Annotated in this window: 43 protein-coding genes (2 of these 43 only partly in view); 12 read left to right on the top strand and 31 right to left on the bottom strand. The window is 60.4% G+C overall.

Going from position 1 to position 57,671, the window contains the following annotated elements; genetic code table 11:
• The 11 genes from ACGHEN_RS10180 to idi all read right to left on the bottom strand — a co-directional run.
• Window positions 1-669: the 5' portion of a M20/M25/M40 family metallo-hydrolase gene (locus ACGHEN_RS10180; RefSeq protein ID WP_390399196.1), read on the bottom strand. It extends 747 nt beyond the left edge of the window; the window shows 669 of its 1,416 coding nt (coding positions 1-669); its start codon is at window positions 667-669; its stop codon lies off the left edge, out of view.
• 72 nt (window positions 670-741) lie between these two features.
• Window positions 742-1,527 carry an amino acid ABC transporter ATP-binding protein gene (locus ACGHEN_RS10185; RefSeq protein ID WP_390399198.1) on the bottom strand — a complete coding sequence of 262 codons (786 nt, stop codon included), beginning with the start codon at window positions 1,525-1,527 and terminating at the stop codon, window positions 742-744.
• 22 nt (window positions 1,528-1,549) lie between these two features.
• Entirely contained in the window at window positions 1,550-2,698 is a 1,149-nt protein-coding gene (locus ACGHEN_RS10190) for an amino acid ABC transporter permease (protein ID WP_390399201.1), read from the bottom strand.
• A 9-nt stretch (window positions 2,699-2,707) separates the two neighbouring features.
• Window positions 2,708-3,634: a transporter substrate-binding domain-containing protein gene (locus ACGHEN_RS10195; RefSeq protein WP_390399203.1), complete on the bottom strand. Its 927-nt coding sequence runs from the start codon at window positions 3,632-3,634 to the stop codon at window positions 2,708-2,710.
• Window positions 3,635-3,897: 263 nt separating this feature from the next.
• A complete protein-coding gene (locus tag ACGHEN_RS10200; RefSeq protein ID WP_329739056.1) occupies window positions 3,898-4,791 on the bottom strand; it encodes an aldose 1-epimerase family protein in 894 nt (297 codons plus the stop codon).
• A 79-nt stretch (window positions 4,792-4,870) separates the two neighbouring features.
• Entirely contained in the window at window positions 4,871-5,737 is an 867-nt protein-coding gene (locus ACGHEN_RS10205) for a hypothetical protein (RefSeq protein WP_390399206.1), read from the bottom strand.
• Window positions 5,738-5,913: 176 nt separating this feature from the next.
• Entirely contained in the window at window positions 5,914-6,780 is an 867-nt protein-coding gene (locus tag ACGHEN_RS10210) for a MerR family transcriptional regulator (RefSeq protein WP_390399209.1), read from the bottom strand.
• Between the two features lie 91 nt (window positions 6,781-6,871).
• Window positions 6,872-7,450, bottom strand: a complete 579-nt coding sequence (locus ACGHEN_RS10215) for a UbiX family flavin prenyltransferase (protein WP_055286312.1) — start codon at window positions 7,448-7,450, stop codon at window positions 6,872-6,874.
• A 33-nt stretch (window positions 7,451-7,483) separates the two neighbouring features.
• On the bottom strand, window positions 7,484-8,971 hold the full coding sequence (locus ACGHEN_RS10220) for a UbiD family decarboxylase (protein ID WP_055286310.1): 1,488 nt from the start codon (window positions 8,969-8,971) through the stop codon (window positions 7,484-7,486).
• A 142-nt stretch (window positions 8,972-9,113) separates the two neighbouring features.
• Window positions 9,114-10,571, bottom strand: a complete 1,458-nt coding sequence (locus ACGHEN_RS10225) for an SLC13 family permease (RefSeq protein WP_390399212.1) — start codon at window positions 10,569-10,571, stop codon at window positions 9,114-9,116.
• A 241-nt stretch (window positions 10,572-10,812) separates the two neighbouring features.
• Window positions 10,813-11,760, bottom strand: a complete 948-nt coding sequence (gene idi / locus ACGHEN_RS10230) for an isopentenyl-diphosphate Delta-isomerase (protein ID WP_329739059.1) — start codon at window positions 11,758-11,760, stop codon at window positions 10,813-10,815.
• 152 nt (window positions 11,761-11,912) lie between these two features.
• Here idi and ACGHEN_RS10235 point away from each other — a divergent pair, with 152 nt between their 5' ends.
• From ACGHEN_RS10235 to ACGHEN_RS10245, 3 genes are all read left to right on the top strand, one after another.
• Window positions 11,913-13,175 carry an MFS transporter gene (locus ACGHEN_RS10235; RefSeq protein ID WP_390399214.1) on the top strand — a complete coding sequence of 421 codons (1,263 nt, stop codon included), beginning with the start codon at window positions 11,913-11,915 and terminating at the stop codon, window positions 13,173-13,175.
• 194 nt (window positions 13,176-13,369) lie between these two features.
• Window positions 13,370-14,740 (top strand): ATP-binding protein, encoded by a 1,371-nt coding sequence (locus ACGHEN_RS10240; protein ID WP_390399216.1) that lies wholly within the window; start codon window positions 13,370-13,372, stop codon window positions 14,738-14,740.
• A gap of 33 nt (window positions 14,741-14,773) precedes the next feature.
• Window positions 14,774-15,220, top strand: coding sequence for a low molecular weight protein-tyrosine-phosphatase (locus ACGHEN_RS10245; protein ID WP_390399218.1), 447 nt, complete (start codon window positions 14,774-14,776; stop codon window positions 15,218-15,220).
• A gap of 46 nt (window positions 15,221-15,266) precedes the next feature.
• On the opposite strand, the gene ACGHEN_RS10250 is transcribed toward ACGHEN_RS10245, so the two are convergent.
• The 3 genes from ACGHEN_RS10250 to ACGHEN_RS10260 form a co-directional block, all read right to left on the bottom strand.
• A complete protein-coding gene (locus ACGHEN_RS10250; RefSeq protein ID WP_390399219.1) occupies window positions 15,267-16,628 on the bottom strand; it encodes an ATP-binding protein in 1,362 nt (453 codons plus the stop codon).
• A 182-nt stretch (window positions 16,629-16,810) separates the two neighbouring features.
• Window positions 16,811-17,140, bottom strand: a complete 330-nt coding sequence (locus ACGHEN_RS10255) for a TIGR04076 family protein (RefSeq protein WP_390399221.1) — start codon at window positions 17,138-17,140, stop codon at window positions 16,811-16,813.
• The gene (locus ACGHEN_RS10260) at window positions 17,133-17,957 is read right to left on the bottom strand and encodes a PfkB family carbohydrate kinase (RefSeq protein WP_390399224.1); all 825 of its coding nucleotides are present in this window, start codon (window positions 17,955-17,957) and stop codon (window positions 17,133-17,135) included. Before ACGHEN_RS10260 ends, ACGHEN_RS10255 begins: the two co-directional genes overlap by 8 nt.
• Window positions 17,958-18,655: 698 nt before the next feature.
• Between ACGHEN_RS10260 and ACGHEN_RS10265 the strand changes: the two genes are divergently transcribed.
• The 3 genes from ACGHEN_RS10265 to ACGHEN_RS10275 are packed head-to-tail and all read left to right on the top strand — an operon-like array spanning window position 18,656 to window position 22,878.
• A complete protein-coding gene (locus tag ACGHEN_RS10265) occupies window positions 18,656-19,159 on the top strand; it encodes a MarR family winged helix-turn-helix transcriptional regulator (protein ID WP_390399225.1) in 504 nt (167 codons plus the stop codon).
• Window positions 19,152-20,966 (top strand): ABC transporter ATP-binding protein, encoded by a 1,815-nt coding sequence (locus ACGHEN_RS10270; protein ID WP_390399227.1) that lies wholly within the window; start codon window positions 19,152-19,154, stop codon window positions 20,964-20,966. Before ACGHEN_RS10265 ends, ACGHEN_RS10270 begins: the two co-directional genes overlap by 8 nt.
• Entirely contained in the window at window positions 20,959-22,878 is a 1,920-nt protein-coding gene (locus ACGHEN_RS10275) for an ABC transporter ATP-binding protein (protein ID WP_390399229.1), read from the top strand. The genes ACGHEN_RS10270 and ACGHEN_RS10275 overlap by 8 nt, the downstream gene beginning before the upstream one ends.
• 330 nt (window positions 22,879-23,208) lie before the next feature.
• On the opposite strand, the gene srtB is transcribed toward ACGHEN_RS10275, so the two are convergent.
• The 5 genes from srtB to ACGHEN_RS10300 all read right to left on the bottom strand — a co-directional run bounded on the left by srtB (window position 23,209) and on the right by ACGHEN_RS10300 (window position 30,161).
• Complete coding sequence (gene srtB, locus ACGHEN_RS10280; protein ID WP_390399232.1) at window positions 23,209-23,943, bottom strand: class B sortase; 735 nt, start codon at window positions 23,941-23,943, stop codon at window positions 23,209-23,211.
• Between the two features lie 20 nt (window positions 23,944-23,963).
• A complete protein-coding gene (locus ACGHEN_RS10285) occupies window positions 23,964-25,067 on the bottom strand; it encodes a hypothetical protein (RefSeq protein WP_271740533.1) in 1,104 nt (367 codons plus the stop codon).
• A 51-nt stretch (window positions 25,068-25,118) separates the two neighbouring features.
• Window positions 25,119-25,652, bottom strand: coding sequence for a signal peptidase I (gene lepB / locus ACGHEN_RS10290; protein WP_162010724.1), 534 nt, complete (start codon window positions 25,650-25,652; stop codon window positions 25,119-25,121).
• Between the two features lie 95 nt (window positions 25,653-25,747).
• Window positions 25,748-28,879 carry a hypothetical protein gene (locus ACGHEN_RS10295; protein ID WP_390399236.1) on the bottom strand — a complete coding sequence of 1,044 codons (3,132 nt, stop codon included), beginning with the start codon at window positions 28,877-28,879 and terminating at the stop codon, window positions 25,748-25,750.
• 403 nt (window positions 28,880-29,282) lie between these two features.
• On the bottom strand, window positions 29,283-30,161 hold the full coding sequence (locus tag ACGHEN_RS10300; protein WP_390399238.1) for a LysR family transcriptional regulator: 879 nt from the start codon (window positions 30,159-30,161) through the stop codon (window positions 29,283-29,285).
• Window positions 30,162-30,394: 233 nt separating this feature from the next.
• On the opposite strand from ACGHEN_RS10300, the gene ACGHEN_RS10305 reads away from it, so the two are divergent.
• From ACGHEN_RS10305 to ACGHEN_RS10320, 4 genes are all read left to right on the top strand, one after another.
• Window positions 30,395-31,276 carry an SDR family NAD(P)-dependent oxidoreductase gene (locus ACGHEN_RS10305; RefSeq protein WP_117734887.1) on the top strand — a complete coding sequence of 294 codons (882 nt, stop codon included), beginning with the start codon at window positions 30,395-30,397 and terminating at the stop codon, window positions 31,274-31,276.
• An 84-nt stretch (window positions 31,277-31,360) separates the two neighbouring features.
• Window positions 31,361-32,617, top strand: a complete 1,257-nt coding sequence (locus ACGHEN_RS10310) for an MFS transporter (RefSeq protein ID WP_117564355.1) — start codon at window positions 31,361-31,363, stop codon at window positions 32,615-32,617.
• A gap of 68 nt (window positions 32,618-32,685) precedes the next feature.
• The gene (locus tag ACGHEN_RS10315) at window positions 32,686-33,726 is read left to right on the top strand and encodes a Gfo/Idh/MocA family protein (RefSeq protein WP_117655361.1); all 1,041 of its coding nucleotides are present in this window, start codon (window positions 32,686-32,688) and stop codon (window positions 33,724-33,726) included.
• 420 nt (window positions 33,727-34,146) lie between these two features.
• Window positions 34,147-36,294 (top strand): Tex family protein, encoded by a 2,148-nt coding sequence (locus ACGHEN_RS10320; RefSeq protein WP_390399243.1) that lies wholly within the window; start codon window positions 34,147-34,149, stop codon window positions 36,292-36,294.
• A 380-nt stretch (window positions 36,295-36,674) separates the two neighbouring features.
• Here the strand turns inward: ACGHEN_RS10320 and ACGHEN_RS10325 are convergent, their stop codons facing one another.
• Both ACGHEN_RS10325 and ACGHEN_RS10330 read right to left on the bottom strand, forming a co-directional pair.
• Window positions 36,675-37,379 carry a transaldolase gene (locus tag ACGHEN_RS10325; RefSeq protein ID WP_390399246.1) on the bottom strand — a complete coding sequence of 235 codons (705 nt, stop codon included), beginning with the start codon at window positions 37,377-37,379 and terminating at the stop codon, window positions 36,675-36,677.
• Between the two features lie 193 nt (window positions 37,380-37,572).
• The gene (locus ACGHEN_RS10330) at window positions 37,573-38,400 is read right to left on the bottom strand and encodes an HAD-IIB family hydrolase (protein WP_390399247.1); all 828 of its coding nucleotides are present in this window, start codon (window positions 38,398-38,400) and stop codon (window positions 37,573-37,575) included.
• Between the two features lie 75 nt (window positions 38,401-38,475).
• Here ACGHEN_RS10330 and rlmKL point away from each other — a divergent pair, with 75 nt between their 5' ends.
• Window positions 38,476-41,034 carry a bifunctional 23S rRNA (guanine(2069)-N(7))-methyltransferase RlmK/23S rRNA (guanine(2445)-N(2))-methyltransferase RlmL gene (rlmKL, locus tag ACGHEN_RS10335; RefSeq protein ID WP_390399250.1) on the top strand — a complete coding sequence of 853 codons (2,559 nt, stop codon included), beginning with the start codon at window positions 38,476-38,478 and terminating at the stop codon, window positions 41,032-41,034.
• Between the two features lie 94 nt (window positions 41,035-41,128).
• Here the strand turns inward: rlmKL and ACGHEN_RS10340 are convergent, their stop codons facing one another.
• From ACGHEN_RS10340 to ACGHEN_RS10360, 5 genes are all read right to left on the bottom strand, one after another.
• Window positions 41,129-41,842 carry a response regulator gene (locus ACGHEN_RS10340; RefSeq protein ID WP_117638033.1) on the bottom strand — a complete coding sequence of 238 codons (714 nt, stop codon included), beginning with the start codon at window positions 41,840-41,842 and terminating at the stop codon, window positions 41,129-41,131.
• Between the two features lie 4 nt (window positions 41,843-41,846).
• Window positions 41,847-43,472: an ATP-binding protein gene (locus ACGHEN_RS10345; RefSeq protein WP_390399415.1), complete on the bottom strand. Its 1,626-nt coding sequence runs from the start codon at window positions 43,470-43,472 to the stop codon at window positions 41,847-41,849.
• A 114-nt stretch (window positions 43,473-43,586) separates the two neighbouring features.
• Complete coding sequence (locus ACGHEN_RS10350; RefSeq protein WP_250787186.1) at window positions 43,587-43,781, bottom strand: hypothetical protein; 195 nt, start codon at window positions 43,779-43,781, stop codon at window positions 43,587-43,589.
• Between the two features lie 60 nt (window positions 43,782-43,841).
• Window positions 43,842-45,869 (bottom strand): KUP/HAK/KT family potassium transporter, encoded by a 2,028-nt coding sequence (locus ACGHEN_RS10355; RefSeq protein WP_390399252.1) that lies wholly within the window; start codon window positions 45,867-45,869, stop codon window positions 43,842-43,844.
• Window positions 45,870-46,027: 158 nt separating this feature from the next.
• On the bottom strand, window positions 46,028-46,876 hold the full coding sequence (locus ACGHEN_RS10360; RefSeq protein WP_250787188.1) for a nitroreductase family protein: 849 nt from the start codon (window positions 46,874-46,876) through the stop codon (window positions 46,028-46,030).
• A 214-nt stretch (window positions 46,877-47,090) separates the two neighbouring features.
• Here ACGHEN_RS10360 and ACGHEN_RS10365 point away from each other — a divergent pair, with 214 nt between their 5' ends.
• The gene (locus ACGHEN_RS10365) at window positions 47,091-49,391 is read left to right on the top strand and encodes an LTA synthase family protein (RefSeq protein WP_390399254.1); all 2,301 of its coding nucleotides are present in this window, start codon (window positions 47,091-47,093) and stop codon (window positions 49,389-49,391) included.
• 178 nt (window positions 49,392-49,569) lie between these two features.
• Here the strand turns inward: ACGHEN_RS10365 and ACGHEN_RS10370 are convergent, their stop codons facing one another.
• The 5 genes from ACGHEN_RS10370 to ACGHEN_RS10390 form a co-directional block, all read right to left on the bottom strand.
• Window positions 49,570-50,268: a hypothetical protein gene (locus ACGHEN_RS10370; RefSeq protein ID WP_390399256.1), complete on the bottom strand. Its 699-nt coding sequence runs from the start codon at window positions 50,266-50,268 to the stop codon at window positions 49,570-49,572.
• Window positions 50,269-50,270: 2 nt separating this feature from the next.
• Window positions 50,271-50,840 carry a hypothetical protein gene (locus ACGHEN_RS10375; RefSeq protein ID WP_117655348.1) on the bottom strand — a complete coding sequence of 190 codons (570 nt, stop codon included), beginning with the start codon at window positions 50,838-50,840 and terminating at the stop codon, window positions 50,271-50,273.
• A gap of 1 nt (window position 50,841) precedes the next feature.
• The gene (locus ACGHEN_RS10380) at window positions 50,842-56,316 is read right to left on the bottom strand and encodes a hypothetical protein (protein WP_390399258.1); all 5,475 of its coding nucleotides are present in this window, start codon (window positions 56,314-56,316) and stop codon (window positions 50,842-50,844) included.
• A gap of 3 nt (window positions 56,317-56,319) precedes the next feature.
• Entirely contained in the window at window positions 56,320-56,967 is a 648-nt protein-coding gene (locus tag ACGHEN_RS10385; RefSeq protein ID WP_118237559.1) for a hypothetical protein, read from the bottom strand.
• Window positions 56,968-57,055: 88 nt separating this feature from the next.
• Window positions 57,056-57,671: the 3' portion of a SipW-dependent-type signal peptide-containing protein gene (locus ACGHEN_RS10390; RefSeq protein WP_390399260.1), read on the bottom strand. It continues 89 nt past the right edge of the window; the window shows 616 of its 705 coding nt (coding positions 90-705); its start codon lies off the right edge, out of view; its stop codon occupies window positions 57,056-57,058.

Genomic DNA, 57,671 nt, shown 5'->3' on the forward strand with positions numbered 1-57,671 from the left:
GAGCACGATATCGGCATAGCCCTTCTCCGCGAGGTCGGCATGCATAAGCCAGCCCTCGCCCGCGCCATACTCGGCATCCGAAACGATGCGGTAGTCGCCCTCGTCGATCAGGTATTCAAGTTCAATACCGCGCTCCTCGAGCACACGACCGATCGCTCCCGCGCCGTACTGCGTGGTTTCCTCGTCCTGGCCAAAGGCGAGCAGCAGGGTGCGCTCGTGCTCCCAGCCGTGCGCCAGCGCATACTCAACCGCCTCGAGAATGCCTGCGACCTGGTCTTTCATGTCGATAGCGCCACGACCCCAGATGTAGGTGTCGTCCACGTGCCCGCTAAAGGGGTCGTGCGTCCAGTCGGCCTCGGTACCCGGCACCACGGGAACCACGTCCATGTGGCCCATGAGCATAATGGGCTTGAGGTCAGGGTCGGAACCGCTAAGCGTCACCAATAGCGAATGGTCGATAAGGTCGACCTCGCCCGCCGCGAACACGCGCGGCCACGCCTGCTGCATATAGGCGCGCAGGTCGTCGAACGGCTGCCAGTCCACCGCCTCGGCATCCATACTCGAGATGGTCGGAAATGACAGCACGCGGCCCAAGCGCTCGCACGCGCCAGTTTCGTCCAAATCAGCAAAATCGTCCTCATGCGCAAAGAAGCGCCAAACCTCGGCCATGACATCCTTTCGACTGTGATGACGAGGGCCGCCCCACCGGAGCGGCCCTGCCACGTAAGCGTTTGCGGTCGGTTATTTGTCCTCGAGATAACGCGAGAGGAACTCGCGGGTGCGCTGGTGCTTGGGATTGCCGAAGAGCTCGGCCGGCGCGGCGTCCTCGAGCACCACGCCCTTGTCCATAAAGACCACGCGATCGGACACGGTGCGGGCAAAGGCCATCTCGTGCGTGACGACAACCATGGTCATGCCGTCGGCAGCGAGCTTGCGCATGACCTCGAGCACCTCTCCCACGATCTCGGGGTCGAGCGCGGAGGTCGGCTCGTCGAACAGCATGATCTGCGGATTCATGCACAGGGCACGAGCGATGGCCACGCGCTGTTTTTGACCACCGGACAGGCGGCCCACGGCGGCGTGCGCGAACTTTTCGAGTCCCACGCTCGTCAGATGCTCCATCGCGACCTTCTCGGCCTCGGCCTTGCTCATCTTTTTGAGCGTGACGGGCGCGAGCGTGCAGTTGTCGAGCACATCCATGTTGTTGAACAGGTTAAAGCCCTGGAACACCATGCCGATGTCCTCGCGGAGTTTATTGATATTGCAGCGTTCGGCCGTAAGGTCCTGGCCGTGGAACCAGATGTGGCCCGCGTCCGGGGTCTCGAGCAGGTTGAGGCAGCGCAGGAAGGTCGACTTGCCCGAGCCCGAGGCACCGATGATGGTGACGACCTCGCCTGATTTGACGGACAGGTCGATGCCTTTGAGCACCTCGAGCGAGCCGAAGCTCTTGCGCAGGCCCTCGACGCGAATGAGCGGCTCATTGGTCTGTGCGGCGGCCGCGGTGCCGGTAGTGGCGGTATCTGCCATGATGATTCTCCTCGTCTTGAGCCTAGTTGGAGCTGGGCAGCGTTGCCGGAGCCCCGGCACCGAGTTTTTTGCCAAAGGCCTCGAGCAGGCGGCTCGCCACGAGCGTCAGGATCAGGTAGACCACAAGCGCCACGCAGTAGACCTCCATCTGGCGGTAGTACACGCCGGCGACCGTGGTAGTAGCGTACATAAGGTCGAACACGCCGATGACCGAAAGCACCGACGAATCCTTGATGTTGATGATGAGCTCGTTGGTGAGCGCCGGAATCGCATTTTTAATGCCCTGGGGGAACACGACTTTGCGCATGGCCTGCCACTGCGAAAGACCCAGCGAGCGCGCTGCCTCGGCCTGGCCGGTATCGATGGACTCGATGCCGCCGCGCAGGACCTCCATCATGTAGGCGGTGGAGTTGAGCGAGATGGTGACGAGGCCGGCGGTGAAGGTGCTCCAAATCTGGTTGGCCTGGGCGGTCTCAAAGCCCATGCCACGCAAAACGGTGAAGCCCGCGTAATAGATGAGCAGGCCCTGGACCATCATGGGCGTGCCGCGCACGATGGTGGAGTAGATGGTCGCAAAGCCGCGGCCGATACTCTTAAAGAAGCGCACCAGGTCGTTGTCCACGCGATCGAAGGTCTGAATACGCAGGAACACAAAGAGCAGCGCCAGGAAGAATGCAATGACGGTGCCGAAGGTCGCGAGCGCAATGGTGATCTCGATACCGCGGATGAAGAAGTCGCCACTCTTGTAGGTCATGTAGACCAGGCTCGACAAAAAGTCGCTAGGGTTGGAATCCGAGACAATGCTCACCTGCACCAGGTCGATAAACGACATGACGCAACGGTCCACGAAAAAGATCGCCGCGATGGCGACCACGACATAGCTGCCCAGGCGCGCGCCGTGGCGGAAACGCTCGGATGCGAACGGCGACTTTTCGCGATAGTCGCTCCAGTGCATAAGCTTGGTGACGAGCGCCGCCGCCGACACGACAATCCAGGCCCAAAGAATCGCCCATAGGCAATCCTGGAAGATACCGGTGGGGGCTAAGAAGCTCAGCGGTGTGGGATTGCGCTGGCTAAACGCCAGGCCGAGCGCCGCAATGACGCTCGTGCCCAGATATACATAACGGTGGTCGGCCTTGATAAAGGAGGCCAGACGATTGATGGTTTTCATGCTGCCTCCCTATGCCGGCTGACGGTCGAGGCACGCGTCCCACATTTGGTCGCGTTCCTCTTGGCTAATGCCCTTGAGTGTCTTGTCGATGAGTTTAAGCAGTTTGTCCGAGCCCTTGCGACAGCCGACGTTTGCCGCGACCTCCTGCTTAAAGCCCTCGCCCTCGGCAAAATGAATAGGGACGATGCCCGGGTTTTGAGCCATATAGCCCTTCTCGTTCTCGGTGTTGTAGGTCACGGCGTCGCACGTGCCCTGCAGCAGATTCGAGAACACCGTGGGGACCGAATCGACCGGGTTTTTGTGCACAACGCCCGGGATCTCGTCGATGACGGTATCGAGCATGGTGTCCTTTTGGCCGAGCACCGTGGCGCCGCTAAAGTCGCTGAGCTTGGTGGCGTTTTGGTAGGGCGAGCCCTCTTTTACGAACAGGCCAAAGTAGCCGATAAAGTACGGATCGGAGAAGCCGACCGACTCCTCACGCTCGGGCGTGGCGCTCATACCGGCGATGATGAGGTCGATCTGGCCGTTGTTGAGCGAATCGATGAGACCCGAGAAGCTCTGTTTGACGGCAACGGGCTCGCCGCCGAGGGCCTTGCAGACGATCTTGGCGATCTGCACGTCGTAGCCATCGGCGTAGGCGCCCTGCACGTTATCGATGGGGATGGTGAACTCGCTGGCCTCGGAAACCTGCCAGTTGTACGGGGCGTAGGCCGCCTCCATACCAATGCGGATCTTGTCCTTGCCAATCACGGAATCGGACAGGTCGTCGCGACCGCCGCCCGTCGTGGGCTGAACCACCTTGAGCGTGGACGGGCGCTGACAGCCGGCGAGCGCGCCGGCGACGACGGAAGCGCTCGCAGCGAGAGCGCTACCCAAAAAGATGCGACGACTGCACACCGGCTGGGCCTGCATGCCGCGCTGTTGGGGAGAATGCATAATCTGCCTTCCCTGTTGAATCGTATGCTGACGACTTAACAGGATATACGCCAGCGACCAGCAGTGCAGCACAAGCTCGAAAAATTAATAGACACATGGTAGTCATTGGGGACGTCGATGTTTTGGCAATGCCGGCGAGCGACGTCCAGAGCGAACAAGTGGCATGAAAAAGACAAGGCATGACCAGAAGGTCTATGCCTTGCCTTTTGAATGACAAATTATCGCTCTGGACGGCACGCAGCATCGACCGAGCGGCGGAACCTCTAGAGCAAGGTGACGCTAAAGCTGCGTTTATCGGTAGCGCCGGGGGCCAAGGTGATGGTGTTGACCTTGTGCTCAAAGACGTCGTCCTCGGTGGACATGGTGGTGTGACCGGTCCAAGGCTCGAGCGCCACAAACGGAGCGTCGTTGGCGGCGGACCACACGCCGATGTACTTAAAGCCTTCAAAGTCGATCTTGACGCCGTGGCCCGACTTGCGGCCGCGCAGCGTGAGCGTGGAGCCCGGGGTATCGGTGAACATGATGGCGTCGTTATCGAAGCTGCGGTGCGTGATGGGCAGCACGTCCGAGTTATCGGGGGCCTTGTAGCTACCCTCGAACGTCATAAGGCCATCGGGCGTGATGACGGGGGCCTCGTTAGTCCAAGCCTCGGTAAACGCCAGCTCGTAATCCTCGAACGCCTCGTCCTCGGCGCCGGGGGCGGGCACGTTAAATGCGGGGTGGCCGCCCACCGAGAACGGCAGGTCCACGTCGCCGGTGTTGGTGACGGCAAAGGTCTGCGTAAGGGTGGCGTCGCCGGTCAGGGCATAGGTCATGTTGAGCTTAAAGTGGAATGGGAACGCCTTGAGCGACTCGGGCGTGTCGGTGAGCTCGTAGGTAACGGACGAACTGTCCTCCGACACCTCGACGATCTTGTGCTCCACGATACGCGCGATGCCGTGGCGCGCCATCTCGCAGGTGCCGGCGGCAGACGTCGCCGTGTTGTTGCGCAGCGATCCCACGATGGGGAACAGGATGGGCGCGTGCTTGCCCCAAAAGGCCGGGTCGCCCTGCCACAGATACTCATTGCCGTTGAGGGCAAGGCTCGTGAGCTGGGCGCCCATGGAATCGATGGCCGCGGTGAGGCCGCCGCGCTTGATGGTAGTGACGGTGGACATGCTACTTCCTCCAAAAGTAAACAACAGTGTCGAGGGTTATTGTCCCACTCTTGGCAGCAGGGCTGAGCGGCAGGCGCAGTTATTGAGCAATAGCGTAAAGGTCAAACCCGCCCTGCGGCGTGCTATCGACCGTGTCGGGCGCCTGTGAATTAAAACTCACCGGGACCATGCGCTTTGAGGCGCGGTAACGCGTGCCGTCGGTGGCGACGGGTGGCTCATCGACCGTGAGCTCGTAGTCGCCGGGCTTGAGCTCGATACCGTCACCTTCGGAATTGACGTATTGGTACTCGTCGATTGCTTGTCCCCTGAGCGTGCGGCCCACGATATGGACGAGCATTTGGCTGTCGCCGCGCGCGGTATCCCACGTCGCGCCGTCCTTAACCTCGACCGACACATGCACCGAGCGCGTGCGGCTGAGCGATTGCTCGACGGACATCTCGACCTTGGCGGCGTCTTGGCGCTGCTGCTCGACATGACCCCAGATGCTGCCGATTGCCGAGCAGGCGATTACGCCGGCCATGAAGGCGATGAGGATGGGGCCGAGCGGAGAACGGCGGCCCGCGTCTTCCTCACGAGCCAGGTCGGGGCGATGCGTGGGCGCTGGCGCCTGGGCGCCTTGCGCGGGCACGTCGAGAATGCTGAAAGATGCCGTACTGCCGGGGTCGATGGTGTGGCGCGGTTGCGGGGTCTTTGCCGGCGAAATGGACATGTCGGCTGGCTCACCCAGCGTGGCCGTGGCATCGGCCTTTGCCTCGTCGGCCTCGGCCTGGGCCCAGGCCTGTTCAAAGGTCAGGGGCTCGACGGGGTCGGAGGCGGCGTCCATCTCGACGGCATCGTTACCGGTCTCGTCTTCGTCGCTCGACACGTCACGCGGCGCGGGCTCGTCCCACTCCTCGTCCGGAGCCTCGCCCTCGCTATACCACCATTCAAAGTTATCGATATCCATACGGGGCGCCCCTTAGGCCTCGCAAATAAACACTTGCTAGCCTTATACCCCCAGACAGCGCTGGAGCTCGCATGGAATGCGATAAAGGAACTGCTCCTTTGTCGCATCGAAGTTGCGGTGGAATAGTTCCTGTTTGCACGCCCACTCGAGCTATTTAGGGACTATTTCACCGCAAGTTATTTGAGGGCGACGGGGATTTGGATACAGCAGAAGTCCTCTTGGTGAGACTCGTCGTAGCTCGTGGTGTCCAGGTAGCAAAAATCGAAAGCATTGCCGATGGGCTGGAGCGCGTGCCTGTCCATGCAGGCCACGATGGCGCGGATACCCTCGGGCTCGTACGGCATGCCCCAGCGACTCATGCACAGGTACGTGCCCTCGGGCAGCACCTCGACGCCAATCTCCGCCAGCTCGGCAAGATCGCTCGGCAGTATTTCCTCGGCACCACGCGGCAACACGGCAAAGGAACCGGCACCGGCGATGGGGTCGTCGGAATGCAGCGCCTCGCGACGCAGCATGGCGCCCCAACCGCGCATGGGGCGTGTGCCCGTGAGCGCACGCATGCGCAGAATCGCCCGCATGAGCGTGGGGTGCAGCATCGAGCGGCCACGCTCGATATCGCTCGGGAACTCCTCAAAGACCACGTAGCGGCGCTCGAATTGCTTGAGCTCCGGTTTGCCCTCGCGCTCGCGCCAATAGACCGCCTCGTCGTAAAAACTCAGCCGCTCCTGCACGCTCGCGCGCTCGGCTTTGAGCCCGGCAATCTGCTCGTCGAGCGCCTGCACCCGCGAGCGCAGGTGATCGGTCATCTCTCCAATGTCGAACGTCGAGGTCAGGCGATCGATCTCATCGAGTTCCAGTCCCAAGTCGCGCAGCATGCAGATCAGACGCATGAGCGGGATCTGCGTGGGCGAATAGAAACGGTAGCCTTTTTCGTTAACCACGGCGGGTTTAAACAGACCGATCTTGTCGTAGTAGATGAGCGTTTGGCGCGAAACGTTAAACAAGCTCGCCATCTCGCTAATCGCATACATACCCGTCTGCATAGGTCCTCCCGACACACCCTTTGACACGAAAAGCCCGCCGCCCACAGGGGCAGCGGGCTCAAACACTACTCGTATCCTACCCTAAAGATGCCTATGACCAGCGCTTATAGTTGGCGCACGACACGCCGACGGCCTCGAGTGCCTTGGCGGCGATGTGATGCACCGCCTCATCGAGCGTGGCGGGGCCGTTGTAAAACGTGAGCATGGGCGGCATGAGCATGACGCCCGGCACGCGCGCCAGGCGTGCCATGTTGTCGACATGGATCGCACTGAAGGGCGTCTCGCGCACCATAAGCACCAGGCGGCGCTGCTCTTTCATCTGCACATCGGCCGCACGCAGCAACAGGTTTTCGCTGTAGCCGCTCGCGATGCCGGCGAGCGTCTTCATGGAGCAGGGAGCCACGATCATGCCGTCGACCGGATAGGTGCCGCTTGCGATGGCAGCGCCAATGTTCTTGTTGTCGTAGACCACATCGGCATAGCACGCAAACTCGTCGAGCGTCATGCCGAGCTCCTGCTCGATGGTGATCTCTCCCCCGCGCGTGACGACAAGCGCCGACTCAGCGCCGGCCTGGCGCAGGCATTTGAGGCATTCAAGGCCCAGTGCCGCACCGCTGGCGCCAGACACGCCAACGACAATGCGACGGGGACGAACAGAAGACTCAGGCATGACAACTCCTTAACTACTTGGTAGGGCTACTTACTAGAAGGCGAGCTCGGCGGCCCACTTCTCTTCATCGATCTCCATGAACTGCGAGCGGATGAAGTTCTTCTTGAGGTTAAACGGAACCGTGCAGTCGAAGATGGCCTTGCAGGCGATACCGTGCTCGCGGATCGAAGGATCGAACGCGGGGTCGTTGGACGGATCGAGCACGTGGCAGTGGCAACCGGGGATGGTGATGAGGTCCACGTCGGCCTGGAAGCGCGTGGTCATGGCCCACATCACGTCGCTCATATCGAAGATGTCGACATCCTCGTCGACAAGGATGACGTGCTTGAGCTCGGAGAACGCCGAGAAGGCGAGCATGGCGGCGTTGCGCTGACGGCCCTCGTCATTTTTGCTCGACTTCTTGAACTGCATGATGGCAACGAACTTGCCGCCACCGCAGGGAGCGGCGTGAACGTTGAGCAGGCGGCCCGGGATAGCGGTCTCGACCATCTTGTAGATGGAGGCCTCGGTGGGGATACCAGCCATGGACACGTGCTCGTGCGAAGGGCCGATGCAGCTCTCCATAATGGGGTTGACGCGCGTGGTGACGGCGGTGATCTTGATCACCGGGCAGACCTTGGCGCCACCGGTGTAGCCGGGGAACTCGGGCATGGCGTAGCCGTGGCCGTTGACATCCTCGTTGATGGTCTCGTCGTGCATGAGGTAGCCCTCGAGCACGTACTCGGCATTGGCAATGCACTTCTGCGGAACGGTGACGCAGTCGGCAAGCTCGACGGCGCGGCCGCGCAGGGCGCCGGCGATCTGCAGCTCGTTGAAGCCGAGCGGCGTGGTGGGAGCCTCGAAGCCGCAGCACATGTACACGGCGGGGTCCAGGCCGATGGAGATGGAGATGGGCATATCCTCGCCGCGCTGGCAGTACTCGTCAAAGAACGCACCCAGGTGACGGCTGCCCGGGGTGATCCACATGGCGAGCTTGTCCTTGTCGACGCAGGAGAAGCGGTGGATGGTTACGTCGGACTGGGTGCCATCGGGGCTCGTGCCATAGGCGAGGCCCATGGTGATGTAGGGGCCGCCGTCAACGGGCGTGTTGGTGGGAGCGGGAACGATCTTGCGCAGGTCAAAGCCCTCGTCGGTCGCCTTGTACACGACCTCCTGGCAGTCGACGTGCTTGCCCTCGGCGATCTGCTCGGGGGCGATCAGGTTCTCGAAGCGCTTGCCGATCTCGAGGCCCAGGTGCTCCTCGTCCAGGTCGAGCAGGGCGGCAACGCGCTTGCGGCTGGCAAGCATACCGATGCAGACCTTGGCGTCGTCAAAGCCCTTGACGTTGTTGAAGACCATCGCCGGACCCTCTTTGGTCGGGCGCATGACGGTGCCGCCAGCACCGACGTGACGGTAGACGCCCGAGACCTCGGCATCGGGATCGACCTGGGTGTCGGTCTCGAGCAGCTGGCCCGGCATCTCACGCAAAAAGTCGAGCGCGGAACGCAGATCGTGGATCTGGGAAGCATCGGTAGTGGACATGGCGTACTCCTTTCGGGAGAGTGTCCGGCGACGGGGTGCCGCCGGACGGGGTAACGTAATGGGGCCGCGGCGCTCACAAATGGAGCGCTCGACCACTCGAAGTTCAAGCGCTTGGCTGCTTACAGCCGGGGCGCTCGACCGCTTACATCAGGCCAAAGAGGTGGAACCAGGCGGCCTCGACCAGCACGACGACAAAGACGACCGCGGTGAGGGGGATGCCCATGCGCATAGCCTCTTTGGAGGTGTAGCCGCCGGCGTCCTTGCCTTCGCCGATAAGGATCGGCAGGTTATGGAACGGCAGGATGTAGTGGATGTTGATGGACGTGAAGACGATGAGCGCCACGGCGAGCGGGCTCACGCTGGAGCCGGCGGCAAAGCTGATAAATGCCGGCACGCACACGCCGAGCACGGCCATGACCGAGCCCATGAACATGTGGATGATCATGGAAAGCGCAGCGACGAGCAGGGCGAACAGGAAGATGTTCTCGGGCACGGAGCTGGGGAGCACGACGTCGGCGATCCAGGCGTTCATGCCGGTGGCACCGCCCACGGAGCCCACGGCCATGGCGGCCGTCAGGAACATGAGGGACTTGATGTCGACAGCGTTCCAGCTGGCGGGAGTGAGGACTTCGCCGATGATGGGCATGGCGAGAGCAACGCCAATGGCCAGGGTGACCCAGCCGATATAGTCGCCCGAGACGGTGAGCCACAGCGCGATGGCGATGACAAGCCACACGATGGTGCGGATCTCCTTGACGGAGAGCTTGCCGAGCGCGGCCTGCTTGGCCACGATCTGCTCGCGATCGTAGACGAGCTCCTTGCTGGGCTTAAAGAGGAAAAGGCCCAGGAACAGGGTGCACAGCAGCGCAACCAGCATAGGCACGCTCATGTACAGGAACCAGTCGACGAAGGACGGGCTCATGCCGCCGGCCTCGGCACTGTACTGCGCAACGAGCGGGTTAAGCGTGGAGTCGCCCGTCAGGAAGAACATGGAACCCGGGGCGGCAGCGGCAAACACGAGGAAGCCGAGCTTGCCCTTGTCGTCGTCACCGTAGCCGGCGGACTCGGCAATGACCGAGACGACGGCGAGGATGAGGAAGGCGCGGGGGAACGGATGCGGGATCAGCAGCGACAGCACAAAGGTGAGCGCGAAGATCGAGATGATGAGCGACTTGGCGTCGCGCACGAACTTGAGCATGAACGCGTAGGCGATGCGCTCGCCCAGGCCCGACTCCTTGACCGCGCTGGCGATGAGGTAGGCGCCGATGACGAGCCACATGGTGGCCTTGGTCCACGAGCTAAACGTGGAGGCGACCGTCGCCGAGACGCTCGCGGCGCCCGTGTCGTCCACGCACACCTTGAACAGGACGAGCAGTGCGCAGTAGAGCAGGCCCACAAAGCCCGGCTGTGCCACGCCGCATGCCCAGAACACCACCGTGGCGAGCGTCAGTGCCAGACAGGTCTGACCGCCGACCGTGAGCTCGACCGTCGAGCTCAGCTCCGCCAAAGGAAGAAACTTCACCAGCAAAAAGACAACGATACCCAGCACAAAGCCAATTTCGCGCTTGGTGATCTTAAACGCCTTCTTTTCCGCTTCCATCTCCCCACCTTTCTTGTTGGGGGCGCTCCGAATTCGCAGCCATGTTGCCGCTTAAAAAGGGGCGCCCGTTATCGGACACCCCTTACGTTGCGCTGTGTTGCGGCAATACAGTCAAGCGGATTTTTTGGATGAGAAGCGATTCCCTAGACAAAAACCGTCACAACATTCGACGCTTTTCCTCGTTTTCGAGATTTTCGCCGAATGTTGTGACGGTTTGGATGTGGCAAAGGGACTGTCTTTTTTACATAGCGAGGGCCGTGCGGATGAATGGGTCGCCGAGGGCCTCGCGGAGCCAGGGGGCCAGCTGCTCGGGGTGACCCTGCAGGTAGCCTTTGAGCTCGGACGGAGCCACGCGACGCACTTCCGAGATCTCCTCTTGGTTGATATGCAGCTCGCCCGGCTCAACATGGGCAAGGTAGACCTCGCACCATTCGCACTCGCAGCGACCGTCGCCGTGGTCCTCGCGGTACACCACGTGTCCGAGGTGCTTGAGCTGATCGGGCTCGCGCGTAATGCCGAGCTCTTCGTTGATGCGGCGCGCCGTGGCGGCCGCGACGTCTTCCCCGGGGAGCGGATGGCCGGCGCAGCTATCGGCCAGCACCCCGCCCCACAGGCGCTTGAGCGGACTGCGGCGACAGAGCAGCAGGCGCGCGTCTTCGCCCCGGCCCTCGACCAAAAGCGTCAGAAATGCCTGATGCAGGATGCCCTCACCAGCATGGGCCTCGATGCGGTCGACGGAGCCAAGCGCCTCGCCGGTCGCAGCATCGACCGCCACGACCTCGGCGCCCGCACCGCCCTCATCCCAGCCGGCGCGCAGAATGCGGGCTGCGGCTTCCTCGAGCGCGGCGATGAGCTCCTTGGTGGTGTCGAGCACGCGCTGCAGGTCGTCACCGCTCGCTTGTTCAACATGAAAACCCGTGCTTGCAACTACCGGCACGCCAAAGCGCGTGGCCAGCGCCGCCGCGATATCGTGCGCCGGGATCTCGTCTCGATGGCACGGAACGGCCAGGATGCTCACCGTTGCCGTACGGCCGGGCTCGGGGCGCGGAATGGCCTGCGCCGTGGCGCCCAGGTGCGCAAACTCCGGCGAGCAGGCGTACACCGCCATGCCTCGCGGCGTCACCGTCAGCTGGGCCTCGAGCGCAAACTTGCCCTCGCCCACTGCAACCTTTGTCGTGTGCATACCCATGGGATCTCCTGCCGCCCGCGATGTACCTGAGACCATCTTCGCCTGTATTGCGACTATACAGGCAAGCCCTCCATGTGACAAAGGAGCTGCCCCTTTGTCACATTCTGCTAGAGTTGCAGGGATTGAATCCCGCCTATTCATGCGACATTGGAGTGACAACCTTGACCGCCGCAACCACGCCTAAAAGTAAGCCAACCGCCGCCGCGCTCTCCCCCGCGCGCACCAAGCTCTGCCTGGCGCTGCTCGTGCTGTTGGGATTCTCGCTCGGCTGCTCCGAGTTCGTGGTCATCGGTATCGAGAGCGACTTGGCAACGGAACTCGGCGTATCACTTGCCACTGCGGGCCAGCTCATCAGCGTGTTCGCGCTCGTCTACGCTATCGCTACGCCGGTGCTTGCGCTTGGCACGGGGCGGTTCCGCCGCTACCAGCTGCTCGTGTGCTATAGCGTCGTCTTTGTGCTCGGCAACCTGGTCATGGCGTTGGCTCCCAACTTCCAGGTGCTGTTTATCTCACGCATTGTCCTGGGCTCTGTCTCGGGTGCGCTGCTCGCCGTGGGCGTGACGTACATCCCTGAGCTGCTATCCCCGCAGCAAACCTCACTTGCCATCTCGGTCGTGTACGGCGCGTTTTCCGTGGCGATGGTCTTTGTGACCTCGATTGGCAAGTTTGTGGCCGACACGCTCGATTGGCACGTGGCCATGTACGGCACGCTGACCTTTGCCGTTCTGATCTGCGGAGCGCTCGTGGCGTTTATGCCGCGCGCTGGGCAAACCGACGAGCCTGCCACCTTCCGCGAGCAGGCGGGGCTGCTACGCGAGCCGAGCATCATCACCGGCATGCTCATCTTCTTGTTTGGCGTGGGCTCGGTCTACGTATTCTACGGCTACGTGACGCCTTATCTGGAGCAGGTGCTGGGCATGGATACCGTTCAGGCGAGCACCACACTTATGGCCTATGGCGTGTTCTGCCTGATCTCGAACATCCTGGGCGGATGGATCGATGCGCGTTTTGGCATGAAGGCGCTGCTGGTTACGTTTGTGCTGCAGGCGGCGGCACTGCTCGGGCTGTTTGCCGTGGGCGCCGCCATGCCGCTCGCGCTGGTCTTTGTCTTTAGCCTGGCGATGCTCATGTACCTGTTCTCGGTCTCATGCATCACGCACTTTATGGACGTGGCACGCAGCCGCCATCCCAAGTCGATGGTACTCGCAAGTTCGGTTGAGCCCATGGCGTTTAACGTCGGCATCTCGTTTGGCACCGCAGTGGGCGGCGCCGTGGTAAGCAGCGTTGGCATTGCGTACGTGGGCGCAGTGGGCGCCGCGTTCTCGCTTGTGGCCTGGGCCCTCACGCTGGTGACGATTAAGCTGGCTCGCTGGGAGCGCCGTCGTCAATCAGCACGGCCCTCAATACGGGCATAGGGGCAAACATAGCCCAAGGTGGCGAGTAACCGGTGAAAACCGCCCAATATGAGTATGTTTATCCGCCTGGAAGCTTCAGCAGTGCAATTTCGTGTATTTGAGATACACGCTTTTCTATTATTTCGTGTATTTCAAGTACATGAAATCGTACTAAACTATGTATCTGAAGTACACGAAATTGGAAAGGCGGCCCCATGCGCAGATCAATCGAGTCCGTTATCGAATCATGGGCGACAAAGGACGCCTCACGCCCCCTCCTCATCCGTGGTGCGCGACGCGTAGGCAAAACGTACGCTGCCGAGGAAATCGGCAGGCGAATCGCCGGCGATGCGTTTGTCAAACTCGACTTTCAGACCGATCTTGAGCTGATCGCTCCGCTGTTCGATTGTCCCACCGACGACGTTGACACCATCGTGGCGCGGATTTCAGACTATAAACGCGCCCCCATTCGCAAAGAAACCACCTTCATCCTGTTTGACGAGGTGCAGCTCTGCGAACGGGCGCTCAACTCGCTTCGCTTTTTTTCGGGTTCGGGCTGGCGCATATGCGCGACCGGCAGTCAGCTCGGCGTCGCCACGCGCAAACGTAAGCTGCCTTTTCCCAGCGGCGTTCGTCAAGAGACCATGCATCCTATGTCGTTCGAGGAGTTTCTCTGGGCGCTCGATGAGGAGCAGATGGCCGATGCCATTCGTACCCACGCCGGCACGCTCGAGACCTACGCCGCGCACCAAGCCGCGCTCAGCCTGTTTCATCGATACCAGATCGTGGGCGGCATGCCCGCCGCCGTCAACGCATATCGCAAGACGTTATCCATCGAGGATGCGCGCGTCGAGCAGCGCGAAATCAACGAGACCTATACCGCCGATATGACCGACCCCGAAAACGGGATCAGCGGCGTGGCGGCACGCAAGGTCTGGCGCTCCATTCCGTCCCAGCTGCTGAGATCGTCCACAAAAAAATTCAAGTACTCCGAGGTCGAACGCGGAGGCCGTCGCGCCAAGCTTATCGAGCCGCTCGACTGGCTCGAAGGCGCCGGTATCATATCGGTCAACAACCTGACCGAAGGCATCGAGCCTCCCCTCGTCCCCTTCGACGACGAAGATGGAAGTTTCTTTAAGGTCTATCTTCTCGATACCGGCCTCATGTTCTACAAACTCGGCATCAACCCGAGGCTCTGGCTCGACCTCAAAGAAGATTCCGCCATAGCGCTATCTTCCGACTTCCGAGGCGCCCTGGCGGAAAACTCGGTCATGCAAGCATTTTCGGGTAACAGCTTGCAGACGTATTACTGGGTGCCGCCGTCGTCTTGGAAGACGACCGGCGAGCTCGATTTTCTACTTCAGACCGACCGTATGGAAATCGTGCCCGTCGAGGTAAAGTCCGCACGCAACGTGCGCGCGAGAACCCTCGGGTCGTTCATGGACAAAGCCCGATCGCCATATGCCTACATTTTGTCCGAGAACAATTTTTTCCGCAGCGAAACCGATGACGGGCGCGAGCTACGCCACCTCCCCTTGTACGCAGCGGGCTTTATTGGAGCAGACTGCCTCAAGAGCAGTCTGTAAGCCCTGCGCGACCGCCTAGAAAGGAAACCGCATATGCACCGCGTACTGTTTATCTGTCATGGGAACATCTGTCGCTCGACGATGGCTGAGTCGGTGTTTACCGAGCTGGTGCGGCGCGCCGGGCGCGCGGGCGAGTTTGTCATTGACTCCGCTGCGACCTCGACCGAGGAGATCGGCAACCCGCCACACCACGGTACCGTTGCCAAGCTGCGCGAGGTCGGGATTCCCGTCGTCGCACATCGTGCACGTCAGGTGCGTCGCGCGGAGTATGGCGACTGGGACCACATTGTCTATATGGACGACGAGAACGCGCGTGGCCTGCGTCGCATCTTTGGCGACGACCCCGACGGCAAGATTACGCGCATGCTCGATTGGACCGAGCGCCCCGGCGACGTGGCCGACCCCTGGTACACCGGCAATTTCGATGCCACCTACCGCGACGTACTCGACGGCTGCACCGCTATGCTCGAGCAGCTGTAGGCAATCGAGGTCGCGGGCCACGCCTTTGTCACATCCGGGACTAGCCCTAGACCGGCTTGACCTCCAGCTTTATCCCCTCGGCGCAGGAGTCGCCCAAAACATCCGAAAGGGCCCAGGTCGCATATAGCGGCAAATAGAGAACCGCTCCGTTGCGCTCAACGTTGCCTCTCGAGAAAACAATCCCGAGCCTTACGCCATATTCAGCCGTATCAAGCACATGACCGAGCGCAGCGTGCGCGTGGTAATAGGAGCCCGATTTAACCTCGATCGGAACAGCCGTCCCATCCGGTCCATCGACCACAAAGTCCACTTCACCGCGCTTTTTTGTCTGATAGTAGTAAAGCTGGCGATTTTGGGCAGCCAGCTGCTGGGCCACCACGTTTTCGTAAATGCCGCCCAGATTGGGCTCCTTGCTATCAAGATACGCCGCTTGGGCGACTCCGACGGGGTAGCGCGCCATCAACATGCCCGTATCCGATTGATATAGCTTGAACTGCGATGGCCGTGCCGTCTTGAGCAAGGGCGATTTTGGCTCGGTTACGATATCGGCTTTGAGAGCAACGCCGGCATCGACAAGCCATACAAAATCTCGCTGATACTTCTCGTAGTGAGCCTTGGGGTCAATGGAATTGAGCACGAAGCGCTTGTTTTCGCCCTCGAGCATAATAGGGAGCTGATCGTAAATGCTCTGCACCTGAAGGGATCGCCCGCTTGCATACTTGGAGATATCCCGCCGGTACTGTTCGTTGAGCTCTGACTGTAGCTGACGAACAGAGGCAAGGTCGCCCTGCGTGTCAAGGAAACGCTGCACGACCTCCGGCATTCCGCCGACAACGGTATAGGTCCTGAAGTTTGCCATCATCGCGTCATGAATGTAATCAGGAACGGGCCTCTCGCTGATACACGCGTCACGTATCGTTTGGCGAGCCCCCTCGCTCACCCCGGTTGCCCAGCAAAACTCCTCAAAATCGAGCGGGAACATCCTAAGCTCGTGGACATACCCCACGGGATAGGACCTGACGCCCTTGAACTGAGTCCCGAGCATTGACCCCGAAAACGCCCAGCGGCACCTCCCGTCCTCAACAAGGAACTTTGCCATCGTCATGATGTCGGGGGCCTCTTGGACCTCATCGATAAACACGAGCGTTTTGCCTGGCGCAATCGACTTTCCCGAAAGAAGCGTCACCCTGCTGATGAAATCATCGGCATTCCGCGCCTCGAGAAGAGCATCTTTTGCCTGGCGGTTTTCCATGAGGTTAAGCTCGATGTAGGTTGCATGGTTGGCTTTGCCAAATGCGCGAATCGAATAGCTTTTGCCAATCTGGCGAGAACCCGTAATGAACAAGGCCTTTTGCTCGGAAGACTTCAGCCAACGCTCCAGCTCTGCCGCTATTTTCCTGCGCAGCATAGGCTCTCCCCTCGGTGTCATCGAATGAAATGCAAAGTTTTATACGCTTGATTATCAATGAAACGCAGAATTTTTAGAACCTAAAATCGGATGAAATGCAGAGATTTGAAATTATAAGCAAAAGGAGGGGCATCACCGGCGAATGTGTCAAAGGGGCTGCCCCTTTGTCACATTGCGCTCGACTACTCGTCAACGATCTCGGCAAGCCAGACGTTCAGCGTATCGACCTCGGGGCAGCAGAACTTTGCCGTACCAGGCTCGTTGCCAGGCACGGTTCCGCCATAGCGCAGGATATCGATATAGAGAAAGCCCACATGGCAAGCCATGGCGCACATCTTGCCGCGATCGCGGTCGAAGTCAAAAACGTCGCCCGGCTTGTGACCATGGTGGCAACGGCACGTTCCCAGCTGGTCCACGCAGCTCACGCGGATACGCGGACGCTTGCCACGCGGCGCGCCGAGCGGCTTGCTCTCGCCTGCAGGCTTGATGCCGCCCTCGCCAGCGTTACTCATGGTCGATCACGTCCAAGCAGGCCTCGATGGGAAGGCCGGCCGACTTGTCCTCTTGGTCGGCATTGCGCTCGATAAGCTCAGCCACCACACGCATGGCATCGGACGTCGCGCGCTGCAGACTCCAACCTGCCATAACGCGGCCGACGAGCACCGCCGAGAACGTGTCGCCCGTGCCCGGGAAATACACCGGAATGAGCTCAAAGGGAATCGTGAAGTACTCCCCCGCTACATGGTCGTAACCGATAACCGCGTTCGTGCCATTGACCACGGCGCTCGTAATGACCACCGACTTGGCACCCAGGGCACGCACGGCGTCCACAAGAACGCGGCCCTCATCGGGCGTGATTTGCTCGGCAATAGGCGTATCGGTGAGCAGACAGGCCTCGGTGTAGTTAGGCACCGCGTAGTCGGCGCACTCGAGCAGGTGCCTCATGAGACCGATCGTGGACTCGGGCACGCCGGCGTAGAGCTTGCCGTTGTCGCCCATGATGGGGTCGACGAACACCTTGGTGCCCTTTTGCGCGCGACGGTGGCAGAAGTCCGAAATAATGCGCGTCTCTTCCTCGGTCACGATAAAGCCAGTCGAGATGGCGTCGAACTCAAAGCCGAGCTCCTCCCAGATAGCGAGGCTCCGGCGGACATACTCCGTGGTGTCGTGGATGTAGAACTTGGGGTAGTTGAGCGTATCGGAAACGAGGGCCGTCGGCAGGTTGTGAATGCGATAGCCCATGTGCGACAGCACCGGCAGCATTGCAGAAAGCGCGACCTTGCCGTAACCGCACATATCGTTGATCAGCAGCAGCTGGGTATTCTTCATGAGGGTCTCCCTTGTTTCGGGCGCGGCGCGGCAGCGCCACAGTGCGACTAAGTGTAGCGCAGGGGACGTTGCGAGCGGAGGCGAGCGGTGCGAAGTGCAAATTGTTGCGGAAAGGTTTCGGAAATGGGAGGCAAATCGCGGCGGTAGCGGCACAGTAGCTGCCATCTATTTACTACCATTCCAAAACTATGCCGGATTACTACGATAAACCGCCAGTCTCCAACCACAACGAATTGCACTCCAGCAAAAACCGCAGGTAGACAGCTTGTGATTTTCCGAAAAACAATGCCGAGGTCTGAGATTTCGAATTCATCGTAGTAATCCGGCATAGTTTTGGGCAAAGCAACTTCGGAAGGGTGTCACCGCAGCCCAAAATGATCCCTTTTCCTCCGTCCCCAAGGGATCAACATGCACCGAAGCGGACCGTGGCGGAATCACAGGTTGAGGACGGACAGCGAAAGCGTTCCTAAGCGAGCAAGGTGGCGTGAAAGAGGAGGGCATAGGCCTTGTGGCCATGCCCGACGATTGAACGCCAGATTGCCGCTTAGGAACGCTTGCAGCGTCGAGCGGTTACGGCGTTTGGCAAAACGCCGTAACTTAATAAGTTTGGTACCTTGACATTTATTTACCATGCTCCTAGATTAGTTAGGCACAAAACAATTCCACTACCTAACTAAAGAAAGGAGCGAAGCTTAGATATGTGTGTTGAACCACTCGTCCTTCCACATGAGCCCGGCGGTGACCCGTCGCAACCGGTAGACATACCCGAAGCGGTCAGCGCCGAAGACAAACTCGCCAAGCGCATCCTGAGCGGCCTGGGCTTTTGCGGCCATTACATGCACTTTCATGGCGGGGGCGTGTCCGGCAAGGCGCCCATCGTCTGCCTGCTCGCCAAGCAGCCCACCGGCGAGCTTTCCCAGCAAGAACTCGGCATGCACTTCGACCTCAAGCCGGGATCCCTTTCCGAGATCCTGTCCAAGCTCGAAATGGGCGGCATCATCGAACGCAGTCGCAATCCCAAAGACCGCCGGCAGCTCACCATACGCCTAACCGAAGCGGGGTGGGAAAAGGCCCGCGTTGAGCAGGCCGCCCGCATTCGCTTTAGAGAGCAGGCCTTTAGCGCCCTCACCCACGACGAGCGCGAGCAACTCGCCGAAATGCTCGAGAAAATCCGTGTAACCTGGGAGGAACTGGATGATTAAAACCCTCATGGGCAGCATCCGCGACTATATGAAAGTCACCGTTGCCACGCCGTTGCTCGTGCTTGGCGAGGTGCTCTGCGAGATGCTGATTCCATTTATCACCGCCAACCTGATCGACGCCATCAAAGACGGCGCCACCGTAGCCGAGATGCTTCCCACCGCAGGCCTTTTGGTGCTCATCGCGCTGACATCGCTTGCTTTTGGCGCCGCTGCCGGCGTCACCTGCAGCCATGCGAGCTGCGGCTTCGCCAAGAACCTGCGTCACGACCTGTTCTACAAGATCCAGACGTTCAGCTTTGCCAACATCGATGAGTTCTCGAGCTCCTCGCTCGTCACGCGCCTGACCACCGACATCAACAACGTGCAGCAGGCCTTTATGATGATCATCCGTATCGCCGTGCGCGCGCCGTTGGTATTGATCTTCGCCTTTACCATGGCATTTATCATGGGCGGCAGCGTCGCCATGGTCTACCTGATCATCATTCCGCTGCTGGGCTTTGGACTGTTCTTTATCATCTTTAAGGTGCGCCCCATCTTCTCGCGCGTGTTCCACAAGTACGACGCCCTTAACGAGTCCGTCGAGGAAAACGTCACCGGCATGCGCGTGGTCAAGAGCTACGTGCGCGAAGACTTTGAGAAGGAGAAGTTCGCGACCGCCGCACGCGACGTCCAGATGGACTTCACCCGCGCCGAGAAGCTGCTCGCCTTTAACAACCCCATGATGAACATCTGCGTCAACGGCGCATTTGTCATCATCATCTACCTGGGATCCAAGCTCATCATCACGAGCCAGGGCACGCTGTTCGACGTGGGCCAGCTCTCCTCGATCTTTACCTATGGCTTCGCGATCCTCATGAGCCTGATGCAGCTGTCGATGATCTTTGTCATGGTGACCATGGCCGACGAATCGGCGCACCGCATTACCGAGGTGCTGGCCGCCGAGCCCACGATCGCCGATCCCGCCGAGCCCGTGCTCGAGGTTGCCGACGGTTCCATCGACTTTGACCACGTGAGCTTTAAGTATTCCGCGCATGCGAAGCGCCAGGCGCTCGACGATATCGACCTGCACATTAAGAGCGGCGAGACCATCGGTATCATCGGCGGTACCGGCTCGGCCAAGTCCACGCTTGTAAACCTCATCGCCCGTCTGTACGACGCCACCGAAGGCACCGTGCGCGTGGGCGGCATGGACGTACGCGACTACGACCTGGACGCGCTGCGCCACCAAGTGGCCATGGTGCTGCAGAAAAACGTGCTGTTTAGCGGCACCATTGCCGAGAACCTGCGCTGGGGCGACCCGAACGCCACCGACGAGGAAGTCCGCGAGGCGGCACATCTGGCCTGCGCCGACGAGTTTGTCGATGGCTTCCCCAAGGGCTATGACACCTGGATCGAACAGGGCGGCTCCAATGTTTCCGGCGGTCAGAAGCAGCGCCTGTGCATTGCGCGTGCCCTGCTGCGTCGCCCCAAGATCTTAATCCTGGACGACTCCACCAGCGCTGTCGACACCAAGACCGACGCCAAGATTCGCGCAGGGTTGGCAAGCTATCTGCCCAACACGACCAAGCTCATCATCGCCCAGCGCATCAGCTCCGTGCAGGACGCAGACCGCATCATCGTCATGGAGGGTGGCCGTATCGCGCAGATCGGCAACCATGACGAGCTGCTCAAGACGAGCGAGATCTACCGCGAGACCTTTACCTCGCAAAACAAGATGTCTGCCGAGGGCGAAGGGGCCGTCGAGGCCGACACCGAGGCATCCGCAACACAAGCTCAGACCCAGGAAGGAGGCGAGGCACATGAGTAAGGCAACGACCGCCGAGCGCGCGCTCAACCGCAAGGGTGGCACCATGTCGCGCCTCATCAAGACGCTCTTTGGCTTCTACCCCGTGCTTTTGCCCCTCGTCGTCGTCGGCGTGGTGCTCTGCGCCATCATCAACTCCATCGGCGCGACCTTCCTTCAGAGCGCTCTGCAGATTATTAGCGAATCGTGGCAGTCGGGCGATTGGGAAGCCGCACAGCCCAAGATCGCACAGCTCGTGACCACCCTCGCCTGCATCTACGGCGTCGGCATCCTGTCTTCGCTCTTCTGGAACCGCGCCATGGCCATCGTCACGCAGGGCTCGCTCGAGAAGCTGCGCGAGAAGATGTTCAACCGCATGCAGGACCTGCCGATTCGCTACTTCGACACGCACCAGCGCGGCGACATCATGAGCCACTACACCAACGACATCGACACGCTGCGCCAGATGATCAGCCAGTCGCTGCCCAACCTGCTCATGACGACCATCGTCATCGTCACGGTGTTCTTTATCATGCTGTACTACAGCGTTTGGATGTGCCTGGTCATTGTGGCAGGCGTCGCCTTTATGACCTTTATGACCAAGCTGCTCGGCTCCAACTCCGCGCGCTTCTTCATTGCGCAGCAGACCGAGCTCGGCGTGGTCGAGGGTCATATCGAGGAAGTCATGAACGGCCAGAAGGTCGTCAAGGCATTCTGCCACGAGTCTGCCGCCGAGGCCGATTTTGACGAGCGCAACGAAAAGCTCTTAGAGGTCTCGCAGAAGGCCAACATGTACGCCAACATCCTCATGCCCATCCTTATGAACCTGGGCAATCTGCTCTACGTGCTGGTGGCCCTTGCCGGCGGCATTTTCCTGGCGCTGGGCGTGCCCAACCTGAGCATCTCGGGTATGGCGCTGTCCATCGCCGTCGTGGTGCCGTTCCTCAACATGACCAAGCAGTTCTGTGGACAGATCGGCCAGATCTCGCAGCAGATCAACGCCGTGGTCATGGGCCTCGCCGGCGCCGACCGCATCTTTGAGCTCATCGACGAGAAGCCCGAGACCGACGAAGGCTACGTGACGCTCGTCAACGCGCAGGTGAACCCCGATACCTGGCAGCTCGAGGAGGCCGACCACCACACCGGCATGTGGGCGTGGAAACACCCGCACCGTGCAACCGGCGAGATCGAGTACGTACCGCTGCGCGGCGACCTGGTCATGGACAACGTCGACTTTGGCTACACGCCCGACCACGAGGTGTTGCACGGCGTGTCCGTGTTTGCCAAGCCGGGCCAGAAGGTCGCGTTTGTCGGCGCCACCGGTGCCGGCAAGACGACCATCACCAACCTCATCAACCGCTTCTATGACATCGCCGACGGCAAGATTCGCTACGACGGCATCAACGTCAACAAGATCCGCAAGGCCGATCTGCGCCGCTCGCTGGGCGTGGTACTGCAGGACGTGAACCTGTTCACCGGCACCGTGATGGATAACATCCGCTACGGCAACCTGGACGCCACCGACGAGGAGTGCATCGCGGCAGCCAAGCTCGCGGGCGCCGACGACTTTATCACCCGCCTGCCCGACGGCTACGACACGATGCTCACCGGCAACGGCGCGCAGCTGTCGCAGGGCCAGCGCCAGCTGATTTCGATCGCACGCGCCGCCGTCGCCGATCCGCCGGCAATGATTCTGGACGAGGCCACGAGCTCCATCGACACCCGCACCGAGGCCATCGTGCAGGCTGGCATGGATAAGCTCATGGAGGGCCGCACGACGTTTGTCATCGCACACCGCCTGTCCACCGTGCGCAACTCCGACGCGATCATCTGCCTGGACCACGGCCGCATCATCGAGCGCGGCAACCACGACGAGCTGATCGCTAAGCATGGGTACTACTACCAGCTGTACACCGGTGCGTTTGAGCTCGAGTAGGTAGGTTTGTTTCACGGAGGACCCCCAGGCGGGCCGGGGTGTAACCTCCGTGCTCAAACATTCTCGCTTCGCTGCGAAACTGCGCGCGGAGGTTACACCCCGGCCCGCCTGGGGGTCCTCCTGCGCGCAATCAGCCCGTCGTTTAGAACGGAATAAAAGTTAGTGAGGCCCTGGCCGGTTGGCCAGGGCCTCGTTTTGTAAGGATGATTTGGGAGGTGGTGGGGGGACTGGTCAAGCTAACGGAACGCCGTAGCTAAAAATCCCCGTCCCAGAAAAATCATTGCGCAGGTAGGACGGCAAAGGTAGCTAGAAAAGCCCATCCTAAATGAGCTACAAGATTTCGGCTAGGAGCGCTCGGCGCCCATTTGTTTTATCGCTGCAGGTAGAAAGCGCGATGATGCGCGAATCAGGGCCAACGTCATCCATGTCCGCATGCACCGCCGTCTGCGAGATATGCGTGAGCAGCGTCTGCATCGAGGCCTGGTCCAGGTTTCCCGGCCCAAAGATAATGTCATCACTCGCAGCAAACGAACACACGGCAACGATGCGCAGCCGGAACGCCCCATCCTTTGTGTAGAGCGTGCCCGTGCGGTGCAGGTCAAAGAAGCCCCTGTCTAGAAACCGATCGACATCGCCAAACATCGCACCGTTATCCATGTGGTGCGCATAGAGCAGATTGTAGGGATCGGTCATCGCGCGGCTGTTGCGCGTATCCAAAAACACCGCTCCCGAAACCGCGGACTCCCCCAACACGTTTTTGTTGAGGTATTCCTGGTTATCTTTTCCCTGAACGAAGGGATAATCGATGTTGGTGCCATCGATGGTGACCCATCCGACAACGTCGGGATTTTTGGCCATCAGATCCTGCAGGCGTGCGCAATCGTTGGTCCCGGTGGGTTTGTAGTGCAGCAGCTCATCGCTGATGAACCCGCCGTTCATAACGTTGTTTGTATCCCACAGCGAATAGCCCCCGTACAGCAGCATGAGCAGCACGAGAAAGCCGGCAAACCACGTAAGCACGCGGTCGCCGGCTCTCGCCAGCCGAGCTATGCGTTTAAGCTCCATCGGCTGTAATCCTCGCTGTTTTAACGACGATTACGACGAGGACGGAAGAAGACCACGCCCATCACGGCAGCAAACGCGACGATTGCCGCATAGGGAACGACCGTCCGAATAACATCGGTCGGAACGGTAACATCCTTGGTGTTGGTAAAGATCACCGTGGTGTCGTAAGCACCGATAGCTTCCTCGACAATAGAGCTACCTTCTGTCGAATTGGTGCCATCACCAATCTTGTACGACGTCTTATAACCGTCGCCATGATAATCCGCCTCAGTTACGGCGAATTTATCCTCCGATGAGAGACCGTAAACGATGACGGATTCCCCATGCTTAAGGCTTACGGTAACCGCAGTTCCCGACGTAGCTGGAGTTTGGCTCATGGTGGTGGCACCGTTTTTCACAGTGGCGTACTCATAGCTCTCCCCGTCAGCGCCTTTAATCGTGAAGGTAAAATTAAAGTCCTTATTCTTGTCACCTTGGTTGCCCTTGACGACCTTTGTGATGGTCAGCTTATGGGTGACATATTTGTTCAAAAAACCTGCGGTCTTCTCGCCCGAGCCTGCTTCTGTTCTAAGAATACAGCCCTTAACAACATAGCCCGAACCGCCATTCTCTTCGTTTTCTACGTAAACATCCAGGAAGAGCTCCTTGTATGTAACGTTGAGACCGTCCAGCCCTGACGGCGTCTGCGTAATTTTATATCGATAGATACCCGGAGCCTTGAACAGAGAGGTTTTAATTTCGGCACTCAGTTTGGCGGTTATTGTCTTAGTTTTCTCACCGGTATTCTCTGTGCTTGTAAGGCCTTTGTTGGAAAAATTAACGGAAGTCGGCGAAAGCGTGACGGCGTCTGTCACTCCAGCATAAACGGGCATACCGCTCGTGCTCGTAAGCTCACTCTCCTCATCCGCCGGCGCAATCGAATAGTTAAACGTCGCATTAGGCACCACGGCATTCTCATTCATGGTAAGCGTCGAGGTGATCGTAACCTTGTTGTCTTTTACCGGCAGATGCGGTTGAGCGGCACTGTCCTCCGCCCACGCGGGCGCGACAACTCCCACCAAAGCCAGCAGCATCGTGGCAGCCACAACTGCAAATGCTGTCAGTCGTCTCTTTCCAGTTTTCATGTTGTATCCCTCCTCTCGGGCATATGCCCTTAATAAAACCAATCTCCGTGCCTACAGGTTCGACCTGCGCAGCACGCTGATCACGTTGCCCTTGATCTGCGAGCGGGCAATCGGCCCGTACAGGCGGCTGTCGTGGCCGCCCTCACGCAAATCTGCCAGTACAAAGAACTCATCCGTTCCCAGGCGCACGGGATAGTCCACAGCAGACTCATAGCGCGGCGTCGGCGTGGTGATGTCGCTTTCCACAACAACAGCCCCGTTAACCATGAGCTCGCCTTCCTCGGTAATCGTGACCTCATCACCGGGACGGGCAACCACGCGGCCTAGGCGCTCTGCGCCATCCGCGGTGTATACCACCACGTCACCCTCGTTGAAGCTCTGGCTGAACCTCCAGTAGAGCATGACGTCACCCGAACAGATACGCGGGGCCATCTCGCCAGTCGTGACTGCACCCACGCCCAAGACCACGCCAAAGAGCAGCCAGAGCGTCACGACAAAAAATGCCAAGCGCGCCAGAAAACCCACGATATCGCGCCGGTCGTCCGCTTCTCCCAGATCTGGCGCCGCATGGGCGCCCAACCTCACGTTCGACGCGGCCGAATACCGCGAGCCCCGGGGTCTTCCCTGCGGGGCCGCTCGTGCGGCTGGCCCATCACCAGCATTGCTGGCGCCATGTCTTCTCATAGGCGCCCGCCCCTCTTGGAGCCGCGGCGTAAACGCAGCGCAACCATGCCCGTAGCCAACAGCACGCCGGCGGCCAAAATCGCCAGGGCATAGATGGGGTTGCGCGTAATACCCGTAGGCACCGCGACCTGTCGGGAATTGGTGGCCTTAGCTTCAACGGCAACGGTCACACGCGGACCGTTGAGCGTGCCGCTCGCACCCGTAAGCTCGGCGTGGTACCCCAACGACGAATAATCGTCTTCGCTCACGGTATAGACCGCGTTGTAATCCAGCGCCTTAATCGAAACGGTCAGGCCGTCCTTAACGGCAAACGGCACGGTCGCCTTGCCCTGGCCATCGGCCGTAAAGGCCGTCTTGTTTTCCACGGTCTCGGCCCGATCATTCGGTCGCGCCACGAGCGCATGGCTGCCTTGGGCAGACGCATCCGAATACTCGATGGCGTAGGTCTGACCAGCCTTGAGGCCCGTAAAGGTCGCCGTCATCTTAAAGTAGGCACGCTTGTCGCCCATATTGCCCGTAACGCTCTTGGAAACCTTGAGTGTGTAGGTGCGCGGGGTGAATCGTGCGTATACGCATCCCGTATGGCGATCTTTTACGTTGTACGTATAGGTGGGTGAAGACGACAGCAGCTCCGGGGCGTCCGGATTCGATAGGTCGTACCAACCCTCAAAGTGATAGCCCTCCTTGGGAGCGGCCACCGCCTCCACAAACGTGCCGTCATCCACAAAGTAGGCAACGCCCGATTTTTTGTACGCGTCCTCGTCCTTGCCCGAGCCATCCCCGGCATCGATGGAGCCCTTTGCCCCCTTAAGCTTGGAGCTGACCGTGCCGCCCGTCGTTACGTTGCTCCACGTGCCATCGGCATTTTTAAGCTGGGCAACAAAGGCCTGACGATACTTCCATTGCGCCACGAACGTCGCGCCCTGGCTCTCGGGAATGTTTTCGACGGTTACCGCATCGCCCACAGCACCGGTATCCGGATTGACCTTCTTGCCCTTAATGGTAAGAGTGCCGGAATCCGTGGTGCCCTCGGGAGCTGTATGGGTCACCGTGTGTTTGGCATCGAAGCGAACGGCTTTTCCCGAGCCCGCGTACTCCCAGCCCATAAACTTCCAGTCGTCGTTTTGTCCAACGGCAGCATGGGAGGTATAGCTCGCTCCAGCGCCAGAAAGCTGTACGAAATCGCCCGTGGACTCATTGTACGGATCGTAGTGATACGCTTTGCCGCCGTTCACATCGTATTGAACGCCTGCCTTGGAAAACACGAGGTGCACTTTGTAGTGCTTTGTGACCTTGTCGACCTCAAAGCGATAGGTACCATCTTCCAATCTGGTCCAATGTGCGTCGTCGTCTGCGGAATAGAACTCGCCGTTGACAAAAGCACCGATAAAGACTGCCCCGTCATCGCGTTTGGCATCGACCATAAAGTAGGAGTTCTTCTCCTGTTTACCTACGTAGTTTTTGGCATAGGTAAAGTCCGCCGTCTTGGTATTGGCGTTATAAAAATACGTTCCGCTTCCGTTGGGCGTCGTGTATGTCTCGATGCGATAGAACTCCCTAAACGAGATATTGTCGAGGAAGTTGCCGGTCGAATTGCTCCCGTTGGCCGTGTTGTAGGCCACAAAAGCAAAGACGCTCTGGTTTTGGCCATCCGGAATGGTGTAGGTATAGTCGTAGTCAACCTTTTTGCTCTGCTCGAGCGCGTTGGAACCGTAGGAAGCCCACGCGTCGTTTTCGGACGCCATGATCCATACGCACCATTTTTCGGTATGCTCCGCATCGGCCGTCCATGAGAACGCGCTTCCGCTGGACGCATTGGCAAATCCGCCCACTTTGTCAAACTTGGTTGAATACAGGATGATCTTTTTGCTGCAGCCCGATTGGGAAAAATTGACCACATCCAAGCCGACATAGTTGTCGACGCTCATTTGAATCCATTGAACAATTTGCTGGTACTGATCGAGTGCCTTTTGATTGTCCTTGTACGGCTCGTTTTCTTGTCGCGGACCGATGATAAGGGCCATGGCGTCTCGACCCGAGCGGCCGCGGTGGTCGAGCCCCCACTCGTACTGTTTTTCCGGCTCGGTCGTCACATATTGGTAGAGCGAACTCGCCTCGTGTGCGTTGAGCTCGGCTGCATAGTCACCATCGGAGGGCGTAAACGTAACAGAATGCCCAACTGGGTCGATATAGTAGTCGTTCTTGGCAACGATCTCGATACGATGGTCCGTCTCGGTCGTACGCCAATGGGGCGAGCACAACGTAAACTTGCTGGGCCTCTGGTTCCCTAGATGTATATCCTCTTCAAAGCTGCCGTTAGCAATGTTCGTATTCTCGTTCTTAAGATTCGAGGTCGAGAACGCATAGTTTGTGAGCGTTGTCATGGTCTCGGACGAATTTTCCCAATACACCTTGGCAAAGTCGCTATAGATGTCGCGTGTGCCCTGCTTTTCCACGTGAACGTCGTTGACCAGATTACCAAACCACTCCCGGTATTGTTCGTTCTCCCCCGTAAGATTTGAATCGTAGCAAGTCAGCGCAAGCATCGTTTTGTCGGACGCTGCGGTATAGTCAGCCTGATAGGCAAACTCATCGTCTTCCTCGGGAAGATCTCGATAATAATGCGTGCTGTTGGTGCCAAAGGAGAACCAACCCTGTCCGTTAGAGCTTACGAGCCACACAGAAAGCGCGATGCGACCGTCGCTCTGTTCAAACGAAAAGTGGGATCCATCAGCACTGTTACCAGCAAATCCGCCGTTTGCAGCAAAGGGATCGCTGTAAACGGTGTACTGCTCAACGGTATTTCCCTGGGGCATCTTGACCTGCGCCTTAAGCCAAGCCCGCAGCTGCATAAGCTGGTCTTGGCCTGCGCTGTTAATCGACAGATTCTCCTGTTGAGGACCCATCGTGAGCATCAGCACGTCGTGGTCGGTTGCGGCGCGATGGTTTAGGCCCCACTCGTACGTGGCGCCGCTCTGGGTGGAAAAGGTGGTGTAGGTTGATCCAGGTTCAAAATAAAGATTGGTGCCCTGTGGCCTAAAATTCCACGCAAGCGCAAAGTGATTGCCGTTAGCTTGTTTGGTGTTCGTTTGGGGCTTAAGGAGCTGCGTGGAAAGCTCGAGCTTCATCGTCTCGCCGATTCTCTCATTCGGAGAGGTCGTCGACCAGCCAGTAGCTTGGTTAAGAAAGTTTGGGTTTGTTATAAGGTTGCCATCGTCACCGTACGCGCGCGAGGGCAACCCCCCCCCCCGGCCATAACGAACACGCATAAGGCCGCTGCCAACATCATAAAGGTGCGGCGCATCGACGCAATATGACCGAAAGGACCCTGCACGGGCGCATCCCCCCCCAGCCGCAGCCCGAGCTTTCGCGCAAGCTGCACAAGTAGTTCGTTTAAGCTTTTTGATTCTACAACCAGCCCAGGGCAAAAGCAAAATCATGCGTGACCGATTTGCAGTCATTTTTCGCATCATTTTTCGCATTGTGCTGGTAGTGCGGCGAAAGTAGCTAAAAAGCCCCGTCCTAAATTAGCTAGTTAAGGAGTTGGGCCATGGCGTTGACGAATTTTTGGACTTGGAGGGTGGGCTCGAGCGGGTAGTGCAAGAAGACCGGCACCTCGCGACCGCATAGAAACGGTACGCCCACAAAGGCCGGGTGCGCGCCCGACCACGCTCCGCAGGTGAGCACCGCATCGCCCTTTTCCTCCGCCTCGTTAAAGAGCGCAAAGTCGAAGCTATCCACGTCGATCACGTCCACGCCGCCGTCGGCCAACAGGTCGATGCGCAGGCTGTCCATAGCGTCGTTGCCGTGACGGAGCACGCGCAGGCGCATGCCCTCCAGGTCGGCAACCGTGATGCGCGTCTTGCGCGCAAGCGGGCTCGTGCGCGGCACATCAATATAAAACGGTACGTTGACGATAAGGAGCTTTTGGCAGGCGTCGCCCCAGCGCGGGGTCGAAAAACTCGACTGCACTACATCCACTTCGCGACCAAGACTGCGCATGACGGTCTCGCGCTCATCGTAGAGGTCACTCACCGGCACAATCTCAAAGCGCAGCGACGGCTCCAGCTCGTGCACACTCGGCCACATCGACAGCGTTTGGCGCCCCGGGCACATCATCGACACGCCCAGACGCACGGCGCCGCCATCGCCCGCTGCGCGTCGGGCACGGCGCAACGCATCCTCGGACTGACGCATGATCGAGCGCGCATCGTCTACCAGCAGCGCACCCGCCGGCGTCACCTTAACGCCCGAATGCGAGCGCTCGAACAACGTGATGCCAAACTCGGCCTCGAACCCCGACACCTGTTTGACGAGAGCCGGGGTCGACACACGTAGTTTTGCCGCCGCGCGCGAGAAGCTTCCCAGCTCCGCGGCGGCCGATATGGCCTCAAGTCGTCGATCGTACACGTCAATCTCCCGTTTTCGCGCCCGTGGCCACATGGTGCCACAGGAGGTTGTTTTCGCAGGTCATGCGCTCAATTGAGAATAAACTGCATCGCACAGTGTAAACCTATGGTTAACGCCATTCTAACAAATATGCAATTCACCTGCGCAAATGCAAAGCATACGATAACCAGCGAAAACCACGTGGGTCGATTAATGGGAGCGACCCACCGGGAGGCACAAGAAGGGAAGTTCCTATGAGCAATTGGCTTAAGCTCGAGGGCGATGTCTGCGCCGTGACCGGCGCGCTCGGCGGTATGGGCGTCGAGATTTGCCGCGAGTTCGCCCGCAACGGCGCCAACGTCGTCTTGCTCGACCTAGACGAGGAGAAGGTCAAGGCAGCAGCCGCCGACCTCGCCGCCGAGTTTGGCATCCACGCCGAGGGCTACAAGATGAACGCCACCGACGAGGCCGAGGTTCAGGCCGCCGTCGACGCCACCATCGCCAACTTCGGCCGCGTCGACGTTCTCGTCAACACCGCCGGCATCCTGCGCTTCGCCGCCATGGAGGACCTGCCGCTAAGCGACTGGGAGCAGGTGCTCAACGTCAACCTCACCGGCTACTTCATCACCTCGCAGCGCTTTGGTCGCGAGATGATCAAGGCCGGCCAGGGCCGCCTGGTGCACATCTCGACCGTTGCCAGCCACTCCCCCGAGACGTTCTCGGGCGTGTACAGCTCCACCAAGGCGGGCGTCAACATGATGTCCAAGATGCTCGCCGCCGAGTGGGGCCCCTACGGCGTCCGCTCCAACTGCGTCGAGCCCTGCTTTGTCAAGACACCCATGTCGGCAAGCTTTTACGCCGATCCCGAGGTCGAGAAGAGCCGCAGCCGCCTCATCGCCACGCGCCGCATCGGCGAGGTCAGCGATATCGCCAACGCCGTCATGTTCCTGGCGTCCAAGCGCTCGGACTTTACCACCGGCGACGCCATCAAGGTCGACGGCGGCTTCTCCAACATGATGGGCGACCTCACCGCCAAGCCCGGCGGCCGCCGCGCCTTTGCCGACAACTACCTCAAGAACAAGGGCGTCGAGCTCTGGTCCGATGAGTCCGGCGTCGCAAAGCCGACTGACCAGTAAACCAGCCCGGTAGAAAGGGGCGCGGGGCAAGCACCTCAGCGGCGTTTGCCCCTCCCCTCCCCCGTATCGATTAGAAAGAGTCCAATGGCTTCCACCAACTCCAACAAGGGTCGCGCCGTCGTGCTTTCCGCCGCGTGCGTCACCATGTTCTTCATCAGCTCCATCGCGCTGTATTCCGTTGTGAGCAAGAACCTGCTCGCCGTCTATCCCGAGTGGTCCAGCGCTCTTACCTGGGCTTTCCCGGTCTTCCAGACCATCATGGCCGTGACGGGCATCTTCGCCGGCCGCATCTCCGATAAGATCGGCCCGCGCAACGTCGTGATCGCTGCCGCCGTGTGCTACGGCGTGGGCTGGTTCATGTCCGGCACCGTCACCGAGCCGTGGCAGTTCTACCTGTGGTTCTCGCTCGTCGCCGCCATCGGCAACGGCCTGGGCTACAACCCCGCGCTCACCACCGGCCAAAAGTGGTTCATCGACAAAAAGGGCCTCGCCTCCGGCATCACCCTGGCCGCTTCGACCGCCGGCCCCGCCGTGCTGTCCCCGGTGCTCGCCTCGCTGCTCATCCCGAGCCTTGGCATCTTTGGCGCCCTTAAGGCACTCGGCGTCATCTTCTTTGTGACGATCGCCGCCTCCGCCCTGTTCCTGAAGGCCCCCGAGGCCGGTTGGCTGCCCGAGGGCTTCGAGGCCCCCAAGGGCGGCGCGCACGCCGGCACTTTCGGCGACCTCACCCCGGGCGAGATGGTCAAAACCCCGCGCTTCTGGGTCCTCATCGCCACCTTCGCCTTCGCCGCCACCGCGGGCACCCTGCTCGTGGGCAAGGTTGCCTCCATCGCCGCTGTCCAGCTCTTCGCCGACCCCACGAGCGCCGCGGCCGTCGCCCTCGGCGGCGTGGTCGTCTCCGTCAACACCTGCGCCAACCTGGTCGGCCGTCTGTCCTTTGGCCAGATCATCGACAAGCTCGGCGCCTACAAGTCGCTGCTCATCAGCCTTGTCGTCACCATCGTCGCGCTCGTCATCATGTCGATGAGCTTTACGCAGAGCATGTTCTTTGTGGCGCTCGCCCTGCTCGGCTTTAGCTTTGGCGCCCTGCTCGTCATCTACCCGCCGCTCACCGGTGGCGCCTTTGGCACCAGCAACATCGGCGTCAACTACGGCATCATGTTTTTGGGCTATGCCGCTTCCACCTGGATCAGCCAGCCCATCACCGCCGTGCTGTATCACGCCGAGGCCGGCAGCGCCGCCTACCAGCAGTCCTTCTACGGCGCCATTGTGATTGCCGCCATCGCCGTCGTGCTCACCGTCTACATGATGGTCTCCGACAGCAAGAAGAAGTCCGCTTAGTTTTGCTTGACGCGGCAAGGGCCGTTCTCTTGCCGCATTCCACCGGTCACCAGTATTAAGGAGTCGAAATGTCTGAGCTCAACCCCGTCCGCATTGCCGTTATCGGCGCCGGTGCCATGGGCCGCAACCACATCCGCTTTGTCACCGAGGAGCCCGAAGCCGAGCTCGTCGCCATCGCCGACGCCTTTGAGGGCGCCCGCGCCACGGCCGAGGCCGCCGGCGTGCCGTTTTACACCGATCCCGCCCAGATGATGGACGAGGTCAAGCCCGAGGCCGTCATCATCGCCACCCCCAACGACCTGCATCTGGGCGTTGCCCGCGAGGCCGTGAAGCGCAACATCGTGCCGCTGGTCGAAAAGCCGATCTCCAATGACCTCGAGGATGCCCAGGCCTTCGCCGCCGAGGCCGAGACCGCCGGCGTGCCCGTGCTCGTGGGCCAGCACCGTCGCCACAACCCCTTCGTCAACAAGGCCAAGGAGATCATCGAGTCCGGCGAGCTGGGCAAGCTCACCGTGTCGAGCTTCCACTACATGATCTATAAGAATGACGAGTACTTCGATGTCGAGTGGCGCCGCAAGAAGGGTGCCGGCCCGATCCTGGTTAACCTGGTTCACGACGTCGACCTGCTCCGCTATCTGCTGGGCGAGCCCGTTGCCGTCCAGGGTATGCAGTCCAGCGCCGCCCGCGGTTTTGAGACTGAGGACTCCGCCGTGGTCAACGTCCGTTTTGCCGATGGCGCGCTCGCAAGCATGACCATCTCCGATGCCACCGCCAGCCCCTGGAACTGGGAGGCCACCGCTCGCGAGGACCCGCAGTACCGTCCCTTCGACGCCGACGCCTACTTTATCGGCGGAACCTTGGGCGCCCTTTCGCTGCCCCGCCTGCACCAGTTCTCCTACGACGGCGCCTCCAACTGGCACAAGCCGCTGCAGATGGAGATTCCGGCCGTGGACCCGGCGCTGCCGCACAAGATGCAGCTCAAGCACTTTGTGAAGGTCGTCCGCCGCGAGGTCGAGCCCGTCGTAACCCCCGCCGACAACGTCAAGACGCTCACGCTTCTCAACGCCATCAAGGAGGCCGCCGAGACCGGCCAGCTCGTCGAGCTGTAGCACCTTAGGACAGGCCGCGGCAGAAACCCCATGCCGGGCCCCTCGGTCCGCCACAAATAAGCCCCTCTTCTTTGCCCCGCGAGCAGCTTCCTGCCCGCGGGGCATTTTGCTACGTTGCCAATGATTTTTCTGGGACGGGGGACTTTTTGCACCTTAGCTTGATTCGTTCGCCACGAAATGTGCCTATCTACTACGTTTAACCAATCACCCTCATCCATACAGAATTTCGCGAAATAAAAACCGCAGGTAAACGGCTTGCGCATTTTCGGAAAACCGGGGGATGGTCGACCCACACGGTTCAAACGTAGTAGATAGGCCGCTTTCGTGGTTCCGCGCCAAAACAGTCTTTTTTGGGCGAAGTGGCAGGTGGTATCCTTGGTAGCCCTGTGCTGCAAACGCACCTTAAACGCAAGGAGTCCCATGGATCTTATCGCCCAGCTCGCCCGCGAGCTCAACCTTAAGGCCGCCAACGTCGAGGCGGCTGTCAAGCTCATCGACGAGGGCAACACCATCCCCTTTATCTCGCGCTACCGCAAGGAGGCCACGGGCGGCATGGATGACGTCGCCCTGCGCGCCCTCGACGAGCGCCTGTCATACCTGCGCAATCTTGAGCAGCGTAAAGAGGACGTCATTCTGCTCATCGACGCCCAGGGCAAGCTCACGCCCGAACTCGAGCAGCAGATTCGCGAGGCCACGCAGCTCCAGCGTGTCGAGGACCTCTACAAGCCCTACCGCAAAAAGCGCATGACCCGCGCGCAGAAGGCCCGCGAGGCCGGCCTGGAGCCACTCGCCAACATGATCATCATGCAGGCTTCGGCCAAGGGCAGCGCGCTCGACGCCGCCGCGGACTACGTCAACGAGGAGGCCGGCTTCGACACGCCCGAGAAGGCGCTCGCCGGCGCCGCCGACATCGTGGCCGAGACGGTGGCCGAAGATCCCGAGAACGTCGCCGACCTGCGCGCCTTTACGCAAAACACCGCCGACATCGTCGTCGAGGCAACCGACCCCGCCGAGAAGACCCCCTACGAGCCCTACTACAGCTATGACGAGCCCCTGCGCCGTATTCCCAACCACCGTGTGCTGGCCATCGACCGCGGCGAGCGCGAGGGCAAGCTCCGCGTGCGCGTGAACGTCGATGGCGCTGCTGCCACGGCGCGTCTCGGCAGCCGTTGGCCCCGACGCCAGGGCGTCTTCGCCCCCATCTTCGATGCCGCCATCGCCGACGGCTATAAGCGCCTTATGGCCCCCTCGCTGGAGCGCGAGGCCCGCGCCAAGCTCACCGTTCGCGCCCAGACCGAGGCCATCAACGTCTTTGCCAAGAATCTCGAGGGCCTGCTCTCGGCACGCCCCGTGCGCGGCGCCCGCGTGCTCGCGCTCGACCCGGGCTACCGCACCGGCTGCAAGGTCGCCGTCATGGACGAGACCGGCAAGCTGCTCGACCACGGCGTAGTCTACCCCACCAAGCCGCGCCACGACGTCGCTGGCACCAAGCGCGAGCTCGCCCGCCTCGTCAAGAAGGACGGCGTCAACACTATCGTCATCGGCAACGGCACCGCCAGCCGCGAGACCGAGGAAGTCGTCTCGGAGTTCATTGCCGAGCAGGCGCCCGGTCTGCGCTACACCATCGTCAACGAGGCCGGCGCATCGGTGTACTCCGCTTCCGAGCTCGCCAGCCAGGAATATCCGGACCTGGACGTCACCGTGCGTGGCGCCATGAGCCTGGGTCGCCGCCTGCAAGACCCGCTGGCAGAGCTCGTTAAGATTCCGCCCCAGTCCATTGGCGTGGGCCAGTACCAGCACGACCTTGACCAGGCCGAGCTTTCGCGCACCCTGGGCCACGTGGTGGAGGACGTCGTCAACCGCGTGGGCGTCGACGTGAACACCGCGAGCGCGAGCCTGCTGGGATACGTATCGGGCATCACGCCCGCCGTGGCCAAGAACATCGTGGCCTACCGCGAGGAAAACGGTGCCTTTACCGATCGCCGCCAGCTCAAGTGTGTCCCCAAGCTGGGACCCAAGGCATATCTCAATTCCGCGGGCTTTTTGCGCATCAGCGACGGTAAGAACCCGCTCGACGCGACAAGCGTCCATCCCGAGAGCTACGAGGTGGCCACGGCCGTCCTGGAGCGCGCCGGCGTTGCGGCAAGCGAGCTCAGCCGCGGCGGCGTGCCCGACATCGAGCGACGCCTGGGCAGCATCTCGGCGCTGGCAAGCGACCTGGACTGTGGCACCCTGACGCTCATCGACATTGTCAACGAGCTCAAGAAGCCCGGCCGCGACCCGCGCGACGACGCGCCCGAGGTGGTCTTTAGCCGCTCGGCGCTTTCCATCGACGACTTGGAACCCGGCATGGAACTCAAGGGCACGGTGCGCAACGTCGTCGACTTTGGCGCGTTCGTCGACGTGGGCGTGCACCAGGACGGCCTCGTACACATCTCCAAGCTCGCCAACCGCTTTGTCAAGCACCCGAGCGACGTGGTACGCGTCGGTGACACGGTCAAGGTGTGGGTCGAGAAGGTCGACCGCGACCGCAAGAAGATCTCCCTCACCATGGTGCAGGGGAAGTAAACCGCCAAAGCAAGGGTCCCCCCTCTCGCGACGTGCAAAATCGCGAGTATTCTGCAAATTCCACCGTTCCGGATGCCCCTCAGAGACGAAAAAGCATGGAACAGCCCCCGTTTTAGCGTCATCAGAGCCAAAACGGGGGCTGTTCCATGCTTCACCCAGCTGGTAAAAGCCTTTACCTTGCTGAATACTCTCAATTTTGCACGGCGCAGGCGGGGGTACCTTTGTCCACGGCAGGATATGGAAGCCTATCACCAACCTACCGGCAAGTTCGTGTCGGCAGCCCCGGCCTTTCCTTTGCCTAGCGCGACCCTCGCGAAGCGCGTGAGCGATAGGGAAAGGAAAGGCCGGGGCAACAACCCGCGATGTAGCCAGCGTTCGCGTTACGGCAGGATATGGAAACCGAGCGAGGCGATATCCTTGGCAAAACCGCGCACGGTATCGAGCGAGACCTCGTACGGGTCACGGCCGATGTTCTTACGCTTGGCCAGGATGCTGTTGGGCACCGTGATGATCTGGCAACCGCATCCTTCCGCCTGGTAAATATTGATAAGCTCACGCGTGGACGCCCACAGGACCTCGCAGTTGGGCTTGGCGGCGGCCTTCTTCACCGACTCCGTCATAAACGGAATGGGATCGACGCCGGTGTCAGCGATACGACCGGCAAAGAGCGAGATGATGGACGGCGTCTCGGCGTCAACGGCCTCGACCATCTCATCGACCTGCTCGGGCGTAAAAATGGTGGTGACGTTGACCTTGATGCCGTCGGCCGAAAGCTTGCGCACCAGCTCGGCAGTGGACTCGCCCTTGGTGGTCACGCACGGAATCTTGACGTAGACGTTATCTGCCCAGGTAGCAATCTCGCGCGCCTCGACCTCCATGGTCTCGACGTCATCGGCAAAGACCTCAAACGAGACGGACACATCGGTGATGTGGGCCAGGACCTCCTTGGCAAACGCGCGATAGTCCGTCACGCCACCCTTCTTCATAAGGGACGGGTTGGTCGTGAAACCCTGAACGTTGCCGTTCTCGTACATGTCGAGCATGCCCTCGAGGTTTGCACCGTCAGCGAACACCTTGATTGCCATCTGCCTGATTCCTTTCGTTAGCATACGGCCGATAAACTGCTAAACACTTTACCTATGTTTATCAAGGCGTGAGCTGCGGGTTTTTATCTTCTCGGCGAACGGTATAAACACCTCAGCGTTTGGATTGATAAATCGATTGAGCATGCAAAAGCAAAGAGTCGCAGTTTGAGCAAACGTCAGAACGCGGGATTCCTTAGATGAGGCCGAAATGCTGCATGGCGGTGACGGTGCCGTCGTGCGCGACGTCGTCGGTCACGTAGTCGGCGATCGCCTTGACCTCGGGCATGGCGTTGCCCATGGCGACAGCCGTCTCGACAGCGGCGAGCATACCCAGATCGTTGCCGGAATCGCCAAAGCCAAAGGTGCGCGCGTTGCCGGTGCGACCTAGGTATTCCAGCGCTCGCGCCACGCCCACGCCCTTGTCGATGCCCTTGGGACTCAGCTCGCGGTTCTGGCCGCCAGTATTGCACAGCTCAAAGTTGCGATCGATAAAGCCGTCATCGTTGGCTACGCGAGCCAGGTTGCACGCGTTAATGCACACCTTGCCTACGTGCAAGCGGCCATCGACGCACATCTGATCAACGCCATGCACCACGCCGGCGCCTAGCAGAAATGACTGTTCGACACCAACTGGCTCAAGTGAATAGGTGGCACCGTTCGTCTCGAACAACGCCTCGCCGCCCGCCACAGTAATGCGGCGCGCGAGCTCCTCAACAATGTCTTCGTCAATGCAATCCTCGTGCACCACGCGTCCCTCGACCTCGAGCGTGGCGCCCGCCATGGCAACGATTCCCGCCGGGTTCAGCGCACGCAGGCCATCGGCAACCAGCCACAAGGGACGGCCCGTGCAGATAAATGCCTGGTGACCCGCATTGCGCAGACGACCAAATGCATCGACAACAGCCTTCGACGGATGGATTGCATTGAAGTCCTTATCGGTCATATCGTCGGGGTCGAACGACGTCAGCGTGCCGTCCACGTCAAAAAAGAGCACAGCGGAATCGGGGCACGCATCAATCATATGGGTTCCTTTCGAGGGCGATGGCAAACGAAGCATCCATCATATAATGGAGCGACGCAACCAGAGAGGTCACCCATGGAATTTTACGCAAGCTGCCCCGAGGGCTTTGAGTCCGCACTCGCCGACGAGCTTAAACGGCTCGGGCTTTCGCACGTTCGCCGGCTGAAGGGCCGCGCTACGTTTGAGGGCGAGCTCGAAGAAGGCTACCGCGCCTGCCTGTGGTCGCGCCTGGCTAGCCGCGTGTTTGTGGTGCTTGGGCGCTTTGAGGCGCAGGATGCCGATGAGTTGTACGACGGCGTTTACGGCATCGCCTGGGAGAGCATTGTTCGCCCCGGCGCCACCATCGCCATCAGTGCCCGCGGCGTGACCGAACAGCTGCGCAACACGCGCTTCTCGGCCCTGCGCGCCAAGGACGCATTGTGCGACCGCCTGGCCGAGACCACGGGCCGTCGCGCAGACGTCGATGCCGCCGACCCCGATGTTCACCTACTGCTTTCGCTGCGTCAGCGTCGCGCGAGTATTAGCCTGGACCTTTCGGGCGACCCGCTGTTCAAACGCCTGCCGCCCGCAGCGACCCGCGCCGGCGAGGGCGCACACGTGCTGCGCCCCGACTACGCCGCTCTGGTGCTGGCGCAGGTCGGCTGGACCGCGCTATGCGAGCGCGAGCTGACGGCCGACGATTACGAGAACGAAGCCCTGCCCACGCTGGTCGACGCCTCATGCGCCGGCGGCGGCCTGCTGCTGGAGGCCGTGAACATTCTGACCGACCGCGCCCCGGGCGCCGTACGCGAGCGCTGGGGCTTTGAGGGCTGGCAGCTGCACGACGCCGCCCTATGGGAGCAGCTGCTCGCCGAGGCACGCGAGTGCGAGGCGGCAGCACGCGAGCGCCAGGCACGCATCGTGGCTGTAGACATCGACCCCGCCGCCCGCAAGACCGCCGAGCGCATGGTCAAGTGCGCCGGCTACAAGCGTTTTGTCGACTTTTGCGCTGCCAAGTCCGCCACCGTGCTGGACCATGCAGGCGCTGTCGCCGGCGCCGCCGTGGTCGCAGACACCACCGAGACCCCGCTTTCGCTCATGCACGACGCCATGACGCTGGTCGGCGAGCTGCGCCGCGCGCCCGAGCTTACCGCCGCGCCGGTCGCCGCGCTCACCCGCGATGGCCTTATAGCCCGCACGCTCCATGCCGAGCCCACGCGCTCCATCGCTGTCATGCCCAACAACGAAGAGGCGACCATCGAGGTCTGGCCCTCGCTCGACCACGCCGCCGCGGCATTTGAAGCTGCGACCAGCGCGGATGCCGAAGAGCAGGCCGCGGATGCCGAAGACGAAGCCGCCGACACCCCCATGCCCGAACCTGCCGCCATGCTCGACCTGGGCGACGGTAAGCCGCTGCCCGTTCTCATCCCCGAGTCCGAGCAGTTCGCCAACCGCCTGCGCAAGAACGCACGCCTGCGTCGCAAGTGGGCAAAGCGCGAGGGCGTGAGCTGCTACCGCGTCTACGATGCCGACCTACCCGACTACTCCGCCGCCATCGACCTGTACGAGGGCTGCCCGCAGACGCCGGGCCGCTGGCTCGTCATCGCCGAATACGCTGCGCCCAAGACCATCGACCCCGCGCTGGCCCAGGCCCGCATGCTCGACATCTTGGCCATCGCGCCGCGTATCCTAGATGTTCCCGCCGAGCATGTGCACGCCAAGGCCCGCATGCGTTCGCGCGGTGGCTCGCAGTACGGCAAGCAGGGCGCCGGCAAGGGCGGATCGGGCGAACGCGCCAACATCGCGCGCCGTCGCCTGCCGCTCATCGAAGAGGGTGGCCTCACCTTTGCCGTCAACTTTGACGATTACCTGGACGTCGGCATCTTCCTGGACCACCGCGTCACCCGCAACCTGGTGCGCGAGCACGCCAAACAGGCGCGCCGCTTCCTCAACCTGTTCGCCTATACCGGCACCGCCACCTGCTACGCGGCAGACGGCGGCGTCGAGGAGACCGTGACGGTCGACCTTTCCAACACCTACCTGGACTGGGCCGAGCGCAACATGCGCCAGAACGGCTTTGTGGGTCCGCAGCATCACTTTGTGCGCGACGACGTGCTCGCCTGGATTCGCGACCAGCGCCAGACGCGCAACCGCTGGGACCTGATCTTTGTCGACCCGCCCACGTTTTCGAACTCGTCCAAAATGGGCCGTCGCACCTGGGACGTCCAGCGCGACCATGTTGAGCTTTTGGCCGGCGTATCTCGCCTGCTCGCACAGGGTGGACATGCCATCTTTAGCTGCAACCTGCGCGGCTTCCGCCCCGAGACGCGCAAGCTCGCACGCGCGGGCGTTGTGCTGGAGGACATTACGGCGCAGACCATCCCCGAGGACTTCGCGCGCAACCAGAAGGTGCACCATTGCTATATCGTGCGCCGCCTGCCCATCGAGGACGCCATGGCCGAGGTCGGCTTTAGCGCCGAGGAAATTGCCGAGCGAACCGAGGAACTGCGCAACCCCGAAACCCGCAAGCCTCGCGCAACGGCGCCTGCGCACGCACAGGCCGGAGACCGAGGGCCGCGCGGCGACGGCAAGCCCTCCCCCGCCGGCAAGCCCAAAAAGAAGAAGTTCTACGCCAGCAAGCCCAAGGGCAAATAGCAAAGTTGCGGTGGAATACGGACTGTTTTGCCTTGAATTAGGCAAATTTAGACCGTATTCCACCGCAACTCATATTGGGATGGTGATTGGCGATCTAGCCTTGGGTGACCAATCGGTAACCGATACCCACGTGCGTCTGGATATAGCGCGGATGCGCGGGGTCGGACTCGATCTTCTTGCGCAGCGTGCCCATAAAGACGCGTAGACTCGCCAGGTCGCTCTTAGTCGCCGTACCCCAAATCTCGTGCAGGATAAACTGGTGCGTCAGCACCTTGTCGGCGTTGTGTGCCAGCAGGCATAGGAGTTTGTACTCGATCGGCGTCAGATGCAGCTCCTCGCCATCCATCGTGGCGATGCCGGCATCAAAATCGATATGCAGCTCGCCGGTATCGAACGATCCCGCAGAGGCAACGCCGCCCGTTTGCGCATACGAAAGGCGCCTGAGCGTCGTGCGAATGCGCGCGAGCAGCTCCTCGACCGAAAACGGCTTGGTCAGGTAATCGTCGGCGCCGGCATCGAGCGCACGGATCTTGTCCGCATCCTCGCTGCGTGCCGAGACAACGATGATCGGCATGCCCGACCACGCGCGCACCGACTCCACCACCTTGACGCCGTCCATATCGGGCAGGCCCAGATCGAGCAGCACAATGCTTGGCGCCTGCGACGAGGCGGCGGCGATAGCGGCATGAGCGGTCTCCACAGCCATATGGCGCAGGCCGTGCGCCTCGAGCGCGGCAACGATGAGGTTGCGAACGGCTGGATCGTCCTCAACGACCAAGATGAGCGGTTTCACGGCAGAGTTCGGCACGGTGCTACTCCTTATCAAACGAAACGTCGGCGGCGGGAAGCTCAATCGTGAAGACCGAGCCGTGCGGATCCGCCGCGGCAACCTCTATGCTACCGCCATGCGCCAACGCAATGGAGCGGCACAGGGACAATCCCAGGCCCACGCTGCGTTGGCTATCGGCCAAGCCATGGTTGGCGGTGTAGAACGACTCAAAGATTCGCTCGCGGTCCTCGGGCGCAATGCCCGGGCCGTCGTCGGCGACCGAACACCTCACGCACCCGCCGTCAGCGCCAATCGAGATCACGATATGCGAACCCGCAGGCGTATAGGCAATGGCGTTGTTCACCAGGTTGACCACGAGCTGTACCATCAGGCGCGCGTCGACGTTGACAAGCGCCGGCTCATCGCACGCCACCACCTTAAGGTCGTGCTCGCGCACAGCCGGACTTACGTGGCGCAGCGCCTCCTCGACGATATCGTCCATGAGCTCGAGCGTAGTCGACAGATGCATGCCGCCGCCCTCGAGCTTGGTGATGGCGAGCAGGTTCTCGACGGTGGCGTTGAGCCATTGTGCATCCGAGCGAATGGATAGGAGCATGCCGCGGCGCGTCTGGTCGTCGAGCACGGCCGTGCCGGTCGAACCCTGGTCGAGCAGCACGTCGGCATTGCCCGAGATACTGGTAAGCGGCGTGCGCAGATCGTGCGAGATGGACCGCAGCAAGTTGGCGCGCAGCTGCTCGTTTTTAGCGAGCACCGCCGCCTCCTCGCGGGCCTCCATGGCGCGGGCGCGATCGAGCGCCAGCTCGCCTTCGCTCACGATGGCATCGGCAAGTGTCCGCTCCTCGTGCGTCAGCACGTCGGGCTCGGCAACGATAGCCAGCACGCCCACCACCGAGGCGGGGTCGCCCGAGCGCACGAAGCCGTCACCTGTGCGGACCGTCAGGTAGATGCCATAAAACGCCGAGCCGCCATAGGTGGCATCGAGCGGCGTTCCCACATAGGCGGACGCCGAGAGCCGCGGCGGCATCTGCGGCGCCAGTTCGTGCACCGGCGCGGCATCGCCCACGGCCGTGTATGTCGCACGCGGCAGCAGGTCATCATCGTCGGCGTCGGCGCTGTACCACACGACCGGACAGCCCGAAAGACGCGCCAGCTGCGTTGCCATGGCATGGATAATTTGCTGCTGGTCGGCGCACCGCTGCAGCATGCGGTTAGTCTCGAGCACCATATGCGTGCGACGGTCGCTGGCGGCAGCCTGCGCCAAGGCGCGGCGCAGGGCCAACGCAATCGAGCTCGACACAAGCGAGACCACGAACATGATGAAGAACATGCCGGGATAGACGCGGTCGATAAGCGACAGCGAGTAGCGCGGGTCGACAAACAAGAAGTTGTAGAGCGCCACGGCGGCAGCCGAGCTCAGCAAGCAATACAGGCGACTCCAGGTAAAGAATGCGCACAGCTGAACGGCGAACACATAGACGATCATGATGCTCGGCGCGAGACCCGGATGGTCGAGCAGCGCGCCCACAATCGTCGCTGCGACCAGCAGCCCCGCCGATACGCAGGCGTCATACAGAGGAGTGCGGCGCGTCAGCGTTGTGCGCCGCCACCAAAAGTTATCGGCAATATCGCCGTCCGCACGGACGTCCATAGACACCGTACCCCTCCCTCAAAAACAAAAACCACCACAAAGGGGACAGGCACCTTTGTGGTGGTTTTCCCTCGTGGTGGTTCTAAGTGTAAAGCCTTCTACGACCGGCAGTCGCTAGACAAACAGCACGTGCGCGAGCAGGGCACACACGCACACCGCTCCAAATACCAGTGCCACGATCGAAATTACGCGATCGGCCATGTCCATGTTGGCCCGATTCGTAAAGAACCGATCTTCGGCAGCGTCGACACGCGCCTCACGCATCATTTCGACCACCGCCTCACGGCCATCGAGCGCCTTTGTATCCATGTTTACCTCCCCGGCCTCATGCTTATCCATCAAAAACCAACTCCGTGTAGCCGCCGACGTCTACGGCCGCTCGTTGGGAGCCAGGCGCTGCATCTTGTTCACGGCCTTGAACTTGGTGAACAGCGGCACGTACTCAAAGCTCACGTTGGAGTTCTCCAGGCCGTACCAGCGTGCAGGCGTGCCGGCGGCGCGGCGAATGATGTACTTGAGCGTGATGGCCGTACGCTCGCTGGGCTCCACATCGCTTTCGGGCGCCAGAAGCTTACGGATCAGGACGAACTTGAACGTACCGATGTTACCCGGATCCTTGTAGACCGAGTAGTCATGCGTCTGCGGCGGCAGCTCGCCGGTGGCAGCCAGGTCCTGAACAACCTGACGCAGGTAGGCATTGACGCGCTGGTTGATCTTGTAGCCCAGGTACAGATGCACGCGGAACACGTAGTCGGTGCCGAACGTCTCGACCGAATAGGCAAAGGTGTGCGGTTCGTCCATGGTCTCGACATTCACAAACCACCAGGCGCGGGCGCGCTTGGGATGCTTGTCCAAGATCGAATAGACGATATCGCGGTCGATGTAGTCGGTATGGGCGTCCTTGGTCAGGTACACGACGTTGTCGCTCATGCGCTCGTAACGGTCGTCGTCACGCAGGCGCTTGAGCTGCGGCAGGTAGCTGCGCAGCGGCAGCAGCGTAAACTGGCGCTGCTCGACCGCCGTGCCGTTGTACCAGCACACCATAATGCCCATGATGAGTGCAGCCATGAGGATGGTGAAGTAGCCGCCGTGGAAGAACTTGGTGAGCGAGCTTACGAAGAAGAAGCCTTCGAGCAAAAGGAAGAAGGCAGCGAAGATCCACGGAGTAACCTTGAGCTTGCGCTCCTCGTGCAGGTAGAAGAAGAGCAGCAGCGTGGTGCACATCATAGTCAGCGTAATGGCAAGGCCGTAGGCGGCTTCCATATGCGCCGAGTTCTGGAACAGCAGCACCACGATGACGCAGCCGACAAGCATGACGTTGTTGACCATGGGGATGTAGAGCTGGCCCTTGGTCTCGGCAGGGTAGAAGACCTGCATGTGCGGCATAAGGTCCAGGCGGCTGGCCTCGGACACCAGCGAGAATGCGCCGGTGATGAGCGCCTGCGAGGCGATGATGGCCGCGATGGTGGAAAGGCCGACGGCAAACGGGCGCAGGCCCGGGGCGAGCATCTGGTAGAACGGATTGAGGTCGGCAATGCCCATGAGCTCGGGGTTGGCAGCGTTGTTCATAAGCCAAGCACCCTGGCCCATATAGGAAAGCAGCAAGCAGCACTTAACGAACGGCCAGGTGGCGTAGATGTTGCCGCGGCCGACGTGGCCCATGTCGGAGTAGAGCGCCTCGGCACCGGTGGTGGCGAGGAAGCAGCTGCCCAGAATCATGATGCCCGCGTGGTTGTTGGGGCTTAGCAAAAAGGCGATGCCGCGCACCGGGTTGAGGCACAGCAGCACGGCGGGGTGTTGGAAGACAAAGAACAGACCCGTACCGCCCAGGAACAGAAACCACAGCGTCATGATGGGGCCAAAGGCGTGACCGATCTTGGCCGTACCGATGCGCTGTACCAAGAAGAGCGCGATGATGATGGCGAGCGTAATGGCGACGACGCGGCCCTGGTCATCGCCCAGCACGGCATGGACCGCCGGGATGGTGCGCAGGCCCTCGATGGCCGTGGTAACGGTAACGGCCGGCGTCAGGATGCCGTCGGCGAGCAGCGCGGCGCCACCCAGCATGGCGGGGATGATAAGCCACTTGCCGCAGCGCTTGACCAGGCTGTACAGGGCAAAGATGCCGCCCTCACCATGGTTATCGGCGCGCAGCGAGATGAGCACATACTTGATGGTGGTCAGCAGCGTGACCGTCCACACGACAAGGGAGAGCGCGCCAAGCACGAACTCCTCCGTCACACTTCCGATGCCGCCGTTGCCGGCAACGAGCGCCTTGGTTACATACATAGGGCTGGTGCCGATATCGCCGTACACCACGCCCAGCGTGACGAGCATCGCCGAGATGCTCACAGGAATCGCAGCGTGCGAGGCTGCCTCCTTGGCCTTTTGTTCCATAAGCCGGTTTCCTCCCAACTTTAACGTTCGAAGGGATTATAGGTAATCGGCCCATGTTTTAATGCACTGTTTTCCCAGCTAGATAAAGATTTATACAGTCTTTAGGCTACCGCGGCGATATGGAATGTGACAAAGGGACCGTCCCCTTGTCACATTCGTCATTTTCCGAGCCAGTTTTTGAACCACCACTCCATGGAGCGGCTCATCTCGGCCATAAAGGGACTAGTGTGTTTGCGGGTGTAGATATCCACCACGCGCTCGCCCACCTCGCGGGCATGCGGACGGAACATCGCGTCCATCTCGGCCACCTGCGCATCCATGGTCGCGGCATCGGCGCGGCGATAGCGCTCCTCGTGCACCAGGTTCACCACGGGATGCGCGATCGCCGGGCGCTCCTTACGGGGCGTGCCGATGATGAGCATCGACAGCGGCATGGTATAGGGCGGCAGATCGAGCAGCTCGGCAACTTCCTCGGCGTTCTCCACGATGTCGCCAATGTAGCAGCTCCCCAGGCCCAGGGCCTCGGCGGCAACCACGGCGTTTTGCGCAGCGATCACGGCGTCCTGGGCCGCGATGGCAAAGTCGCCCAAACCCGGCGCGCGGCGGGGCGCCTTGCCCGTGCGCTCGACAAACTCGGGCTCAAAGCAGCCCACGTGCTCAAACAGATCGATCCACTTGGCATAATCGACCACAAATATTAGTGCCCAGGGCGCCTTGGCGATCATGGGCTGGTGGTCGCACAGGTCGGCCAGACGGTCCAGCGTAGCCTGCTCGCGAATGCTTACGATGGAATACATCATCATGGCGCCCGCCGACGGCGCGCGACTCGCCGCATGCAGGATCGCCGCACGCTGCTCGTCGGTCACCGCCACGGGGCGGTCGTCGTCATCACGCGCAAAGGCACGCGTAGACGAGCGATGCTCCAAGATGTCCAGCACCACGTTGCCCGTAGTCTCGACCGGATAGCCGTGCGTATCCACAGCCTTGGTGCAAACCTGCTCGCTCATAGCCTCATCCCTGCCATTTCTTTAAGAAGCCTTTACGTTTCCGTGTAATTCCCGTCCATTATCGCGCAGGTCGCCACTACATTGCGCCACACCGCCACACGTGCGCGTTAATATGGCTGGTTGTTGTGCGCAGCCACCAATTGCAGCGCATATCTTGGTAACAATCGGGTAAACCCCCGCTTTCGTAGGTTTTAAGTTTGTGAGGAGTCTCAGCATGTTCGCTGCCGCCATCTCGCTCGTCGGTCTTGCGGCGACCGTCTACCTTGTTTTGCGCGAGGCCAAGGCCATTCGCGCTCAGTCGGGCACCGTTGCCAAAAGCGCTCTTGGGTGGAGCGTCGCCTTCGGCCTGTTCCAGCTCTTTTTGACCATTTGGAGCGCCATTGGCCTCGTCGCGCAAAACGAGCCGCTCGCCTTCGTAATGCTCATCCTGACCAACGCCATCCTCACCGGCTGCGCTTGGGCCAGCATCGCCCGCGACCGCATCGCCCCGCGCGTCTTTGCGTTCGCCGGGCCCGACGCCCCCGCCCCCACCGGCAAGCTCGCCCGCCTGCGCGGCGCCTTTGTGGGCAAACCGCTCGTCGCCGCCGTCTTGTGCCTGCTGCTCGCCGGCGTCTTTGCGCTGCTGGGCATGGAGGTCTCGTCCAACCACGACTTTACCTGGGTCTACCCCCTGTGCATCCTGCTCGAGTGGGCCATCATCACCACGCTCATGGTCGGCCTGTTCTTCCTGTTCCAGCGCCACGGCGCAGCTCCCGCGGTCCTGGCCTTTGCCCTCTTTGTCCTGGGCATTGCCGAGTTCTTCGTCATCACGTTTAAATCCATGCCCATCCAGCCGGGCGACCTTTCGGCCATCTCCACCGCCGCCGCGGTCGCCGGCACCGGCTACACCTTCTCGATCTCACTGTTCTGCGTGCTGTCCATGGGCTTTACCGCCATCGCCATGCTGCTATGCGAGTACGCCGGCCTGGTGGCACCGCACCGTCAGAAGGGCGCCGCCAACGCCAAGCGCATGCTGCTCACCAACCTGCTCGTCGCCGTGCTGTGCCTGGGCGGCGTGACCGCGCACGTCACGCTTATCGACTACTACAACACCCTCGGCATCACCGTCTACACCTGGCGCCCGCTCGAGAGCTACTGGCGCGAGGGCTACCTGCCCGCTTTCATTAGCGCAGCGCAGTCCATCAAGCCGCCCAAACCCGCCGACTACTCCGTCGACGATGCCAAGGCCACGCTCAAAAAGTACGCCAAGGCCTACGACAAGTCCGACGCGGCCAAGAGCGACGAGCGCGCCGCCGCAAAGGAGCAGTTCGACAGCGAGAAGCCCACGGTCATCGCCATCATGAACGAGACCTTCTCGGATCTGTCGATCTACCAGAATATGCGCGCCGGCTACGAGGGCCCGCAGTACTTTAAGAACCTGCCCAACTGCCTCAGCCGCGGTAAGCTCTACGTGAGCGCCTACGGCGGCGGCACCGCCAATACCGAGTTTGAGTTTATGACCGGCAACTCCATGGCCAACCTGGGCTCGGGCGTGTACCCCTACACCATCTACAACATGGAAACGACCGGGAACCTGGCAGAGCAATTCAAATCGCTCGGCTATTCCACCACGGCCATGCACCCCAACCACGCGACCAACTGGAACCGCGAGAACGTCTACAAGGACTTTGGCTTTGACCAGTTCCTGTCTATCAACGATTTCCAGGGCGCCGACACCCTGCGCGGTATGGTGACCGACCAGGCTACCTACGACAAGATTCTTGAGCTGCTCGACCAGAACGCCGATCCGCAGTTTATCTTCGACGTGACCATGCAGAACCACTCGGGCTACGATACGGGTCTACTGCCGGCAGATAAGCAGATGCACCTGAACATCGACACGACCGACCTGGACGCCAAGACTGTCGAGGACGGCACGTTGTCCGATGTCGACGAGTACGTCTCGTGCATTGAGCAGTCCGACCAGGCGCTGCGCTACTTCCTCAACGCCCTGAACAAACTCGATCGCAAGGTGGTCGTGGTGTTCTGGGGCGACCATCAGCCGTTCTTCCCGTCCAAGTTCAACGACAAGTGGTTTACCGACGAGGATGACGCCACCCACCAGGAGCGCTTGTGGCAGACCGACTACATCATTTGGGCCAACTACGACGTTGCCGGCTGCGACCAGACGAGCGAGACCGACGACCTGTCCACCAACTACCTGTCCACGCAGCTGATGCAGTTGATCGGCGCCCCGCTGACCGACTACCAGAAGGCGCATGTGACGCTGCGCGAGTCGCTGCCCGCCATCAACTCCGTCGGCTACGAGGACGCCAGCCTGCGTTGGGCGCTTTCCTCCAACGTCACCGGTGACGACGCCGCTGCCGCAGCCGCCACCAAGGCACGCGAGGATTACGCCAAGATGCAGTATTACGAAATGTTCCGCGACGGCAAGAACGTCTATACGGAGCACTTCCAGACCGAGGCCAACGAGACCGACCCCAACCTGGCGCCGGGCACAACCAAGATTAAGTAGCTGCTAGCTGCTGAGCCACAACTGAAACGTCTGTCCAGGCGGAGGCATATAAGGTTCCCTGCTCTACAGTCCTGCGCAAGACGAAGGCCACTTAATGTGGCCTTCGTCTTGCGCAGGACTGTAGAGCAGGGAACTTCGTGCCCGCCGCCCGGGAGGGCGTTGCGTTTAGAAGATGGACCTAGCGCTTATCCCTCCGGGACAAAAGTAGCGCGGCTATAAAAGCGATGCTGGCAAGAGTTAGCAAAACCAAAAGCAACGTGAGCGTGTTGTCGCCCGTTGCCGCCAGACCAAGCAAGCCGGGCTTCTTGCTGTCAGCAGACTGCACGGGAATCTTCTCGCCATCGTCCTCGGCGGTAATCTCCCAGCGAATGGTCTTGTTTGCGTCGGCAAGCTCGTTGCCCACCGACGTCGGAACGCTTAGCTGCAGATTAAGTACCGTGCTGTCATCGCTCGTAAACGTGGCGATTTGCGTGGGATAGGCGAACACGCTGCCCGGTGTTCCTGTCTGGAGCCAACCTGCAGAGACATCGCCCACAGTCGCCGTTAAGGTGATGGGCGACAGCAGGCGTGCCGTCTCGTGATCGACAACGGCCCGCACAAACACGCGCACCTGGGACTTTACGCCCGTGGCACAAACCTCAATCTGCTGCTCGCGCACATCGCCGGGCATTAGATCTTTAAAGGCTGGAAACAGATCGGGTTCCCCTGAGGAGCCCGTCGCCCCCGAGACCGTCAGCTGACGCGCATTTCCGTCATAGGCAATCGCGGGAGTATCGGCAAACGCACGGGCGGGAACAGCGAGCGCGACCACGCAGAAAATGGCCGCGACCATGCAACGCAAGGAGCGCGCAACACCTTTACGAATCGGGAACGCCATACTTACGCACCTCCATGCGGCGGCACCAGCACGCCATCCTTGACTGCACAGCCCCATGCCTCTGCAGCTGCATCGCCGGGCGTGGATTGAATTGCCTGGGTCGAAATGTCAACGACCAGGTTCTTCCCATCTGCCTTCTGCTCAGTCACGCTCTTGATGAGCACATCGGTTTTGCCCATCGGAGCAACGGGAGACGTCCAGTAGTAGTACCCGTCGGACGCGACAACCCAAGACGAGGCGGTGTTAGAAGCAGATGCCTTGGACACACTGCCCCACGCAATGACGTAGTCGGTGCCGGCAACTGGTTCATCCCACAGGCGCGCGCCATTCTGGTCCTGCCAGTAGATATCCACCGCAACACGCAGGTATGCCGGGGCCGAGCCGTTGTTTGTAATCATGACGTTGCTCTTCACATTGCCATCGAGCTTCTCATCTACCGAGGGCGCCACCGAACCAAAACCAAACTCGTTGACCAGCACGCCCGTAACCGAAAGCCACGCAAAGGTACCGGCAGCGCCAGCCAACAGGAGAACGCCAACAAGGAGGGCGACGATTTGCTTGCGCTTAGTCATCCTAGTCCTCCTTCTTCAGCGTGCCGTTTTTCCAAACATTCTTGGCACGCGAGCCACCATCGACCCATTTGTCATTCGCGCGCGTGTTGACGCACGTCACCACGGTGTCGCCCGCACTCGAGGCAGACGAGATGATGAGCTCGGCAGATTTGCCGGGCGCCTTGCCCGGCGTACTCAGTTCACCCTCGTAGCGCCATGCCCAAGCCGTGTCTTCCTCGACGGTATAGGTGCCCGCCGGAGCAGCAAATTGCACGCTGCCGACATACCAGACCTCACCGTTTTCGTCGCGCTGCTCGCTAACTTTCACCTCGACCATGCGCGTCTCGGCAGGAGAACCCTCCGACGCCTCTCGCGTTACCTTAAAGCGGAACGTTTGCCCCATTGCGCTGGCGTCGGTAGTCTTTTTAACGATCGTCAGCGCATGATTCTGGGTAAATTTGAACACGGCATTACCGGGACCTTGCTCGCCTTCGCCTGTCTTCTTGGACTCCAGGCGGTTGACCAGGTCGAACGAGCCGCCACCCGAACCCAGACTGTAGAGCGAGACAAACTTGCCGTTCACAGGCTTTTCCGCCGCAGAAACGCCCTCTGCACCAGGGCCGTAGCTTGCCTGCGTTACCGTAACAGTCAGTTGCATCCCCATAAACGGCTTGGCAAAGCAGACCTTAAACGGCGCATTGTCGGCACTGTCACCGACGGTGTTGGCCGCGGCGGGATCGAGCAGCCACTTAAGCTGCGCGGTCATAGTTACGGGGCTCGCGGGATCAGACGTATCGTTGGCAACCACGCGATACGTCACAGGATACAGGTCCATGTCACCCTTGACTGGCTCGCCCTTGAACTCATCCCAAGACTTTGCAGTGCCATCGGCACCCACATATCGCCACTCCAAGAAGAGCTCGCGCTTATCGCCATTGGCAGCAGCCTGTTCATCGAGCAGCGCGACGATCTTGGAGTGGGCGTCCGGGTCGTACGCCACGGATTTTTGCTCCATCACAGGATTGCCGTCGTTGTCGTAGACAGGGTTGCCGCTCTCGTCCATTTTGGGAACATCGACCGTGTAGACAAAGCCAGGCTTACCGTCCTGCGCGCGCTCGTCGCCCGAGTCGACCGTCGCCGCAAAGATGATCGCCCCGTCGATGCTGTGATAGCGCACCTTATACGGCGTGACCTTGTACACCGCGGTATACGTCGCGCCCTTAAAGGGTTCACTACCCTCGAGGGGATACTTATCGTCTTCGGTCATCAGAGTGTATTTACTATCGGATTCATAGTCACGCGACCAGCCGACAAAGTCGTACTTGGTGCCATCCTTGCCGACAACCTCAGCTGTAGCTCTTACTTCCAGCGAAATTTGATCGCCAGAGTCGGTGCGCGAAAGAGAACGCACGGAATCGGGGTTATCCAGATTGGCATCGATATTCGATTGGACAATTACCGCGCTGGCACGGTAGACCGGGTACAGCTCCATGGGGGCGTTAACCACAGTGTTTGTATTCACCATGGGAAGGCCGTCCGACCAAACGACATAACCGTTGCCGGATGCCGGTTTAGTTTCCGTCCAGCCTACGAAGGCATTGTATGCGTTCGTTGCAGCATCGATGTCGCCGACGTTATACGTCGGCAGCGGCATGCCACCCGTAAGGTTGCCGAGTCTATCGCCCTGCTGAGCAACTTTGCCATCCACATCTTTGGCATTGAGATGATACACGACCGCCAACGGCGAATAGTACGCCACAAATGTATAGGCCCCGCCGGGTTCCACCTGATGGGAATACGAGTTATCGCCGTTAGGTTCGATCTCTTCAACTTCGCCATTCGGAAGCTCGATCTCAACCTTCTGCAACTTATACAGCTCACCGCCTGCTTTATAAACCGGAGTCGTGACGTCAGGGGTCACCGTTGCCGTAGCAGGGTCGGGGCCCGCGTTGATAACGGGATCGATGTCGTACCTAGGCACATTGACCTTGTCCGTGCCCTTAAAACCGGCGCGGTGCAGGTTGGTGGTGTAGTTAACGTCGTACTTCGCGTACACCGGATAGGCATCCTGGTACTGGGTGACCTTGAAATCTGGTTTCACCAGATACGGTTCGGCCTTATCCGGGTCAGAAGTGGTGAAGGAATCACCCTTGACATCGTAGATATAGTCCCAGACGGCAGAATCCTTCTTGACCTCGGCGGTCGAAATCCAGCCCAGGAACTTATAGCCCGGCACGGCCATGTCGGCATCGGTCGGGGAAGCTTCGAGGGTCAGGGGGCTCTCATACGATCCCTTCTCACCATCTTCTGGCTTTTCGGCCACTTTAACCGACTTATTAACATGCGGGTAGTAATACGTGAACGTCGGATCCGCCCCGTTCACCTTGGTCTGCAGCAAGTTACTCTCATAGCGCCGCGTGGCAGTCCTCACGACATTATCGTCCTTGTTGTAGAAATTAACGTCCGTGGTAATCATCGCGCGAACGTAGTACTTCTTATCTGTACGCACCATGCTCTCGATGGGATTTTTCACATATGTCCAATATTCACCATCGCGCTCAAGCGTCCAGAAATTCAGGCGATAGCGATCATTCACCGGTTTGACCGTTACGTTCAGCGAAGCCGAAGTCCAAGTATCGCTTAGCGTTGCAGCGCCTGGAAAATCGGTATCGGCATAGAGGTTTTTTAGAGTATCGGCTCCCGTATCGTTTTTAACGTTGTGCGAGTACGCGTTAAGGGGACTCACGACAAGGGTTTCCTTCGTGAAGCGCGTGCCACACGTTTCATAACTATCCTTTATACCGTGGTCAACATGCTCCGGGCCCCAGTGGACGACGTTTTCACGCACGAAGGTACTACCGACGTTTTCCTCAAAGGGCGTTTGATAGCGATTCCAAACGGAACAGAGTAGCTTGCTGTCCGTAAACTCATGGTTGGTATAAGCCCGAACGTAATAGTCCACGCGGTACTCAAAGCGGGCGATGTAGGTATGTGGCACAGTTAGATCGACATCGGCAGGGAGTGTGTAGCTGGGGTCGCGGCTTACGCGCACCTCGAGCGGGGCATCCTCGGTCCCCTTGTTTTCATACCAACCCAGGAAGCGGTAGCCATCGGGCAGCGAGCCGCCTTCGGACAAGGGCTTGTTGTCCACGCCGCGCACCTGCACCGTGTAAACGCTGGCCCCATCCTCGGCAGTCTGGACATCGACATGAGTGTTGCCCACGTCGACACGCTGGGTCGCATCTTCAAGCCCATCCTGCTCATTACCCTCGAACACCGTCATGATGTTCGAGACGTAGTCGCTGTACACCGGATAGAAATCGGTCGGGCCAAGCACGGTGATCTCGGTGCCGGCAGGATAGAACGCACCGGCGTTTTTAAGCGCGGCAAGCTCAGGCGAGGTGATGGCCGCGTAACCGCCATGCATCCCGGCATCGCCGCTCGGCTGCGTCGTCCAACCGATAAAGGTGGCGCTGGCAGACAGAGCGCCGCGGTCCGCAGGGGCAACCGGCGTTAAACCAACACCATAGCGATACCAGTCCGTCGACTTGTCATGCGCAGCGCCGCTCTGCCACGCGAGCGTCTCGCCCTTGACGTTATAGAACAGCACCTGCGCCTCGTACGAAGCAATAAACAAGTCGTTGCCCTTAAAGGCCTTGGCCCCCTTCGCGTTATCGGCGGTATAGGTCGACGTTTTCTCGTGCGCTTCGTTCTTCTGGACCTGCTTGCCAGCCTTAACGGCATCAGCATCGGTCTTGCCGTTAAACCAGGCGTTATCGGCATCGATACGGTTCACATTGACTCCGGTCTCGCGGAACCAGCCCATGAAGCGATAACCGCCGTTGGCATCGGTCAAGCCCTTGGGCTTTGCGGAGGTATCCTGCCTAAACGTCACCGATGTATCGCCCTGGGCCAAGCCCTGAGCCGTTCCCGCCAGCACGGCGCTCACGGCAAAGGCATACGGGTCCGAGGTCGCCTGATCAATACCAAGTTTGGTTGCCTCGATGGTCGCGGTACCCGCACCGGGAAAATCGATCGTCGCCTTAACGCTCTGGCCATGCACGGGAATCTTCAGCTTGTAATCCATCGCCCACTCATTGGTGTGCTGGCCACCCAGGGCATCGTCGTTGGCGGTCGAGCGCATGGTGCCGGCACAAAAATCGTAGTCGTGCTCCTCCCACAGCTCACGCGTGGTGTAGCGCTCGTCGTCCCATGGACCATAGCTGTCGCCCTTGGTGGTACCATCGCCGCCAAACGAAGGGATCTTTTTCTTAGCCGCGGTACCCTGGCTGCTGCCTTTTAGGCTCACGCTCGGCTTAAAGTAGCACTCGGTGACCGTGGCATCATCCTTGTTGGCACGCGCGGCAATGCCGCCCAGGTTCACATCGTTTTGAATGATGGGGATCACGGCGATAGGATTGTACTGACGCGAGCTCAAGTCACCCGCAAAATGGCTTCGAACGAGCTCGTTGCCCTTTTCGGTTAGAATACGACCCGCCAAGCCACCCGTCCACGCACGCGTCACGGCAACGACGCCCACGTACGACGCGGCATAGCTGTAGCACTGCGCCGTCGAGAAGCAGTCGATAATCTTGGCGTTACCCGCCATGCAGCCCACAAAACCCGAGGCATACACGTTGTTGCCGCCCAATGCGCCAATGGCCACGTCGTACTTATTGGTGACGTCGGTCATGCCCTTCTCGGCAATCGAGCCGTCGTCCTTACGCGTCGGCGTCACGCGGCAGTACTCGATAGTCGAGTTCGTAACGTAGCCGGCAAACGCCGCCATATACAGACCCTCACCGCCGAGCGCCTGCACGCCCGAGGTCGCATTGTTGACGGCACGGCCGCCACGGACCTCGCAGTTGTAGAGGGTGCAGTCGTCGAGCTCGCCGGCGATGAGACCGCCCTCAAAGCCTGCGTTGGTAATGAGGTTGAGGGCGTTGTTGGCGCAGGTCACGTGCAGCGTGCTTTCCATGACCATAACGTTTTCGAAGCGCGTATTGACGGCCTTGCCCACGATAATGCCGCCGCGGAAGTCCGCCCACACGTTGGCGTCCTTAACCAGGAAGTTTTTGATGGTGGCACCGTTGGTCTCGGCAAAAAATCCCGTATCGCGCTCGGGGTCAAAAGCGTCTTTATCGTAGTTCAGGCCCTCAACGGTGTGGTTTTGACCATCGAACACGCCCTTAAACGGATGCTCCTTGTTGCCAAACGACAGATGCTTAACAGTGTTTGCAACGATGGCTTTCATGTCGTCGCTGTCGAGCTCAATGTCGTTATCGAGATAAACGTGCCAGCCGGACGTATCGCGCTCGCGCGACAGCGCCACATACAACAAAAAGTCAGCCTCGTTTTTGATGTGGAATTCGTTTTTGTTCTCGGGCACGTCCTCGGCATGCACCACCGTTGGCAGCGCCATAACGCAGCAAAGGACAATCGCTGCGACGGCAACCAGCCTGCTAAGCATACCCCGGTTCATGTTCTTGATCTTCATAGGCTAGTTCGCCTCCGGCCAACCCACAACGTCAAGTACGTCGAGGGCGGTATCGCTTGCCTGCTGGTTTTTGGCCTGCACGGCCTGAACATCGATATCGAGCCTGAATGAGCCGCCGCGCGCGGCATCGTGGTAGTCGCCCACAAAGCGCAGCGAGTCCATGAGGCTTTCCGTCATGACGCCGGGGTCGAGCGTGCCGCCACGCCCGGCCAATCCGCGGTAGTAGTACCACCCATCGCCGCCGTCGATCCACGGGGACCCCTCGCCCACATTCACATGAAACGCAACGTTGCCCGAGGCATCCGCGCACGAGCCGTCTGGTGCCACCGACGTCATGCGCAGGCGCGCGCGAACGTACTCAGGCTGCGCGCCAGCGTTCTCCACGCGCACAATGCGGCTGATGTCAGAGCCGCTGGCCTTGGTGTCGGGATAGTCCCCGTACTCGTTGGCCTCAAACGGAATCTCTTCGCCTTGCTCGTTGAGGGTGTATTCGCAGACTCGTACCTTCACGCTGCCAAACGATAGGACGTTGTTCGCCGGAACCATATCAACGGTAAAAGCCAGCGTGCCGCACAGGCACGCCAGGGCCAACAGCGCCATCGCGGCAAGCGCCAAGGTGCGTTTCTGATTGTCGGAAAGATTATTGAGCATTACGTTCGCCAGTCGTCGATAAAAAGGGGGACTGAGATCCCAGCCCGAATATAGGGGTGGGGGCGGGCCGGGATCTCGGTGGAGGGGGTTACTTCTTGGATGCTGCCCAAGTCTTAGCCTGAGCAACGGCGTTGGCGGCCGGAGTGGTCTCCTCGCCCTTCTGATCGGCGCCGAAGATGTAAGCAGAGACCGTCATCTTGGGGTTCTCAGCAACCATGGAGCCATCCAGGGTGCTGGGGAACACGACCTTGCTAAACAGCTCGCCGGTGTAGACATCCGCGGCAGCATCCTTAGCGCTCAGGACAGCAGGGCCGTTCGTAGAACCTTTAGCGTACATGAACAGACCGCTCAGATACTTTCCGTCGGCAGAGGTGGTCACTTGACCGTCAACCGGCTTCCAGTTGTTGTTGAGTGCGAAGTACGGGGTGTTCGCGTGAGCGGTGCCTTCCTTGACCATGGCGTTCTTCACATAGATGAACACGTAGGCGTCGTCGGAACCCTTCTTGATGCCAACGTTGGGGTTCTTGTCGGTGGTGGTGCCAGGAACGATCTTGGAGTTTTCAACCCACTTGGTCTCGAACAGGTAGGCTTTGCCGTCATTCGTTTGGTCGCCGGGCTTCTCGGGATCAGTCGGATCAGGTTTTTTGTCCGTAGGGCCAAAGCTGCCGACCGTAAACACGTTCTCCAGGCTCTGCGTAGCCGTC

Origin of the sequence: Collinsella sp. i06-0019-1H4 (assembly GCF_042849575.1) — a bacterium.
GTDB lineage: Bacteria > Actinomycetota > Coriobacteriia > Coriobacteriales > Coriobacteriaceae > Collinsella.

Coding starts and splice junctions, on each gene's coding strand:
- ACGHEN_RS10320 (WP_390399243.1), top strand. CDS start 34,147: ATGGATCTTATCGCCCAGCTCGCCCGCGAGCTCAACCTTAAGGCCGCC.
- idi (WP_329739059.1), bottom strand. CDS start 11,760: ATGGGTATGCACACGACAAAGGTTGCAGTGGGCGAGGGCAAGTTTGCG.
- ACGHEN_RS10375 (WP_117655348.1), bottom strand. CDS start 50,840: ATGACTAAGCGCAAGCAAATCGTCGCCCTCCTTGTTGGCGTTCTCCTG.
- srtB (WP_390399232.1), bottom strand. CDS start 23,943: ATGGAGCTTAAACGCATAGCTCGGCTGGCGAGAGCCGGCGACCGCGTG.
- ACGHEN_RS10330 (WP_390399247.1), bottom strand. CDS start 38,400: ATGATTGATGCGTGCCCCGATTCCGCTGTGCTCTTTTTTGACGTGGAC.
- ACGHEN_RS10360 (WP_250787188.1), bottom strand. CDS start 46,876: ATGAGCGAGCAGGTTTGCACCAAGGCTGTGGATACGCACGGCTATCCG.
- ACGHEN_RS10385 (WP_118237559.1), bottom strand. CDS start 56,967: ATGCTCAATAATCTTTCCGACAATCAGAAACGCACCTTGGCGCTTGCC.
- ACGHEN_RS10190 (WP_390399201.1), bottom strand. CDS start 2,698: ATGAAAACCATCAATCGTCTGGCCTCCTTTATCAAGGCCGACCACCGT.
- ACGHEN_RS10275 (WP_390399229.1), top strand. CDS start 20,959: ATGAGTAAGGCAACGACCGCCGAGCGCGCGCTCAACCGCAAGGGTGGC.
- ACGHEN_RS10245 (WP_390399218.1), top strand. CDS start 14,774: ATGCACCGCGTACTGTTTATCTGTCATGGGAACATCTGTCGCTCGACG.
- ACGHEN_RS10210 (WP_390399209.1), bottom strand. CDS start 6,780: ATGCAGACGGGTATGTATGCGATTAGCGAGATGGCGAGCTTGTTTAAC.
- ACGHEN_RS10225 (WP_390399212.1), bottom strand. CDS start 10,571: ATGGAAGCGGAAAAGAAGGCGTTTAAGATCACCAAGCGCGAAATTGGC.
- ACGHEN_RS10365 (WP_390399254.1), top strand. CDS start 47,091: ATGTTCGCTGCCGCCATCTCGCTCGTCGGTCTTGCGGCGACCGTCTAC.
- ACGHEN_RS10370 (WP_390399256.1), bottom strand. CDS start 50,268: ATGGCGTTCCCGATTCGTAAAGGTGTTGCGCGCTCCTTGCGTTGCATG.
- ACGHEN_RS10305 (WP_117734887.1), top strand. CDS start 30,395: ATGAGCAATTGGCTTAAGCTCGAGGGCGATGTCTGCGCCGTGACCGGC.
- ACGHEN_RS10250 (WP_390399219.1), bottom strand. CDS start 16,628: ATGCTGCGCAGGAAAATAGCGGCAGAGCTGGAGCGTTGGCTGAAGTCT.
- ACGHEN_RS10315 (WP_117655361.1), top strand. CDS start 32,686: ATGTCTGAGCTCAACCCCGTCCGCATTGCCGTTATCGGCGCCGGTGCC.
- ACGHEN_RS10240 (WP_390399216.1), top strand. CDS start 13,370: ATGCGCAGATCAATCGAGTCCGTTATCGAATCATGGGCGACAAAGGAC.
- ACGHEN_RS10295 (WP_390399236.1), bottom strand. CDS start 28,879: ATGAAGCTCGAGCTTTCCACGCAGCTCCTTAAGCCCCAAACGAACACC.
- ACGHEN_RS10200 (WP_329739056.1), bottom strand. CDS start 4,791: ATGTCCACCGTCACTACCATCAAGCGCGGCGGCCTCACCGCGGCCATC.
- ACGHEN_RS10355 (WP_390399252.1), bottom strand. CDS start 45,869: ATGGAACAAAAGGCCAAGGAGGCAGCCTCGCACGCTGCGATTCCTGTG.
- ACGHEN_RS10350 (WP_250787186.1), bottom strand. CDS start 43,781: ATGGATACAAAGGCGCTCGATGGCCGTGAGGCGGTGGTCGAAATGATG.
- ACGHEN_RS10265 (WP_390399225.1), top strand. CDS start 18,656: ATGTGTGTTGAACCACTCGTCCTTCCACATGAGCCCGGCGGTGACCCG.
- ACGHEN_RS10195 (WP_390399203.1), bottom strand. CDS start 3,634: ATGCATTCTCCCCAACAGCGCGGCATGCAGGCCCAGCCGGTGTGCAGT.
- ACGHEN_RS10220 (WP_055286310.1), bottom strand. CDS start 8,971: ATGTCCACTACCGATGCTTCCCAGATCCACGATCTGCGTTCCGCGCTC.
- ACGHEN_RS10215 (WP_055286312.1), bottom strand. CDS start 7,450: ATGCCTGAGTCTTCTGTTCGTCCCCGTCGCATTGTCGTTGGCGTGTCT.
- ACGHEN_RS10270 (WP_390399227.1), top strand. CDS start 19,152: ATGATTAAAACCCTCATGGGCAGCATCCGCGACTATATGAAAGTCACC.
- ACGHEN_RS10260 (WP_390399224.1), bottom strand. CDS start 17,957: ATGAAGAATACCCAGCTGCTGCTGATCAACGATATGTGCGGTTACGGC.
- ACGHEN_RS10345 (WP_390399415.1), bottom strand. CDS start 43,472: ATGGACGTCCGTGCGGACGGCGATATTGCCGATAACTTTTGGTGGCGG.
- ACGHEN_RS10285 (WP_271740533.1), bottom strand. CDS start 25,067: ATGAAAACTGGAAAGAGACGACTGACAGCATTTGCAGTTGTGGCTGCC.
- ACGHEN_RS10380 (WP_390399258.1), bottom strand. CDS start 56,316: ATGAAGATCAAGAACATGAACCGGGGTATGCTTAGCAGGCTGGTTGCC.
- ACGHEN_RS10325 (WP_390399246.1), bottom strand. CDS start 37,379: ATGGCAATCAAGGTGTTCGCTGACGGTGCAAACCTCGAGGGCATGCTC.
- ACGHEN_RS10205 (WP_390399206.1), bottom strand. CDS start 5,737: ATGGATATCGATAACTTTGAATGGTGGTATAGCGAGGGCGAGGCTCCG.
- ACGHEN_RS10310 (WP_117564355.1), top strand. CDS start 31,361: ATGGCTTCCACCAACTCCAACAAGGGTCGCGCCGTCGTGCTTTCCGCC.
- rlmKL (WP_390399250.1), top strand. CDS start 38,476: ATGGAATTTTACGCAAGCTGCCCCGAGGGCTTTGAGTCCGCACTCGCC.
- ACGHEN_RS10255 (WP_390399221.1), bottom strand. CDS start 17,140: ATGAGTAACGCTGGCGAGGGCGGCATCAAGCCTGCAGGCGAGAGCAAG.
- ACGHEN_RS10185 (WP_390399198.1), bottom strand. CDS start 1,527: ATGGCAGATACCGCCACTACCGGCACCGCGGCCGCCGCACAGACCAAT.